General features: G+C 73.2%; 48 protein-coding genes. 41 read left to right on the plus strand and 7 right to left on the minus strand.

Features of this window, described 5'->3' with window-relative positions; all coding sequences use genetic code 11:
- The first annotated feature begins 99 nt into the window (after window positions 1–99).
- Both dinB and QOZ86_RS05690 read left to right on the plus strand, forming a co-directional pair.
- Window positions 100–1,335: a DNA polymerase IV gene (gene dinB / locus QOZ86_RS05685; protein ID WP_284490995.1), complete on the plus strand. Its 1,236-nt coding sequence runs from the start codon at window positions 100–102 to the stop codon at window positions 1,333–1,335.
- Between the two features lie 155 nt (window positions 1,336–1,490).
- Window positions 1,491–1,895, plus strand: a complete 405-nt coding sequence (locus QOZ86_RS05690; protein ID WP_284490996.1) for an SCO2097 family morphological protein — start codon at window positions 1,491–1,493, stop codon at window positions 1,893–1,895.
- 31 nt (window positions 1,896–1,926) lie between these two features.
- Here QOZ86_RS05690 and QOZ86_RS05695 read toward each other — a convergent pair whose 3' ends face one another.
- From QOZ86_RS05695 to QOZ86_RS05705, 3 genes are read right to left on the minus strand one after another with little or no spacing between them, the layout of a single operon-like run.
- Window positions 1,927–4,245, minus strand: a complete 2,319-nt coding sequence (locus QOZ86_RS05695) for a transglutaminase TgpA family protein (protein ID WP_284490997.1) — start codon at window positions 4,243–4,245, stop codon at window positions 1,927–1,929.
- Window positions 4,242–5,564 carry a DUF58 domain-containing protein gene (locus tag QOZ86_RS05700; RefSeq protein WP_284490998.1) on the minus strand — a complete coding sequence of 441 codons (1,323 nt, stop codon included), beginning with the start codon at window positions 5,562–5,564 and terminating at the stop codon, window positions 4,242–4,244. Before QOZ86_RS05700 ends, QOZ86_RS05695 begins: the two co-directional genes overlap by 4 nt.
- A 21-nt stretch (window positions 5,565–5,585) precedes the next feature.
- The gene (locus tag QOZ86_RS05705; protein ID WP_284490999.1) at window positions 5,586–6,569 is read right to left on the minus strand and encodes an AAA family ATPase; all 984 of its coding nucleotides are present in this window, start codon (window positions 6,567–6,569) and stop codon (window positions 5,586–5,588) included.
- Window positions 6,570–6,786: 217 nt separating this feature from the next.
- On the opposite strand from QOZ86_RS05705, the gene mraZ reads away from it, so the two are divergent.
- From mraZ to wag31, 18 genes are all read left to right on the plus strand, one after another.
- Complete coding sequence (mraZ, locus tag QOZ86_RS05710) at window positions 6,787–7,221, plus strand: division/cell wall cluster transcriptional repressor MraZ (RefSeq protein WP_284491000.1); 435 nt, start codon at window positions 6,787–6,789, stop codon at window positions 7,219–7,221.
- Window positions 7,222–7,652: 431 nt separating this feature from the next.
- Window positions 7,653–8,630, plus strand: coding sequence for a 16S rRNA (cytosine(1402)-N(4))-methyltransferase RsmH (rsmH, locus tag QOZ86_RS05715; protein WP_284491001.1), 978 nt, complete (start codon window positions 7,653–7,655; stop codon window positions 8,628–8,630).
- Window positions 8,627–9,220 (plus strand): cell division protein FtsL, encoded by a 594-nt coding sequence (gene ftsL, locus QOZ86_RS05720; protein WP_284491002.1) that lies wholly within the window; start codon window positions 8,627–8,629, stop codon window positions 9,218–9,220. Before rsmH ends, ftsL begins: the two co-directional genes overlap by 4 nt.
- A gap of 4 nt (window positions 9,221–9,224) precedes the next feature.
- Window positions 9,225–11,072, plus strand: coding sequence for a peptidoglycan D,D-transpeptidase FtsI family protein (locus tag QOZ86_RS05725; RefSeq protein ID WP_284491003.1), 1,848 nt, complete (start codon window positions 9,225–9,227; stop codon window positions 11,070–11,072).
- 119 nt (window positions 11,073–11,191) lie between these two features.
- Complete coding sequence (locus QOZ86_RS05730) at window positions 11,192–12,760, plus strand: UDP-N-acetylmuramoyl-L-alanyl-D-glutamate--2,6-diaminopimelate ligase (protein WP_284491004.1); 1,569 nt, start codon at window positions 11,192–11,194, stop codon at window positions 12,758–12,760.
- On the plus strand, window positions 12,757–14,148 hold the full coding sequence (locus tag QOZ86_RS05735) for a UDP-N-acetylmuramoyl-tripeptide--D-alanyl-D-alanine ligase (protein ID WP_284491005.1): 1,392 nt from the start codon (window positions 12,757–12,759) through the stop codon (window positions 14,146–14,148). Before QOZ86_RS05730 ends, QOZ86_RS05735 begins: the two co-directional genes overlap by 4 nt.
- Complete coding sequence (gene mraY, locus QOZ86_RS05740) at window positions 14,145–15,221, plus strand: phospho-N-acetylmuramoyl-pentapeptide-transferase (protein WP_284491006.1); 1,077 nt, start codon at window positions 14,145–14,147, stop codon at window positions 15,219–15,221. Before QOZ86_RS05735 ends, mraY begins: the two co-directional genes overlap by 4 nt.
- Window positions 15,218–16,657, plus strand: coding sequence for a UDP-N-acetylmuramoyl-L-alanine--D-glutamate ligase (gene murD, locus QOZ86_RS05745; protein ID WP_284491007.1), 1,440 nt, complete (start codon window positions 15,218–15,220; stop codon window positions 16,655–16,657). The genes mraY and murD overlap by 4 nt, the downstream gene beginning before the upstream one ends.
- 110 nt (window positions 16,658–16,767) lie before the next feature.
- Window positions 16,768–18,180 carry a putative lipid II flippase FtsW gene (ftsW, locus tag QOZ86_RS05750; RefSeq protein ID WP_284491008.1) on the plus strand — a complete coding sequence of 471 codons (1,413 nt, stop codon included), beginning with the start codon at window positions 16,768–16,770 and terminating at the stop codon, window positions 18,178–18,180.
- Window positions 18,177–19,319, plus strand: a complete 1,143-nt coding sequence (gene murG / locus QOZ86_RS05755; protein ID WP_284491009.1) for an undecaprenyldiphospho-muramoylpentapeptide beta-N-acetylglucosaminyltransferase — start codon at window positions 18,177–18,179, stop codon at window positions 19,317–19,319. Before ftsW ends, murG begins: the two co-directional genes overlap by 4 nt.
- The gene (murC, locus tag QOZ86_RS05760; RefSeq protein WP_284491010.1) at window positions 19,316–20,779 is read left to right on the plus strand and encodes a UDP-N-acetylmuramate--L-alanine ligase; all 1,464 of its coding nucleotides are present in this window, start codon (window positions 19,316–19,318) and stop codon (window positions 20,777–20,779) included. Before murG ends, murC begins: the two co-directional genes overlap by 4 nt.
- A gap of 152 nt (window positions 20,780–20,931) precedes the next feature.
- Window positions 20,932–21,576 carry a cell division protein FtsQ/DivIB gene (locus QOZ86_RS05765; protein ID WP_284491011.1) on the plus strand — a complete coding sequence of 215 codons (645 nt, stop codon included), beginning with the start codon at window positions 20,932–20,934 and terminating at the stop codon, window positions 21,574–21,576.
- Between the two features lie 405 nt (window positions 21,577–21,981).
- Window positions 21,982–23,289 (plus strand): cell division protein FtsZ, encoded by a 1,308-nt coding sequence (gene ftsZ / locus QOZ86_RS05770; RefSeq protein WP_284491012.1) that lies wholly within the window; start codon window positions 21,982–21,984, stop codon window positions 23,287–23,289.
- Window positions 23,290–23,381: 92 nt separating this feature from the next.
- Window positions 23,382–24,113 (plus strand): peptidoglycan editing factor PgeF, encoded by a 732-nt coding sequence (pgeF, locus tag QOZ86_RS05775; RefSeq protein WP_284491013.1) that lies wholly within the window; start codon window positions 23,382–23,384, stop codon window positions 24,111–24,113.
- Between the two features lie 94 nt (window positions 24,114–24,207).
- Window positions 24,208–24,981, plus strand: coding sequence for a YggS family pyridoxal phosphate-dependent enzyme (locus tag QOZ86_RS05780; RefSeq protein WP_284491014.1), 774 nt, complete (start codon window positions 24,208–24,210; stop codon window positions 24,979–24,981).
- A gap of 51 nt (window positions 24,982–25,032) precedes the next feature.
- Entirely contained in the window at window positions 25,033–25,764 is a 732-nt protein-coding gene (locus tag QOZ86_RS05785; RefSeq protein WP_284491015.1) for a cell division protein SepF, read from the plus strand.
- A gap of 49 nt (window positions 25,765–25,813) precedes the next feature.
- Window positions 25,814–26,101, plus strand: a complete 288-nt coding sequence (locus QOZ86_RS05790) for a YggT family protein (protein ID WP_284491016.1) — start codon at window positions 25,814–25,816, stop codon at window positions 26,099–26,101.
- Between the two features lie 97 nt (window positions 26,102–26,198).
- Window positions 26,199–26,927, plus strand: coding sequence for a DivIVA-like cell division protein Wag31 (gene wag31 / locus QOZ86_RS05795; RefSeq protein ID WP_284491017.1), 729 nt, complete (start codon window positions 26,199–26,201; stop codon window positions 26,925–26,927).
- A 68-nt stretch (window positions 26,928–26,995) separates the two neighbouring features.
- Here wag31 and QOZ86_RS05800 read toward each other — a convergent pair whose 3' ends face one another.
- Complete coding sequence (locus QOZ86_RS05800) at window positions 26,996–27,142, minus strand: hypothetical protein (protein ID WP_284491018.1); 147 nt, start codon at window positions 27,140–27,142, stop codon at window positions 26,996–26,998.
- Between the two features lie 360 nt (window positions 27,143–27,502).
- Here QOZ86_RS05800 and QOZ86_RS05805 point away from each other — a divergent pair, with 360 nt between their 5' ends.
- Entirely contained in the window at window positions 27,503–28,090 is a 588-nt protein-coding gene (locus tag QOZ86_RS05805; RefSeq protein ID WP_284491019.1) for a hypothetical protein, read from the plus strand.
- 33 nt (window positions 28,091–28,123) lie between these two features.
- Here the strand turns inward: QOZ86_RS05805 and ileS are convergent, their stop codons facing one another.
- Window positions 28,124–31,297 (minus strand): isoleucine--tRNA ligase, encoded by a 3,174-nt coding sequence (ileS, locus tag QOZ86_RS05810; RefSeq protein ID WP_284491020.1) that lies wholly within the window; start codon window positions 31,295–31,297, stop codon window positions 28,124–28,126.
- Window positions 31,298–31,482: 185 nt separating this feature from the next.
- On the opposite strand from ileS, the gene QOZ86_RS05815 reads away from it, so the two are divergent.
- The 11 genes from QOZ86_RS05815 (at window position 31,483) to QOZ86_RS05865 (ending at window position 44,270) form a co-directional block, all read left to right on the plus strand.
- A complete protein-coding gene (locus tag QOZ86_RS05815) occupies window positions 31,483–32,289 on the plus strand; it encodes a cysteine hydrolase family protein (protein ID WP_284491021.1) in 807 nt (268 codons plus the stop codon).
- Window positions 32,290–32,534: 245 nt separating this feature from the next.
- A complete protein-coding gene (locus QOZ86_RS05820) occupies window positions 32,535–34,046 on the plus strand; it encodes a potassium/proton antiporter (protein ID WP_284491022.1) in 1,512 nt (503 codons plus the stop codon).
- A gap of 65 nt (window positions 34,047–34,111) precedes the next feature.
- Window positions 34,112–35,341 carry a DUF4032 domain-containing protein gene (locus QOZ86_RS05825; protein WP_284491023.1) on the plus strand — a complete coding sequence of 410 codons (1,230 nt, stop codon included), beginning with the start codon at window positions 34,112–34,114 and terminating at the stop codon, window positions 35,339–35,341.
- Between the two features lie 253 nt (window positions 35,342–35,594).
- Window positions 35,595–36,845, plus strand: coding sequence for an extracellular solute-binding protein (locus tag QOZ86_RS05830; protein WP_284491024.1), 1,251 nt, complete (start codon window positions 35,595–35,597; stop codon window positions 36,843–36,845).
- Window positions 36,842–37,804, plus strand: coding sequence for a carbohydrate ABC transporter permease (locus tag QOZ86_RS05835; protein ID WP_284491025.1), 963 nt, complete (start codon window positions 36,842–36,844; stop codon window positions 37,802–37,804). Before QOZ86_RS05830 ends, QOZ86_RS05835 begins: the two co-directional genes overlap by 4 nt.
- Window positions 37,804–38,637, plus strand: a complete 834-nt coding sequence (locus QOZ86_RS05840) for a carbohydrate ABC transporter permease (RefSeq protein ID WP_014376032.1) — start codon at window positions 37,804–37,806, stop codon at window positions 38,635–38,637. The genes QOZ86_RS05835 and QOZ86_RS05840 overlap by 1 nt, the downstream gene beginning before the upstream one ends.
- 35 nt (window positions 38,638–38,672) lie before the next feature.
- Window positions 38,673–39,953 (plus strand): ABC transporter ATP-binding protein, encoded by a 1,281-nt coding sequence (locus QOZ86_RS05845; RefSeq protein WP_284491026.1) that lies wholly within the window; start codon window positions 38,673–38,675, stop codon window positions 39,951–39,953.
- 73 nt (window positions 39,954–40,026) lie between these two features.
- Entirely contained in the window at window positions 40,027–41,712 is a 1,686-nt protein-coding gene (locus QOZ86_RS05850; RefSeq protein ID WP_284491027.1) for a glycoside hydrolase family 13 protein, read from the plus strand.
- Window positions 41,663–42,388, plus strand: coding sequence for a signal peptidase II (gene lspA / locus QOZ86_RS05855; RefSeq protein ID WP_284491028.1), 726 nt, complete (start codon window positions 41,663–41,665; stop codon window positions 42,386–42,388). The genes QOZ86_RS05850 and lspA overlap by 50 nt, the downstream gene beginning before the upstream one ends.
- Before the next feature lie 95 nt (window positions 42,389–42,483).
- Window positions 42,484–43,443: an RluA family pseudouridine synthase gene (locus QOZ86_RS05860; RefSeq protein ID WP_284491029.1), complete on the plus strand. Its 960-nt coding sequence runs from the start codon at window positions 42,484–42,486 to the stop codon at window positions 43,441–43,443.
- 8 nt (window positions 43,444–43,451) lie between these two features.
- Entirely contained in the window at window positions 43,452–44,270 is an 819-nt protein-coding gene (locus QOZ86_RS05865) for a CPBP family intramembrane glutamic endopeptidase (protein ID WP_284491030.1), read from the plus strand.
- Between the two features lie 45 nt (window positions 44,271–44,315).
- Here QOZ86_RS05865 and QOZ86_RS05870 read toward each other — a convergent pair whose 3' ends face one another.
- Complete coding sequence (locus tag QOZ86_RS05870; protein ID WP_284491031.1) at window positions 44,316–44,891, minus strand: GrpB family protein; 576 nt, start codon at window positions 44,889–44,891, stop codon at window positions 44,316–44,318.
- Window positions 44,892–44,950: 59 nt separating this feature from the next.
- Here QOZ86_RS05870 and QOZ86_RS05875 point away from each other — a divergent pair, with 59 nt between their 5' ends.
- From QOZ86_RS05875 to QOZ86_RS05915, 9 genes are all read left to right on the plus strand, one after another.
- Window positions 44,951–45,184, plus strand: a complete 234-nt coding sequence (locus QOZ86_RS05875) for a hypothetical protein (protein ID WP_284491032.1) — start codon at window positions 44,951–44,953, stop codon at window positions 45,182–45,184.
- Window positions 45,174–45,485: a type II toxin-antitoxin system PemK/MazF family toxin gene (locus QOZ86_RS05880; protein WP_284491033.1), complete on the plus strand. Its 312-nt coding sequence runs from the start codon at window positions 45,174–45,176 to the stop codon at window positions 45,483–45,485. Before QOZ86_RS05875 ends, QOZ86_RS05880 begins: the two co-directional genes overlap by 11 nt.
- A 172-nt stretch (window positions 45,486–45,657) precedes the next feature.
- Complete coding sequence (locus QOZ86_RS05885; protein WP_284491034.1) at window positions 45,658–46,092, plus strand: GNAT family N-acetyltransferase; 435 nt, start codon at window positions 45,658–45,660, stop codon at window positions 46,090–46,092.
- A 210-nt stretch (window positions 46,093–46,302) separates the two neighbouring features.
- Window positions 46,303–49,863 carry a DNA polymerase III subunit alpha gene (dnaE, locus tag QOZ86_RS05890; RefSeq protein WP_284491035.1) on the plus strand — a complete coding sequence of 1,187 codons (3,561 nt, stop codon included), beginning with the start codon at window positions 46,303–46,305 and terminating at the stop codon, window positions 49,861–49,863.
- A 70-nt stretch (window positions 49,864–49,933) separates the two neighbouring features.
- The gene (locus tag QOZ86_RS05895) at window positions 49,934–50,527 is read left to right on the plus strand and encodes a hypothetical protein (RefSeq protein ID WP_284491036.1); all 594 of its coding nucleotides are present in this window, start codon (window positions 49,934–49,936) and stop codon (window positions 50,525–50,527) included.
- 178 nt (window positions 50,528–50,705) lie between these two features.
- On the plus strand, window positions 50,706–52,172 hold the full coding sequence (locus QOZ86_RS05900; RefSeq protein ID WP_284491037.1) for a class I adenylate-forming enzyme family protein: 1,467 nt from the start codon (window positions 50,706–50,708) through the stop codon (window positions 52,170–52,172).
- A gap of 87 nt (window positions 52,173–52,259) precedes the next feature.
- Window positions 52,260–54,068: a DUF3556 domain-containing protein gene (locus tag QOZ86_RS05905; protein ID WP_284491038.1), complete on the plus strand. Its 1,809-nt coding sequence runs from the start codon at window positions 52,260–52,262 to the stop codon at window positions 54,066–54,068.
- On the plus strand, window positions 54,065–55,480 hold the full coding sequence (locus tag QOZ86_RS05910) for a phytoene desaturase family protein (RefSeq protein ID WP_284491039.1): 1,416 nt from the start codon (window positions 54,065–54,067) through the stop codon (window positions 55,478–55,480). The genes QOZ86_RS05905 and QOZ86_RS05910 overlap by 4 nt, the downstream gene beginning before the upstream one ends.
- Window positions 55,481–55,492: 12 nt before the next feature.
- Window positions 55,493–56,815, plus strand: coding sequence for an RsbRD N-terminal domain-containing protein (locus tag QOZ86_RS05915; RefSeq protein WP_284491040.1), 1,323 nt, complete (start codon window positions 55,493–55,495; stop codon window positions 56,813–56,815).
- 3 nt (window positions 56,816–56,818) lie between these two features.
- On the opposite strand, the gene QOZ86_RS05920 is transcribed toward QOZ86_RS05915, so the two are convergent.
- Window positions 56,819–57,619 (minus strand): LON peptidase substrate-binding domain-containing protein, encoded by an 801-nt coding sequence (locus QOZ86_RS05920; RefSeq protein WP_284491041.1) that lies wholly within the window; start codon window positions 57,617–57,619, stop codon window positions 56,819–56,821.
- Window positions 57,620–57,671: the final 52 nt, after the last annotated feature.

Consider the following 57,671-nt stretch of genomic DNA (forward strand, 5'->3'; position numbering starts at 1 on the left):
AGGCGGCCGCGGGGGTCTCGGTTCACTGCCGGCGGCGCGCCGGGGGGCGCGGGTGCTCCGCCCGGCGCGCACCCGCTACCCTTCCTGTGAGTCGAACAGATGTTCGAGTTCGAGGAGGGTGCTGTGGGCCGGGCGGAGGGGTGCACCGTCCTGCACGTCGACATGGACGCGTTCTTCGCCAGTGTCGAGGTGCGCCGGCGCCCGGAGCTGGCCGGTACGCCGGTCATCGTGGGCGGCGCCGGCAACCGGGGCGTCGTCACCTCGGCGACGTACGAGGCCCGCCGCTACGGCGTGCACGCGGCGATGCCCACCGCACGGGCGCTGCGGCTGTGCCCGACGGCCACCGTCCTGCCGGGGGACATGGCGCTCTACGGCGAGGTGTCCCGGTCGGTCATGGCGCTGTTCCGGTCGATCACCCCGCTGGTCGAGCCGTTGAGCCTGGACGAGGCGTTCCTCGACGTCTCCGGCGCCGGCCGCCGGCTGGGGAACGCCGTGGAGATCGGCGAGTACCTGCGCGCCCGGGTCTTCGACGAGCAGGGCATCACCTGCTCGGTCGGTGTGGCCGGCACCAAGTTCGTGGCGAAGCTGGCCTCCACCCGGGCCAAGCCCGACGGGCTGCTCGTCGTGTGCCCCCCGGAGGTGATGGGGTTCCTGCACCCTCTCCCGGTGAGTGCCCTGTGGGGCGTGGGCCCGAAGACCGAGGAGACGCTCCTGCGGCTGGGGCTGCGCACCGTGGGCGACCTGGCGCACGTGCCGGCCAGGACGCTGCAGCGGGCGCTGGGCCCCGCCGCGGGCAGCCACCTGCACGAGCTCGCCTGGGGGCGCGACCCCCGGCGGGTCGTCCCCGACGAGCCGGAGCGCTCCACCGGGGCGGAGGAGACCTTCTCCACCGACGTCGACGACCCGGTCGTCATCCACCGGGAACTGCTGCGCCTCGCGGAGCGGACGGCCGGACGGCTGCGCTCGATCGGCTGCCTGGCCCGCACGGTGAGCATCAAGGTGCGCTTCGCCGACTTCGCGACGATCACCCGCAGCCGCACCCTGGGGGCGCCCACCGACGTGGGGCAGGAGCTCTACGACACGGCACGCTGCCTCTACGACGCCCTCGGGCTGCAGCGGGCCCGCATCCGGCTGGTCGGGGTGCGGGCCGAGCGGCTCGTGGAGGCCGACTCGGCGCCCCGGCAGCTGGAGCTGGGGGCCCGCGAGCACGGCCGCCGGGAGGCCGAGCTCGCCGCCGACCGGGCCGCCCGCCGGTTCGGGGCCGGCGCCGTCCGCCCGGCGACGTTGGTGCACCGGTCTGCCACCTCGCGGCGACGGCTCGCTGACCAGGCCTGATCCGCCGGCCCGCCCGTCCGGAGGAGTGATCGGCCACCCCGCCCGGCGGGTCGTGGCACCGTCGCCTTTCGCGGCTGGCAAACGGCTCGTATCCTCGGAGGCACCGTCGGTGGGAGCCCCCCGGCGGAACTGGCTCCGCCCACCTGGAGGTCGACGTGCCGCTCTCCGAGCACGAGCAGCGTCTGCTGGAGCAGATCGAGCGCGCCCTCGTCGATGACGATCCGAAGTTCGCTTCCTCGGTCCGCACCGGCGATCGCCGTCTGAAGGCCCGCCGCAAGCTGCAGCTCGGCGCCCTGCTGGTCGTGGTCGGCTTCGCCGTCCTCGTCGGCGGTGCGGTCGCCGAGTCCGTGCCGCTCGGCGTGCTCGGTTTCCTGATCGCCTTCGGCGGTGCCGCCCTCGGGGTGCTGCACTATCGCGGCGCCACCGGTGCGGTGGAGCCCACCACGGGTCCCGCCGGAGCCCCGGGCGGGGCGTCCGCCGCTCGCGGACGCTCCAGCCGTGGTCGCCAGCCCATGAAGAACCGCCTCGAAGAGCGGTTCCGCCGCCGCTACGACCAGTAGCGCCCCAGCGTCGCCCGCCGGCCGTCGTCCGCTACGGACGGCGGCCGGTGACGTTCCGAGGCCGCCGGGCCAGCTTCGCCCGGGCACCGTCGACCAGCGAGGCCGGCCACAGCAGCGCCCGCACCCGCACCGGCCACGGCCGGGCCCCCACCAGCCCGCGGCGGGCCGTCCGCAGCGCCCCCCGCAGCCCCGGATCGGCTGCGCCGCTCCCGGGGCGTCCGTAGGTGGCCGCCTCCTCTGCCCGGGCCAGGCCCCGCACCGCCTCCACCGACGCCGCCGCCGAGGCCCCGCCCCGGCCGCGGGTCACCGCGAGCGCCAGTGCATCGGCCACGCGTCGAGGGGTCCACGACGGGTGGACGTGCAGGCCCAGGTCCGCGGCGGTGGCGGTCAGCTCGTCCCACGGTCCGGTGGCGTCGGGTGCGGCCAGCCGTCGGCGGCGCTGCAGGGCGCGCAGCGCCGCGGGGGACGCGAGCACGCCCGCAGCGGCGGCCAGCAGACCCAGCGTGAGCAGCAGCGGCCGCCGCGACGTCGCGGACCCCACCTGCGCGCCCGCCTCCGGCGTCGCCTCGGCGAGCGGGTCCACACCCCGGAGCGGTGCCTGGGGGGCAGCCGACGGCACGGGCAGGGCCGGGGCGACCTCGTCGTCGGCCTCGGCCGAGGGCCGCGGTGACCACGGCAGGGGCACCTGCCGGTCCGCCGCGATCGGCGTCGGGTCGAAGGGCACCCATCCCAGGCCCCGGAAGAAGACCTCCACCCAGGCGTGCGCGTCGTCGCTGGTGATCAGCCTCGTGCCGTCGTCCTGCACCTCGCCGGGCGTGTAACCCAGCGCCACCCGGGCGGGCATCCCCGCCTGGCGCACCAGCACGGCCATCGCGCCGGCGTACTGCTCGCAGTAGCCGCGCTTGAGCCGGAGGAAGTCGACGAGGTCGTCGCCGCTGGTGCCGGGGGCGGTGGAGAGGCTGTAGACGAACCCGTTGGCCCGGTCGGACAGGTAGGCCTGGATGCGCCGAACCGCCTCGTAGGGCGTGGTCGCCCCGGCGGTCAGCCGGGCGGTCAACTCGGCGATGCTCGGGTGCAGCTCCGGCAGGGCCGTGAACCGGTCCTGGAGGCCGCTGCCCTGCGACAGGGGGACCGCCCGGGACAGCAGCTCCGGCGAGGGGCGCGGTTCGGTCGCGATCACCCGGTAGGCCAGGCCTGCGCTGGTCACGTCCCGGCCGAAGACCGTCCCGGTCGCGTCGTCGAAACGCCATCCGTCGACGTACTCACCGTCGACCCGTACCGACAGCGGTGAGGACGGCACGGGCAGGAACCGGTCGTCGTGCTCCAGCACCTGGACATCGGCGGTCACCGGACGGGTCGCCTGGCGGCCCGGCAGCGGCGCCAGCGCCGAGTCCTCGGCGATGGAGACCTCGCCGTCGAGGTTGCTCAACGACCAGCCCTCGGCCGCGTCGTACTCGTCGAGCGCGACGGCGCGCAGGTAGCCCGGATCGGCCACCGACGAGTCGAGGCGCAGCAGCTCGATCGGCTCGGGCAGGATCAGCTGGCCCCGCAGTTCCGCGGCCGGGTCCAGAGCGGTTCCCGTGGCATCGCCGCCCCCGCCGAGACCGGTGGCGAACGAGCCCTCCGGGAGGACCGGCACGAGCCCCCCGAGCAGGACGCCCGCGCTCAGCGCCACGATCCCGACGCGCACCGCGGGGCCGGAGCCGCCGCTGACCCGTTCCGCGGCCGACTCGCCCAGCGCCCGGCGTTGGTCGGCCCAGAGCAGCACGGCGAAGCCGGCAGCGGGTGCCGCGAGGGCCAGCAGCCCGATCCCTCCGATGACGGTGCCGACGGGGACGCAGAAGAGGACGAGCAGCCCGACGCCCGCTGCCGCGGCCTGCCGGCCGGCCACCGCGACCAGGTCGACGAGGACGGCGAGCAGCCCGACGAACAGGGTGGTGAGGGCGAGCAGGCCGGTGAGCGGCAGCGCCGGGGTGGCCTGCTCGCGGATCTCGGCGGTGCCGTCGGCGAAGACCCCGGCCAGCCGGGTGAGGCTCTCGGTGGTGGGGAGCAGCCCGGCGACGGCCCCGTCAGGAGCGAATGCGGCGGTCAGCACGCACGCCACCAGGAGGAGTTGCCCGACGGGGACCAGGAGGGTGCTCACGGCGCCGACAGCGCGCGGGGCGGTCGGGCTCCGGGTCAGGTGCGCCGCCGCCCGCCGCAGCACCAGGCCGCCGGCCAGCACGGCCGCGACGACGGCCAGCACCGGCGGGAACCAGGCGCCGCTGGTGAAGACGGGGGAGAGGGCGAGCGATCCCAGGAGCGTGGCGAGCGCGGCGAGCACGGACGTCCGGACGTCGGCGTTGATCACGACGGCGCCCCCAGCGGCACGCCCGCCAGGCCGGCCCACGCCTCGCTGACGTCCTGGCCGGCCGCCGCCGTGGTCACCCGCCAGCCGGCGCCGGCCAGCAGCGCCACGGCCTGCTCCCGCTGCGCGGTGAGCGCCTCACGGGCGGCGGGGCCGGTGCGCCGCCCGTGGCCCGGGCCGGCGTCCGCCCAGCCGGTGATGTCCAGCAGCACGGCGGTGTCGGTGCCCGCCCCAGGGCGCAGGTGCACCAGGTCGGCGACGTCGTCGGGGCCGACGGCACCGAGCAGGCAGACCAGCGGCCCGTTCCCGGCCGCCCGGCAGGCGGCCGTCACCGCGGCGGACAGATCGACCCGCCGTGAGGGGCCGACGGCGGCCAGCCGGTCGAGGAGTTCGTCGGCGCCGAGACCGGAGGCCGGCGACAGCTCGCCGGCGTCGGTGACCACGCGCACCGCCGCACCGCGCTCGGCGAGCGCCACGCCGATGCTCGCCGCCGCCTCGACCAGCCACTCCAGGCTGTCGCCGGGTGGGCAGTCGTCGCCGGGCGGTCCGGGGACCGACCAGGGGACCTCGCGCGCGGGCGCGACCAGGTGCGCGCGGGCCCGCGTGTCGAGCAGCAGCGTCGCCTGGGCGCGCCAGGGCCGCTCCTCCAGCCGCACCATGAGCTCCCCGGTGCGAGCGGTCGCGCGCCAGTGGACCTTCCGCAGGTCGTCTCCCCGCCGGTACTCCCGGACGCTGACGTCGTCGTCCCCGTGGACCGCGACGGCCCGGTGCGACCCCTCGCCGCCCCGCCCGTGCGCGCCCCCGGGACCGCCACCTCCCAGGCGACGCACCCGGGGGACCACGGCCAGCGGAGCGGCGTCCCTCCCGGACACGGTGCGCTCGACCAGCCCGAACGGGTCCACGACGCGCAGCCGCAGCGGCCCCAGCTGGTAGCGGCCCCGGCGCCGACCGGTCACCCGGTACCGCACCGCGGTGGTGGCGCCGGGGCCCAGCCCGGCCACCGCGAAGCGGTGCGGACGGCCGAGTGCGGCCGGTACCTGTTCGGTGAGCAGCCAGAGGCCACCCCGGCGGGTATCGGTGTTCTCCAGCTGGAGGACCACCTCCGCCGGCTCCCCACGCGGCACGCGCTGCGGGGCGACCGTGCGCCGGGTGCTCATCCGGAAGCGGTTGCGGGCCACGCCGACCGCGCCCAGCACGGGCAGGGCCAGGACGAAGAGGGCCAGCTGCACCAGCGATCGCTCGCCCAGCACCGCGCCGGTCAGCGCGAGCACCAGTCCACCGCCGACCAGGCAGCGACCGCGGAAGGTCAGGGCCGACAGCACGCGGCCAGGGGCTCCCACGCGTCAGCGCCCGCGGGGAACCGGCACCGACCCCAGCAGGGAGGTGACCACCTGCTCGGTGCTCCTCCGGCCGACCGTGGCCTCGCTGCTCAGGAGCAGGCGGTGGGCGAGCACCGGGACGGCGAGGGCCTGGACGTCGTCGGGCAGCACGTGGTCGCGGCCGTCCAGGGCGGCCGAGGCGCGGGCGGCCCGCAGGAGCTGCAGGCCCGCCCGCGGCGAGGCGCCCAACCGCAGCTCGGAGGAGTGGCGGGTGGCCTCCACCAGCGCCACGACGTACCGGCGCACCGCATCGGACACGTGCAGCCGGCCGACCGCGGCCACCAGCGATCGCACCATCGCGGCGTCGGCCACCGGGCGCAGGGCGGCCAGCGGGTCGGTGGTGGCGCGGTCGTCGAGCATCGCCAGTTCGGCGGCCGGGTGGGGGTAGCCCATCGACACCCGGGCGGTGAACCGGTCGCGCTGTGCCTCGGGGAGGGGATAGGTGCCCTCCATCTCCAGCGGGTTCTGCGTGGCCATGACGATGAAGGGGCGGGCCAGCTCGTAGCTGATCCCGTCCACCGTCACCTGCCGCTCCTCCATGCACTCCAGCAGGGCGGACTGCGTCTTGGGCGAGGCCCGGTTGATCTCGTCGGCGACGACCACGTTGGCGAAGACTGCCCCGGGCTTGAACTCGAACTCCCGCGTCTCCTGGTCGTACACCGCGACGCCGGTGACGTCGCTGGGCAGCAGGTCCGGGGTGAACTGGATGCGCCGCACGCTGGCGTCGACGGATCCGGCCAGCGCCTTGGCGAGGGTGGTCTTGCCGACCCCGGGCACGTCCTCGATGAGCAGGTGCCCCTCGGCGAGCAGTACGGCCAGCGCCAACCGGACGACGCCGTCCTTGCCCTGCACGACGCGGCTGACGCCCGCCGCGATCCGTGCGCCGACCGCGGCGACGTCGACCGACTCGTCGATCGTCCCGTCGGCGGACCGTGTCGCCTCCGTCACGTTCCCACCGTACGTGCCCGCGGCCCCGGAGGGAGTTCGTGATCTCCCGGTCCGGCGCCCCCGCCGTCGCGTCGGGGCGCGGGGGGAGCGGTGGGGTGCGACACGGGCGGAAGTGGTGTCCAGTGGGGGCTGGTGGGTTACTGTGTCGACCGGTGGGGAGGCAGGGCCGTCAGGGGGTCTGCAGAGCCATAGGAGGACCGATGCGGGAGGTGATCCGGTGTTCGTCGGCAGCTACCAGTTGCGGCTCGACGAGAAGGGCCGGCTCGCACTTCCGGTCCGGTTCCGCGACCAGGTGGCCGACGGCATGGTGATCAAGAAGGGCCAGGACCGCTGCATCTACGGGCTCACCATGGCCCGGGTTGCCGAGCAGAGCGCCTCCATGGCGGCCATGGCGCCCTCGGACACCGCTGCGGCGCGCATGCGCGCCCGCATGAGCTTCGGGTCGATGGTCGAGCTCGAGCCGGACAAGACCGGCCGCATCACCATCCCCGCACCTCTCCGCGAGTACGCCCACCTGGACCGCGACGTCGTCGTGGTGGGCGTGGACACGCGCTTCGAGATCTGGGGCTCCGCCACCTGGGACGCCTACGTGGCCGAGCAGGAGGCCGCCTTCGCCGACATGGAGAGCGAGGGGATGCCGACGCTGTCGTGATCCCGGGAACGCCCACCCGTCCCCACCGGACTCCGCGCCGCACCGAACGAGCCGCCTTCCCCGCGGCTCGACCGGACCGGGCCCCAGCCGCCTTCCCCGCGGCTCGGTCCCACAGCGGAGGACCGCGCGGATCGACGGTGGGGAACCTCCGTAGGCAGGGGGACCCTCCCGGCCCCGCGGGACGCCACCTGACGCTCTTCCCCGACGCCAGGCGGATCCCGCGGGGCCGGACGCACCCGGGGTCCCGCGTCCCGCCGCCCCACTCCGCTCCACCTGCCCCACCGCGCCCCACCCCGCCGCCTCCGTCCCACCACCCTCCTGCGCCCCACCCGCCCGATCCCGCATCCCGCCCGCCGCCGCGTCCCCCCGACGCCGACCGACGGGCGGCACCATCGCGGAACCACCCCTGACCGTCCGAGAGGCAGCAGACGATGAGCAGCACCGGCCCCGCCGCGGCCCCGGTGCACGTGTCCGTCCTCCTCGACCGCGTCATCGAGCTGCTGGGCCCCGCCTGCGCCGGCGAGGGTGCCGTCCTCGTCGACGCCACGCTGGGACTGGCCGGGCACACCCTGGCGATGCTGGAGGCGCACCCCGGTCTCCGGGTCGTCGGCCTCGACCGGGACCCCGACGCGCGCGCCGAGGCGACCCGCCGGATCGAGGCCGCCGGCCACGCCGACCGGGTCACCGTCGTCCCGGCCGTCTTCGACGAGCTCCCCGAGGTGCTCGACCGCCTCCGCGTCGACGAGGTGCAGGGCGTCCTGTTCGACCTCGGCGTCTCCTCGCTGCAGCTCGACCGCCCGGACCGGGGGTTCAGCTACTCCACCGACGCCCCCCTCGACATGCGGATGGACCCCGGTGCGCCGCGGACCGCCGCCGACGTCGTGAACACCTACGCCCCGGCCGACCTGGCCCGCGTGCTCCGCGTCTACGGCGAGGAGCGCTTCGCCTCCCGCATCGTCGCGGCGATCGACCGCGAGCGGGCGCGGGAGCCGTTCACCGGCACCGCCCGGCTCGCCGAGCTGGTCCGCGAGTCCATCCCGGCCGCCACCCGGCGGACCGGCGGGCACCCGGCGAAGCGGACCTTCCAGGCGCTGCGCATCGAGGTCAACGACGAGCTGGGCGCGCTCGAGCGGGCCCTCCCCGCAGCGATCGACGCCCTGGCGGTCGGCGGTCGCGTCGCCGCCCTCACCTTCCACTCGCTGGAGGACCGGATCGTGAAGCAGACGCTGGCCGCGGGCGCCGCCGACCGGACCCCGCAGGGGCTGCCCGTGCCGCTGCCCGAGTACGGGCCGGTGCTGCGCCTGCTCACCCGCGGTGGCGAGGCCCCGAGCGCCGAGGAGACGGCCGGCAACCCCCGCGCCGCCTCCGCCCGGGTGCGGGCCGCCGAGCGCATCCGGCGGGCGGCATGACCCGGGCCGCCGTGCGCGCCACCGCACCCCGCACGGGGTCCCCGCGCGCCACCGCCACCACGCCCCGCACCGCCACCACCGGAGCACGTGGCGCCGGACGTGCCGCGCCACGGCCCGACCTGCGGCTGGTACCGACCGGGAACGCGGTCCGTTCGCGCCGCCCGGCCCGCGATGCGCTCCGCCCGCGCCGGGCACCGTTCGTGCTCCTCGTCGTCGCACTCCTCGGCCTGACCACCCTCGGGCTGCTCGTCCTCAACACGGCGATCGCGGTGGACTCGCTGAAGGCCACCCAGTTGCGCGCCGACAACGCCGCCCGCGCCCAGGAGGTCCAGCGCCTCGAGCGGCTGGTCGTGTCCGGCAACACGCCGGCCGCCATCGCGGGCGCAGCCGTGGCCGCCGGACTGGTGCCCGCCGGGGTCGCCGGTTTCCTGGTCCTCGGCCCGGAGGGGACCACCACCTTGCGCGGCACGCCCGAGCCCGCGCCGGAGCCAGAGCCAGAGCCCGCGCCGGAGCCCGAGCCCGCACCGGCTCCCGCACCGGCTCCCGGCTCCGCGCCGCCCCCGGTGACGGTCGCCCCGGGTGGGGACTGACCCCGTGCCCAGCAGTGTCCGCGGACCCGGCGCCGCCGGTTCCCGTACCCCGCGCACCGTGTCGTCCGGCCGGGGCGAGACCGGCCCTTTCGTGTCCCGCCGGGCCCCCGGCACCCGGCGGAGCGGAGCCGGGCTGTCGGTCGACCAGCGCGGCCGCCGGAACAAGGTCGGCCTGGTCGTCCTGATCACCCTGCTCGTGGTCGTCGTCGGGCGGTTGGTCGTCCTGCAGGGCATCGACGGCGCCGCGTACGCCAGCGCCGCGGAGCAGGACCGGCTGCGCACCTACCCGATCGCGGCCATCCGCGGGCAGATCCTCGACCGGTCCGGGGAGCCACTGGCCTACACCGTGGACGCCTCCCGCGTGGTGGCCGACCCGACGGTGGTCCGCGACCCGGCCCGTACGGCGCTGGCGCTCACCACGCTGCTCGACGTCCCCGTTCCCGAGCTCACCGAGAAGCTCTCCGCCGAGGGCCGGTACGTCGTCCTGGCGACCCAGGTGACGCCGGAGACGACCGACGCCATCGCCGACCTCGGCCTGCCCGGCATCGTCTTCGAGGACGACCCGGTCCGGCTGTACCCCTCCGGCGCCGTCGGCGGCCAGGTGGTCGGCTTCGTGGGGAGCGACGGCACCGGGCTCGCCGGGATCGAGCAGACCTTCGAGGAACAGCTGTCGGGCACGCCCGGCCGGCGCACCGTGGAGGTCGGCAGCGGGGGCAACCCCATCCCGTCGGGCATCGACGAGTCCGTCCCGGCGACCGACGGCCACGACGTCACGCTGACCCTCGACCAGGACCTGCAGTTCGCCACCGACGAGCGGCTGGCCCAGGCGTGCGCCGACGGCGCGACCACGCGTGCCTCCGCGGTCGTCCTCGAGGTGGCCTCGGGGCGGGTCGCGGCCATGGGTTCCTGCCCCGGCTACGACCCGGGCGCGTACTCCCGGACCGACCCCGGCCTGCTGGGCAACTCCGTCGTCTCCGACGTGTTCGAGCCCGGGTCGATCATGAAGGCCGTGACGCTGGCTGCCGCCGTCGAGGAAGGGCTGGCCACGCCGGACCGGGTGCTCTCGGTCAACGGGCACATCGAGGCCGGCGACGTCGTCGTCACCGACGCCCACGACCACGCGCCGGTGGACTGGACGGTCACCGGCATCCTCGCCAAGTCCAGCAACGTCGGCACGATCATGCTGGCCCGCGAGGTCGGCGACGCCACGCTCGAGACGTACCTGCGGGCCTTCGGCGTCGGGGAGAAGACCGGCATCGAGCTCCCCGGTGAGAGCCGGGGCATCCTCGAGAGCTCGTCGGAGTGGACCGAGAGCCGCGCGGCCAACGTGCCCATCGGTCAGGGCGTCTCGGTCACCACGCTCCAGATGGCGTCGATCTACCAGGCGATCGCGAACGCGGGCGTGCGGGTCGAGCCGCGCATCGTGACGTCGGTGAGCAGCCCGGACGGCCGGTCCACGGCCACCCCCGAGCCCGCCCGCACCCGGGTGGTCAGCGAGTCCACTGCCGAGGCGCTGGCCTACATGCTCGAGGCCGTCGTCGGTCCCGGTGGCACCGCGCCGCTGGCCCAGATCGAGGGCTTCCGGGTCGCCGGGAAGACCGGTACCGCGCAGCGGGCCAACCCGGAGTGCAACTGCTACGCCGGCGGCGGTTACGTGACCACGTTCGTCGGGTTCGCCCCTGCGGACGACCCGCAGTACGTCGTCGCGGTCGACCTGGAGCGACCCACCAGCTCCGCCGAGGGCGGCCAGGTCGCAGCCCCGGTCTTCGCCGACATCATGCGGGCCGCCCTGACCGCCGACCGCGTGGTGCCCTCGGGCACCGCCCGCCCCGAGTTCGAGCTGACCGGTTAAGGACCCCGCTGCCCCCCACCACTCGCAAGCTCGCGGCGGGACCCTGCAGCGGGGCCACCACGCGCGGGCTCGTGCGCGTGCGCGGGCCCGTCTCGTCGCCGCCGGTAGATTGGAGCCCCGTGACCCCGACCGAGCCCGGGGCGGCCCCGCGGGCCGCCGGGAACTGCCCGTTGCCCCTCACCGGCCTCGCCGACCTCGTCGGCCGACCCGTGCAGGGAGATCCGGCCACCGCCGTCACCGGGGTCACCCTCGCCTCGACCGACGTCCGCGACGGCCATCTGTACGCCGCGCTCCCCGGGGCGCGTACCCACGGCGCGGCCTACCTGGGAGACGCCGTCGCGGCCGGCGCCGTCGCGGTGCTGACCGACCCCGTCGGGTACGCCGCCGTGACCGATCCCCACCTTCCGGTCCTCGTGGTCGACGACCCGCGCGCGGCGCTCGGCGACGTGGCCGACCGCGTCTACGGGGAACCCAGCCGCCGGCTCACCGTCCTGGGCATCACCGGCACCAACGGCAAGACGACCACCAGCTACCTGGTCGAGGCGGGGCTCGCGGCCGCCGGGCGGTCCACCGGGTTGATCGGGACGGTCCAGACCCGTACCCGCGGGCGCGCCTCCGACGGGACGCCGACGGTCACCGCGCTGCCCAGCGTGCGGACCACGCCGGAGGCCCCCGCCCTGCACGCGCTGCTGGCCGGCATGGCCGACGCCGGTGTCTCCACCGTGGTCATGGAGGTCTCCAGCCACGCCCTCGTGCAGGGCCGCGTCGGGGGCGTGCGCTTCGCCGCCGCCGGATTCACCAACCTCGGGCGCGACCACCTCGACTTCCACGCCGACATGGAGGACTACTTCCAGGCCAAGGCGCTGCTGTTCGACGGGCGCGCCGCGGTCGAGATCGTGGACGTCGACGACCCCTACGGACGCCGGCTGCTCGACCGGCCGGGCCGCCCGCGCCCGGTCACCGTCTCCAGCACCGAGGGGGCGGTGGCCGACTGGACGGTGTCGGACGTGGCGCCGGTCCCCGCCGGCGGCTCCACCTTCACGCTGCACGGTCCCGGTGGGGGATCCTGGCCGGCCCGCGTCCGGCTGCCCGGCCGGTTCAACGTGGCCAACGCGGTGCTCGCGGTCGCGCTCCTGGACGGCATCGGCGTGCCGGTCGCAGACGCGCTCGCCGGGCTCGCCGCGACCGTGGTGCCGGGGCGCATGGAGCCGGTCGACGTGGGGCAGCCCTTCGTCGCCGTCGTCGACTACGCCCACACCCCCGACGCGGTGCGGACGGCGCTGACCGCGTTGCGGGGCGCCACCGACGGCCGGCTCGTCACGGTGCTGGGCTGCGGCGGTGACCGCGACCCGGGGAAGCGCCCGGAGATGGGGCGGGCGGCGGCCGAGGGCAGCGACGTCCTCGTGGTCACCGACGACAACCCCCGCTCGGAGGAGCCCGCCGCCATCCGGGCGGCCATGCTGGCCGGGGTCGCCGAGGTGCCGGGCGACCGCCGCGCCGAGGTGCTCGAGGTCGGTGACCGGCGCGCCGCCCTGGCCGCGGCCGTGCGGCTGGCCGGACCCGGCGACGTCCTCCTGGTCGCGGGCAAGGGCCACGAGACCGGACAGCAGATCGGTGACACGGTGCACCCCTTCGACGACCGGACGGTGCTGCGCGAGGTCCTGGGCGGATCGGGGACGCTGGCATGATCCCGCTGACCCTCGCCGAGGTGGCCGAGCTGACCGGTGGCCGGGTCGAGGGCGCGCCGTCCGGCACCGTGACCGGCACGGTGACCCTGGACTCCCGCGCCGTCGCCCCCGGCGACCTGTTCGTCGCCGTGGCGGGGGAGCGGGCCGACGGTTCCGACTTCCTGGGCGCCGCCGCTGCCTCCGGCGCCGTGGCCGCGCTGGCCGCCCGGCCCCATCCGGCGCTCCCGTGCGTCGTGGTCGACGACCCGGTCGTGGCGCTGGGCCGGCTCGCGGCCGGCGTGCACGGGCGACTGGCCGGTGCCGGCCTGCGGACGCTGGCCATCACCGGCTCCTCGGGCAAGACCTCGACCAAGGACCTCCTGGGCCAGGTGCTGGCCACGGCCGGCCACACGGTGAGCCCGCCGGGGTCCTACAACAACGACATCGGACTGCCGTTGACGGTGCTCTCCGCCGACGAGCACACCAGGTTCCTGGTGCTGGAGATGGGCTCGCGCGGCCCCGGGCACATCGCCCGGCTGTGCGGGGTGGCCCGCCCGCAGGTCGGCGTCGTCCTCAACGTGGGCTCGGCCCACCTCGGGGAGTTCGGCAGCCCCGAGGGGATCGCGCAGGCCAAGGGGGAACTGGTCGAGGCGCTGCCCGCCGACGGCACCGCGGTGCTCAACTCCGACGACCCGAGGGTCCTGGGCATGGCGTCCCGCACCGGGGCCCGTGTGCTGCGCACCGGCCGGGGTGCCGAGGCCGACGTCCGCGCGGTCGACGTCTCGCTGGACGACGCGGCCCGCGCCCGGTTCACCCTGGTGGCCGCGGGGGAGCGCCACCCTGTGGCGCTGCGCGTGGTCGGCGAGCACCAGGTGGCCAACGCGCTGTCGGCGGCCGGCGCCGCCCTGGCCGCCGGGATGGCGGCCGCCGACGCGGCCGCGGCGCTCTCCACGGCGCAGTCACGCAGCCGCTGGCGCATGGAGGTGGACCGGCGGGCCGACGGGGTCACGGTCGTCAACGACGCCTACAACGCCAACCCCGAGTCGATGCGGGCCGCGCTGGCGGCGCTGGCGGGGCTGCCTGCGGAGCGCCGGATCGCCGTCCTGGGCGGCATGGCCGAGCTGGGCCCGGAGGCCGCAGCCGAGCACGAGCGGCTGGGCCGCGCCGCCGTGGCTGCGGGCGTCGACCTGGTCGTTGCCGTGGGCGCCGATGCGGTAGGCATAGCGGAGGGCGCCTCCGTCGCGGGGCGGCGCGCAGGAGAGGAGTCGGTGCACGTGCCGGACCGGAGCGCCGCCCTGGCGTGGCTGTCGGAGGCGCTTCGCCCGGGGGACGTCGTCCTGGTCAAGGCCAGCCGCTCCTACGGCCTGGAACTGCTCGCGGCCGACCTGCTGGGCGGTGCAGCCCAGTGAGGAGCGTCCTCATCGCGGCGGCCGTCGGCCTGGTCATCTCCATCCTGCTGACCCCGCTGGCCATCCGCGCTTTCCGCCGCCAGGGGCTGGGCCAGGAGATCCGCGACGACGGCCCCGAGAGCCACCTGTCCAAGAAGGGCACGCCCACCATGGGCGGCACCGTCATCGTGGGTGCCACGGTGGTCGGCTATCTCGCCGCGCACCTGGCGTTCGTCGGCCAGGACAACTGGGGTTTCAGCGCCACCGGCCTGCTGCTGCTGTTCCTGATGGTCGGCATGGGGACGGTCGGCTTCCTCGACGACTACCTCAAGATCCGGCACCGGCGCAGCCTCGGGCTCAACAAGACGGCCAAGCTGGTGGGGCAGCTGGTGATCGGCGTGACCTTCGCGGTGCTGGCGATCAACTTCCCCAGCAACGGGATCACCCCGGCGTCCACGGTGGTCTCCTACGTCCGCGACATCGCCCCGCTGGCCCTGGGGCCGATCGCGTTCGTGATCCTGGCGTACCTGTTCATCGCCGGGTTCAGCAACGCCGTGAACCTCACCGACGGCCTCGACGGGCTGGCTGCCGGGTCGTCGGCGATGGTGCTGGCCTCCTACATCGTCATCTCCTTCTGGCAGTTCACCCACGACTGCGCCAACGAGCTGATCGAGGGCTGCTACACCGTCCGCGACCCCTTGGACGTCACGCTGGTCGCGGCCGCCGGCATGGGCGCCTGCCTTGGCTTCCTGTGGTGGAACACCAGCCCGGCCCGCATCTTCATGGGCGACACCGGCTCGCTGGCCCTCGGTGGCCTGCTCTCGGGCCTGGCGATCGTCACCCGCACGGAGCTGCTGCTGGTCGTGCTGGGCGGGCTCTTCGTGGCGGTCACGCTGTCGGTCGTCATCCAGGTGGCGTTCTTCCGCGCCACCCGGCGGCGGGTGTTCCGCATGGCGCCGCTGCACCACCACTTCGAGCTGGCCGGCTGGACGGAGAACACCGTCATCGTGCGGTTCTGGCTGGTCACCGGCATGGCGGTCGGCTTCGGGCTCGGGCTGTTCTACGCCGACTGGCTCAGCTTCGTGGGCCTGTGAGTGACGTTGTGAGCGGGCACGACTCCCCGGTCGCCGGCCGCACGGTCCTGGTCGCCGGCCTCGGCGTCTCCGGGGTGGCGGCCGCACGGGTGCTGCTCGCCCAGGGCGCCGCCGTGCTGCTGACCGACGCCGCGGAGCCCGCGGCCGTCGCCGAGCTGAGCGGCCTGGGTGCCCGGTGGCTGGGCGCGGTGGAGACCCTGCCCGACGGGGTGGACCTGGTGGTCACCTCGCCGGGCTGGCGCCCCGACGCGCCGCTGCTCGTCGACGCCGCCGGCCGCGGCGTCGAGGTGATCGGCGAGCCGGAGCTGGCCTGGCGGCTGCGCCTCCCCGGCCCCGACGGGGTGCCGGCGCCCTGGCTGGCGGTCACCGGCACGAACGGCAAGACCACCACGGTCACGATGCTCGAGGCGATCCTGACCGCGGCCGGTCGCCGCGCGGTCGCCGCCGGCAACGTGGGCCGCCCGCTGGTCGAGGTGGTCACCGCCCGGGACGACGACGGCGCCCCCGCCTTCGACGTCGTCGCCGTCGAGCTCTCCAGCTTCCAGCTGCACTGGTCCTCCTCGCTGGCCCCGGCCGCCGCCGCGGTGCTCAACGTCGCCGACGACCACACCGACTGGCACGGGTCCTTCGCCGCCTACCGGGACGCGAAGGCCCGCATCCTCGAACGGTCGCCGGTGGCCGTGGCCGATGCCGGCGACCCGGTGGCCTCGGCGGTCGTCGCCACCCATCCGCGGCCGGTCACCGTCACCCTCGGCGAACCCGCCCCCGGTCAGCTCGGTGTGCGGGCCGGGGCGCTGGTCGACCGCGCTTTCGCCGACGACCCGGCGGGGGAACACCTACTGGCGCGCGAGGACCTGCCGGTGCCCGGGCCGCACAACACGGTCAACGCCCTGGTGGCCGCGGCGCTGGCCCGGGCGATCGGTGTCGACGCCGCCGCGGTCCGCCGGGGGCTTGCCCGCTTCCGCGGCGGCGCGCACCGCAACGTCCTCGTCGCCACGGTGGACGGGGTGGAGTACGTCGACGACAGCAAGGCGACCAACCCGCACGCCGCCGGCGCCTCCCTCGCCGCGTACCCGCGGGTGGTCTGGATCGCCGGGGGGCTGCTCAAGGGCGCCGACGTCGACCCGCTCGTGTCGGCCGTCGCTCCCCGGCTGGCCGGGGTGGTGCTGCTGGGCCGCGACCGCGCGGTGGTGGCCCGGTCCCTCGCGCGACACGCCTCGTCGGTCCCCGTGGTGGAGGTGGCCAGCGGGAACGATGAGGCGATGGACGCCGAGACGACGATGACCCGGGTCGTCGCCGCCGCGGCGGGGCTGGCCCGGCCGGGGGACACGGTGCTGCTGGCGCCGGCCGCGGCCTCCATGGACGTCTTCCGCGACTACGGTCACCGCGGGCGTGCCTTCGCCGACGCGGTGCAGGCGCTGGGGGGGCGGGTGTGACCACGACCGAACGGCCGGTGCGCGCGTCCCGGTCCTCGCGCGGACGGGCGCCGGCCGCCCGGAGACCCTCGCGGCGGCGCTGGTCGGGGCCCGTGTGGCTCGACGGGCCGATGACCAGCTGCCACCTGGTGCTGGGCGCCGCCGGGCTGCTGCTCCTCATCGGCCTGGTCATGGTCTTCTCCGCCTCCGCGATCGAGGCCGCTCTGGCCGACGAGCCGGCCTGGGCTCCGGGGGTGAAGCAGCTGGTGCTGGCCTGCATCGGGCTGGTCGCGATGGGCGTCGCCCTGCGGCTGCCCGTGGGCGTGGTGCGGCGCTGGGCGCCCATCGCGCTGGTGGTGGTCTTCGTCCTGCTGCTGCTCGTGCTCATCCCCGGCATCGGGATCGAGCGCAACGGCGCCCGGCAGTGGATCCCGCTGGGCGTGACGGACTTCCAGCCGTCGGAGCTGGGAAAGCTGGTCTTCGCGCTGTGGGGCGCGCACGTGCTGGCGCTGCGCGAGCGCTACCCGACGACGAGCTCGCTGCTGGTGCCGGTGCTGCCGGTCTTCGGTGCCCTGTCGCTGCTGCTGATCGCCGAACCGGACTTCGGTGGCGTGGTCAGTCTCGGCCTGGTCCTGGTCGGGCTGCTCTGGGCGGGGGGCATGCCGCTGCGCTGGTTCGGGGCGTTCGCCGGCGCGGCCGTTCTCGCCATGGTGATCATGGTGCAGGCCGCGCCGTACCGCATGGAGCGGATCACCGCGTTCCTCGACCCGTTCGCCGACCCCACCGACACGGGCTTCCAGGCGATCCGCGGCATGTACGCGCTGGCCACCGGCGGCCTGTGGGGCGTGGGCCTGGGCAACAGCGCGATGAAGTGGAACATCCTGCCCGAGGCGGAGTCCGACTACATCTTCGCGATCATCGGCGAGGAGCTCGGTTTCCTCGGCTGCCTGGTGGTCGTCACCCTCTACGGCGTCCTGGCCTACGCGGGCTTCCGCATCGCCCGCCGCTCGGCCGACCGGTTCGTGCAGCTGGCCTGTGTCGCCATCACCGTGTGGCTGATCGGCCAGGCGACCATGAACATGGGGTACGTGGTGGGCCTGCTGCCGGTGACCGGAGTGACCCTCCCGCTGATCTCGGCGGGCGGGACCTCGCTGGTCCTCACCCTCTTCATCGTCGGGCTGCTGGCCCGGTTCGCGCTGTCCGAGCCGGCCGCCGTCGAGGCGCTGCGCATCGCCGAGCGCGGCCGGCTCTCCCGGCTGCTGCTGCCGGCCCCCACCACGGCCGTCGACCAGGTGCGCCCCCGACGGTTCCCCGCGGAAGCGGCTACGGAGCGGCCGGTCGTCGGCAGCGTGCGCACCCTCCTGCACGCGCGCGGCACGACGCCTCGCCGGACGCCGGCGCGCACCGAGAACGCCGCGCGCGGCGCGGCCCCCGCGCGGCCACGGCCGGCCGCGCGCACCGCTCCGGCGCGAGGTACCGCCGGTACCCCGGCGCCGCGGCAGCGTCCCGTCGGCTCCCGGGTCCGTCCGGGGGGCGAGCGATGAACCGGCCGATGTCGGTGGTCCTCGCCGGGGGCGGCACCGGCGGGCACATCGAGCCGATGCTGGCGCTCGCCGATGCGCTCCGCCGGCGCGGCGGCGAGCTCCGCATCACGTGCCTGGGCACCGCCCGGGGGATGGAGACGCGCCTCGTGCCGGCCCGCGGGTACGACCTGCGTCTGATCCCACCGGTGCCGTTGCCCCGCAAGCCGACGCCGGACCTGCTGCGCGTACCGGGCCGGGTGCGTCGGTCGGTGGCCGAGACCCGTGCGCTGCTGCACGAGCTGACCGCCGACGTCGTCGTGGGCTTCGGCGGGTACGTGGCTCTGCCGGCCTACCTCGCCGCACGGCGGGCGGGGATCCCGATCGTGGTGCACGAGCAGAACGCGCTGCCGGGCCTGGCCAACCGGATCGGCGCGCGGATCGCCGCCCGCGTCGCGGTCACCGCCCCCGGGACGCCGCTGCACCGCGGCGAGCACGTCGGGATGCCGCTGCGCCGCGCGATCTCCTCCCTCGACCGCACCGCCCGCCGGGCCGAGGCCCGCGCCGAGTTCGGCCTGGACGCCGACCGGCCCACGCTGCTGGTCTTCGGCGGCTCGCAGGGCGCCGCCACGCTGAACCGGGCGGCGGTCGGTGCCGCCGACGCACTGACCGCCGCGGGGGTCCAGGTGCTGCACGCCCGGGGGCCGAAGAACACCGACGTGACGGTTCCGGCGCGGCCCCAGGGCAGCGCGCCGTACGTCGTCGTCGACTACCTGGAGCGCATGGACCTCGGCTACGCCGCCGCCGATCTGGCGCTCTGCCGGTCCGGGGCCGTCACCGTCGCCGAGCTCTCGGCGGTGGGTCTGCCGGCGGCCTTCGTCCCACTGCCGATCGGCAACGGGGAGCAGCGGCGCAATGCGCAGCCGGTTCTCGATGCCGGAGGCGGCCTGCTGGTCGAGGATGCGGAGCTGGACCCCGGGTGGATCACCGCGCAACTGCTGCCCCTGCTCACCGATCCCGCGGCGCTCGCGGGCCTGGCCCGGCACGCCGCGGCGGCCGGGATGGCCGACGCCGACGAGCGGTTGGCCGACATCGTGTGCGAGGTGGCGAGGCGGCCTGCGACGTCGAGCGAGGAGCGGAACGAGCCCGGAGTCGAGCAATGAGCGCCGAGGACGTCGCGGCCTGGACGGGGCCGGTGCCGTCGTTGCCCGAGCTGGGTGCGGTGCACTTCATCGGGATCGGTGGCGCCGGCATGAGCGGGATCGCCCGGATCCTGCTGGCCCGTGGCGTGCGGGTGTCCGGTAGCGACCGCCGGGAGAGTCCCACCCTGCTGGCGCTGCGCGCCCTGGGTGCGCGGGTGGAGCTCGGCCACGACGCGGCGCACGTGCGGGACTCCGACACCGTGGTCGTCTCCACCGCCATCCGGTCGGACAACCCCGAGCTGGTCGAGGCGCGGGAGCGTGGGCTCCGGGTGCTGCCCCGCGCGGTGGCGCTGGCCGCCGTCATGGCCGGACGGCGCAGCATCGCCGTCGCCGGCACCCACGGGAAGACCTCCACCACCTCGATGCTGACCGTCGCCGTGCAGGCCTGCGGCGTGGACGCCTCCTTCGCCATCGGCGGCAACCTCAACGAGTCGGGCAGCAACGCGCACGCCGGCGAGGGCGACGTCTTCGTGGCCGAGGCCGACGAGAGCGACCGGTCCTTCCTGCTGCTGTCGCCGTTCGCCGGCATCGTCACCAACGTCGAGGCCGACCACCTCGACAACTACGGCGATCTGGCGGCCGTGGAGGCGGCCTTCGACCGGTTCCTGCAGACGGTGCGGCCCGACGGTTTCGTGGTGCTGTGCGCCGATGATCCCGGCGCGGCCCGGCTGGCGACGGTCCCGGGGGCCGCCCGGGTGCGCACCTACGGCACCGCCGCCGATGCCGATCTGCGGCTGATCGACCTCGAGGTCGGCCGGGAGCAGACCAGCTACACCGCGGTCCTGGACGGGGTGGGCCTCGGCCGGGTGCGGATCCGGCTTCCCGGCGAGCACATGGCGCGCAACAGCGCGGCCGCGCTGCTGGCCGGGCTGGAACTCGGCCTGCCCGCGGCCGGGCTCGTCGACGGGCTCGGGCGGTTCGGTGGCGTGCACCGCCGCTTCGAGCTGAAGGGCGTGGCCGGCGGGGTGCGCGTGTACGACGACTACGCCCACCACCCCACCGAGGTGGAGGCGCAGCTGCGGGCGGCCCGCGCGGTGGCGGGGGAGGGGCGGCTCGTCATCGCCTTCCAGCCGCACCTGTACAGCCGGACCCGCGAGTTCGCCGAAGGCTTCGGCGCCGCCCTCGGCCTGGCCGACGAGGTCGTGGTCATGGACGTCTACGGTGCGCGGGAGGACCCCGTGCCGGGGGTCACCGGCGCGATGGTGGCCGACGCGGTGCCCCTGCCGCCCGACCGGGTGCTGTTCGAGCCGTCGTGGTCGGCGGCCGGTCCCGCGCTCGCCGCCCGGGCCCGCCCCGGGGACCTGGTCATGACCATGGGTGCCGGTGACGTGTCCATGGTGGGACCGGAGGTGCTGGACGCCCTGCGCAGTGCGGAGGGGCCGGCCGGGGGGAAGGACGACGCGCCGGACGCCGGCCGGTGAGCCGGACCGGGAGCACCACCCGCGACCGGACCGGGAGCAGGCGGCGGCCCACCGGCGGCCGCCGTGCCCGCGTCGCGCCGCTACCTGACCGGCGTCCGTCCCGGCGAACAGCCCGGCACCGGCGCTCCATCAGGATCGCCACGGCGCTGACCGTGGTGGCGGTGGTGGGCTGGCTGCTCTGGCTCGGCCCGGTGCTCGCGGTCCGTACGGTGCAGGTCGACGGTACGGCCACGCTGTCGGCCGGCCAGGTGCGGGAGGCCGCACAGGTGCCGCGCGGCGTCCCACTGCTGCGCGTCGACCTCGGTGCCGTCGAGGACAGGGTGTCCCGGCTCCCGCAGATCCGCGACGTCCAGGCCGCGCGCGGCTGGCCGGACCGGGTCGTGGTCACGGTGGCCGAGCGGATACCGGTGGCCGTCGTCGGTGAGCGCGGCCGCCGGTCGCTGGTCGACGCGGGAGGCGTGCTGTTCGACACCCTCACCGGGGACGCCCCCCGGGGCGTCGTGCCCCTCGACGTGGCGGACCCGGGACCGGACGACCCGGCCACGAGCGCTGGACTGGCGGCGATCCGCGCGTTGCCCGCCGCGCTGCGGGAGGAGGTCGTCGAGGTGGCCGCTCCCGACCCGGAGAACATCAGCCTGCGCCTGGCCGACGGGACGCTCGTGCGGTGGGGGAGCGAGGAGCGGTCGGAGACCAAGGGCACGGTGCTCGTGGCGCTGCTCGACCGGATCGACGACGGCGAGCTGGACCCGGCCTCGGTCATCGACGTCAGCGCCCCGGACGCGGTCGTCCTGCGCTGACCCCCGGCGCGGCCGGCAGGTGGCCTCCCGCGCACAGCCCCGCCGACGTCGGTCGCACACCGTCGTCACCCGCCTCCGCACCGCCTCCGGCGGTCAGGACCGCCGACACGCCGGTCGGCGCGACACGCCCGACACGGACAAGTCGCCGCGATGTTTCTGGTCTCGCCCGGCGACGAGCCCGGGGGTCACGGGACGAGACCTTTTCAGCGCGAGTCGTCACGCGCGGTGGTGCCCATGTGGCCAAAGCGTCGCGAGTGTTCGGTGCGAGTCGGCCTCGTCGACACGCCGACCAGGAGATGGTGCTTGTAGCGCCTCTCCGACCCCACCTAACTTCACCTCTGTCGACCGAGTTGACATAACTGTAAGGCTGAACTTGAGGATGAGGGTCCAGTTGGGGAGCGCCGCATGACACCTCCGCACAACTATCTAGCGGTCATCAAGGTCGTCGGCATCGGCGGCGGCGGGGTGAACGCGGTCAACCGCATGATCGAAGTCGGCCTCAAGGGGGTCGAGTTCATCGCGATCAACACCGATGCCCAGGCGCTGCTGATGAGCGACGCCGACGTCAAGCTCGACGTCGGTCGTGAGCTGACCCGCGGGCTGGGAGCCGGTGCGCAGCCCGACGTCGGCCGGCAGGCCGCCGAGGACCACCGCGAGGAGATCGAGGAGGTGCTCAAGGGCGCCGACATGGTCTTCGTCACCGCCGGCGAAGGCGGTGGCACCGGCACCGGGGGCGCCCCCGTCGTCGCCTCCATCGCCCGCAAGCTCGGCGCGCTGACCATCGGTGTGGTCACCCGCCCGTTCTCCTTCGAGGGGAAGCGGCGCGCGGTGCAGGCCGAGTCGGGCATCGAGGAGCTGCGCAACGAGTGCGACACGCTCATCGTCATCCCGAACGACCGGCTGCTGCAGCTGGGCGACCGGAACGTCAGCGTCATGGATGCCTTCCGCACCGCCGACCAGGTGCTGCTCTCCGGTGTTCAGGGCATCACCGACCTGATCACCACGCCCGGCCTGATCAACCTGGACTTCGCCGACGTCAAGTCGGTCATGTCCGGGGCGGGCTCGGCGCTGATGGGCATCGGCAGCGCGCGCGGGGACAACCGGGCGCTGCTGGCCGCCGAGCAGGCCATCGCCAGCCCGCTGCTCGAGGCGTCGATGGAGGGCGCCCACGGGGTGCTGCTGTCGATCTCGGGCGGGTCGGACCTCGGCCTGTTCGAGATCAACGAGGCGGCCTCGCTGGTGTCTGACGCCGCGCACGCCGACGCCAACATCATCTTCGGGGCGGTGATCGATGATGCGCTCGGCGACGAGGTGCGGGTGACGGTCATCGCCGCAGGCTTCGACGGCGGCCGGCCCAGCTCCCGCAAGGAGGCCGCCGGTGCGGGGATGGGCACCACCTCCGGTCAGCTGTCCACCGGCGGGGCCTCCCCGTTCGCGGCACACCGCCGGCCGGTGGCGCCTCCGCCGGTCGCCGCGCCGCCGGTCGCGGCGGCTCCTCCGGTCGCCGCCCAACCGCCTGCGGCGCAGCCGGCGAGCGGGGAGCGGCTGGCCCAGTCCGCGCCCGGCGCGGCGACCGGACGGCCGGCCGCGGGAGGTGGGCTGACCGTCCCGCCGCTGCCGCCGATCCCCGGCCCTGCCGCCAACGGCCGCCGGCCGCTGTCGAACGAGGACTTCGAGGAAGAGCTCGACATCCCGGAGTTCCTCAAGGGTTAAGGACCCCGCTGCCCCCCACCCTTCGCAGGCTCAGGGTGGGACCCTGCAGCGGGGCCGTTCCAGGCGCTCACCGGGCCGTAGGGTTGGTCCCGATGAGCACGCAACCGGCCGCCCCGTCGGCGGTGCGACCCCGAAAGGTCGTCACCGACCGGCGGGGCGGCCGTTCCCGTACGCCGTACGACTCCTTCAACCTCGGGACCCACGTCGGCGACGACCCGGCCGACGTCGCCGCCAACCGGGCCCGGGTGGCCCGGGAGCTCGGGGTCGGGGAGGACCGGCTGGTCTGGATGGACCAGGTGCACGGCACGGGCGTGGCCGTCGTCGAAGGGCCGCAGGTCGGACCGCTCCCGGCCACCGACGGCATAGTCACGGCGACGCCCGGGCTGGTGCTGGCGGTGCTCGCCGCCGACTGCGTACCGGTGCTCCTCGCCGACTCCGAGACCGGCGTCGTCGCGGCGGTGCACGCGGGCCGGGAGGGCCTGCGGCAGGGCGTCCTCCCGGTGGCCCTGTCGGCCATGGCCCGGCTGGGCGCGCGGGCACGCCACGTGACCGCACTGCTCGGACCGGCGGTCTGCGGGGCCTGCTACGAGGTGCCGGCGGCGATGCAGGCGGAGGTCGCGCGGATCGCTCCGGCAGCCGCCGTGCGCACCCGCGCCGGCACTGCCGGGCTGGACCTGCGGGCAGGCGTCGAGGAGATCCTCCGCCGGGCCGGCATCCCCGAGGTGGTGCAGGACCCGCGCTGCACGGTGGAGGACCCCACCCTCTTCTCCCATCGCCGGGACGGCGTCACGGGGCGGCAGGCCGGACTGGTCTGGCTCGCGTAAGGACCGCCCTTCCCCCCACGTCTCGCAGGCTCGGCGCGGGCCCCTGAAGGGTGGCCGGTCCAGGACGTCGCCAGGCGGGGGGAGGATCGCGGTCATGAGTGCGCTCGAGGAGAACCTGCGTGCGGTCCGTGCCCGGATCGACGCGGCCGCCAGGGTCGTGGGACGGGATCCGGCGGGGGTCGCCCTGCTCGCGGTGAGCAAGACCTGGCCGGCCGACGACGTCCGCGCGCTCGCCGCCCTGGGGCAGCGGGACTTCGGCGAGAACCGGGTGCAGGAGCTGCTGGGCAAGGCGGTCCACCTCGACGACGTGCAGCCGCGGTGGCACTTCGTGGGCCAGCTGCAGCGGAACAAGGCGGCGGCCGTCGCGCGGACCGGTGCGGTCGTCCACTCGGTCGACCGGGCGTCGCTCGCGACCGTGCTGGACCGGGCGGGCCAGGAGGCCCGGCGCCCGGTCGAGGTGTTCATCCAGGTCGACCTCGGGGGCCTGGCGGGTCAGGCGGCGGCGCGCGGCGGGGCCCGGCCGGACGAGGTGCCGGCCCTGGCCGACGTCGTCGCCGGCGCGCCTGGACTGCGGCTGCGCGGCCTCATGGCGGTCGCTCCGCGCGGTGAGCAGCCGGTCCCGGCCTTCGCGCGCCTGGCCGCCGCCGCCGAGCGGCTGCGTGCGGACCATCCGGGGGCGGTCGAGATCTCCGCGGGCATGAGCGGGGACCTGGAGGAAGCCGTGGCGGCCGGCGCCACGCTCGTGCGTGTCGGAACCGCGTTGTTCGGCCGGCGCGCCCTACCCTGCGGTGAGTTCGAGGAACACCAGCCACGTGAGTCACAGCAGTCACACGAGCCGCACGGTTCCCGGACACCCGGAACGACGTGATGACGATCGTGCAGACGCGATGCTGAGGACACCAGCAGAGGGGGAGGTCCGATGGCTGGAGCCATGCGGAGGATGGGGATCTACCTGGGGCTCGTCGAGGACGACGACCCCCGGGGCTACGGCCGGTACGACTCCCGGCAGTCCGACGACCTGGACCACGACCGTGGCTACGGGCGGTACGGCGAGGACCGCTACGCCGACGACTACGTCGGTCGGTCCTACGCTGACGACGACTACGCCGGCCCGTATGCCGACGATGTCCCGCAGGTCGCCGGGGTGCCTGCCACCCGCGACCCCGAACCCCTGTCGGTCCGCCGCGTCCAGGCCCGCCCGCTGGGCCTCGCCCCGGCCGGAGCGGGCTCCGGGCCGATCGGTGCCCGCGTGAACGGCAATCTGAACAGCGGTATGACCAGCGGTCCCGTCGCCGCCGCGAGCCTCGCGGTCCGCGAGCCGGTCCCATCCCCCGAACCGGAGCCGGAGCCCGTGTCCGCACCTGTGGCCAAGAACTACCGCATCACGACCCTCAACCCGCGTACCTACAACGAGGCGCGCACGATCGGCGAGCGGTTCCGCGACGGCATGCCGGTCATCATGAACCTGACCGAGATGGACGACGCCGACGCGAAGCGGCTCGTCGACTTCGCTGCCGGACTGAGCTTCGGCTTGCGCGGTAGTATCGAGCGCGTCACGGCGAAGGTGTTCCTGCTCAGCCCGCAGGACGTCGCCGTCACGGCTGAGGACAAGGCGAAGATCCGCGAGGGCGGGTTCTCCGACAAGTCCTGAGCGGCGGAGTGGAGTCGGCACCGGGGGGTGCCCTGAACGAGCGGGGCCCGTGTCTCTTTTCTGGCAGATTCTCTCCTCGGTGCTGCTCGTCTTCCTCATCCTGCTCTTCGCGCGGTTCGTGGTCGACTGGGTGATGGTCCTGGCCCGCAGCTGGCGGCCCTCGGGCGCGGTCGCGGCCGGGCTGGAGGTCGTCTACTCCGCCACTGATCCGCCGCTGAAGGCGGTCCGCAAGGTCATCCCGCCGCTCAACCTGGGGTCCATCCGACTGGACCTCGGGTTTATGGTGCTGCTGATCGCCGTGGTGGTCCTCCGGAACGTCACGCTCGCACTCGCATGACCGCTGCATCCTCCGGGATCGTGCTGCCGGACGAGTGCGTCGCGTCGCCCGTCCCAGACCGTCCCTGCTCCCGCCGTCCGACCCGAGGTGACCTGCGATGCCACTGACGCCTGCCGACGTGCACAACGTCGTCTTCAAGAAGCCACCCATCGGCAAGCGGGGCTACGACGAGGACGAGGTCGACGCCTTCCTCGATGTCGTCGAGGCCGAGCTGGCCCGCCTGATCGAGGAGAACAACGAGCTTCGTGCCGGCGCCGACCGCGCCGGCGCTCGGGTGGAGGAGCGGCCCGAGCCGCCCGCTCCTGCCGCGCAGCCGGTCGCTGCCGCACCGCCCCCGCCGGTCCAGCAGCCGCGGGAGGACGACAGCGCGCGCGCCTCGCGCATGCTCGCCCTGGCGACCGAGACGGCCGACCGGTACGTCAACGAGGCGAAGACGCAGTCCGAGCAGATGGTCAGCGGCGCCAAGACCAACAGCGAGCGCCTCATGACCGAGGCCCGCACCAAGAGCGAGCAGATGGTCGCCGAGGCCAAGCACCGGGCCGACTCGATGATCGGGGACGCCCGCACCCGCGCCGAGACCATGGAGCGCGAAGCGCGGGCCAAGGCCGCGGCCCTCGACCAGGACGCCGAGCGTCGGCATGGCGAGGTCATGGGCACGCTGGAGGAGAAGCGCAGCAGCCTCGAGCGTAAGATCGAGGAGCTGCGCACCTTCGAGCGCGAGTACCGCACCCGGCTGCGTTCCTACCTCGAGTCGCACCTGCGCGACCTCGACACCCGTGGATCGGCCGAGCCGGCCACGGCCGGGCGGCAGAACCAGCACGCGTAGCACGTACGTACGGGGAAGGGCCCCGGACCGCCTATGGCGATCCGGGGCCCTTCGCCGTTTCGGGCCCGTCAGCCCGTGACGCTGCCGGCCCGCAGGTCGCGCACGAAGCGGCGTCGCAGCGCCAGGAGCACGGCCACCGGCACCACCGTGGCGACGAAGGCGCCGGCAGCCAGACGGTCCAGGAGGGCCCGGCCAGGCCGCGTGGCGGAGCCCATGGAAGCGCTTCCACGGCGCGGCACTGGGGCAACGCTGGGCTTCCGGCCCGAGTCGGTCGAGTTCGCCGGCGCAGGGCGGGCATCCCGGTCGAGGTGCTGATCGTGGAGGAGCTCGGCTCCGACGCTCCGCCTACGGCGGCTGGCCACCGGGGCGGTGCCCGGCACGGAGCAGGATCAGCTGGTCCTGCGGGCCGATGCGCGCCGGCCCCCGTCGAAGGGCGAGGTCGTGCACGTGACGGTCCGGCCGGGCGAAGTGCACGTCTTCTCCCCGAGGACCGGCCTTCGCGTGTCGCCGATCGAGGGTTGAGGCGCGGGCCCGCCGCCGGGCGGCGGGCCCGTCCTGCGCCTACAGTCCTCCGGGTGATCATGGGTGCCGCCCTGCTGGTGCTCCTCGGCCTGGGGATGTTCGTCGCCGGCCTCCTGACCGGTGTCACCGCCTGGTACTGGGCCTGCGTGGGCGCCTGCGCCGCCGCGGCGGTGCTCATCCTCCTGGCCCGCCGATCGATGAGCCGTGCGCCGGCACGCGCGCCCGCCGGTGTCATGCCTGCGGACGCCGCCGGATCGGCCATCGCGCCCTCCGGGTCGGCCGCGGCGACCTCCGGGACGGCGCCGTCGGACGGTCGGGCCGGGACGACGGCGAACGGCGCGTCAGCTGCCTCGGCCGTCGGTGCACCCGATCCGGCGGCCCGGCCCGACGAGCCGGACGACCCGCCCGTGGAGGAGGTCGAGGTCACCGACCTGCTGCTGATCGTCGACCTCACCGATGAAGTGCTCGTCGTCGACGAGCAGCCGCGGTACCACGTCGCCGACTGCAGGTGGCTGCAGGGGCGCAGCACCATCCCGCTGCCGCTGGACGAGGCCCGGACCGACGGGTTCACCCCCTGCGGGGTGTGCCGGCCGGACCGCACCCTCGCCGCGCGTGCGCGAGCCCGGCGCCCGAGGAACTGACCGAGGCCCCCCTTCTCCAGCCGGCGCTGGGGCTCAGCGGGCGCGGGCGATCCAGAACCGGGAGCCTCCGGGGCCCTCGACGCCCTCGCCGGTGCCCGCGGTGCCGGCGTGCACCGTGCTGGCGAGGACCTCGCCGGCCCACTGCCCGGCGTGCTCGGTGAGCGCCTGCGCCATGGCGCCGTCGGCGGTCCACGACAACTCGATCCGGTCACTCACCTCCAGGCCGCTGTTCTTGCGGGCCTCCTGGACCAGGCGCACGGCCTCGCGCACCAGGCCGGCCCGCTCCAGCTCCGGCGTGAGCGTCAGGTCCAGCGCCACGGTGAGGCCGCCGGCGCTGGCCACGGTCCAGCCCTCCCGAGGCGTTTCCGTGACGATCAGGTCGCCGTCGGCCAGCGGCACCGGCGTGCCGTCGACCTCGACGGCGGCGGTGCCGGCCCGGTAGGCGGAGACCAGTGTGGGCGCGTCGGCGGCGGCGACGGCCTTCGCCACCGCCTGCACCTGCTTGCCCAGCCGTCGGCCGACCGCGCGGAAGTCGACCTTGAGGCTGACGTCGACCAGGTCGCCGCCCACGGCCGCGAGCTCCAGGACCTCGGCCACGTTGAGTTCGTCGGCCACCTCGGCGACGAGATCGCGGGGGAGCGTCGACCAGTTCGGCGCGGCGACCACGGACCGGGCCAGCGGCTGACGGGTCCGGACCTTGGCGGAGGTGCGGGCCGAGCGGCCCAGCTCCACCAGCCGGCGCACCAGCGCCATCTGCTCGACCAGCTGGTCGTCGAGTGCCGACTCGTCGACCCGCGGCCACGAGGCCAGGTGCACCGAGTCCACCGCCGGGTCGGCCAGGCCGGGGACGACCGCGCGTGCCCAGACCTCGTCGGTGACGAAAGGCGTGAAGGGCGCCATCAGCCGGGTCAGCCCGTCGAGCACCTCGTGCAGCGTGCCCAGCGCCGACGGGTCGCCGTCCCAGAACCGGCGGCGGGACCGCCGCACGTACCAGTTGGACAGGTCGTCGACGAACTGCGCGAGCAGCCGGCCGGCGCCCTGGGTGTCGAACCGCTCCAGCGCAGCGGTGACGTCGCGCGTGACCGCGGCGAGCCCGGCCAGGGCCCACCGGTCCAGCAGGGGCCGCTCGTCGTGCGCGGGCGCCGGTGCCGTGGCCGGGTCCCAGCCGTTGGTCTCGGCGTAGAGGGTGAAGAAGCTGGCGGTGTTCCAGTAGGTGAGGAGTACCTTCCGCACGACCTCGGACAGCGTCTCGTGACCCACCCGGCGGGCCGACCACGGCGACCCGCCGGCGAGCATGAACCAGCGGACGGCGTCCGCGCCGTGCCGGTCCATCAGCGGGATCGGCTCGAGGATGTTGCCCAGGTGCTTGCTCATCTTCCGGCCGTCCTCGGCCAGGATGTGCCCCAGGCACAGCACGTTCTCGTAGGAGCTCTTCTCGAACACCAGCGTGCCCACGGCCATCAGGGTGTAGAACCAGCCGCGGGTCTGGTCGATCGCCTCGGCGATGAACTGCGCCGGGTAGGCCGCCTCGAACTGCTCCTGGTTGCGGTGCGGCGCCCCCCACTGGGCGAAGGGCATCGAGCCGGAGTCGTACCAGGCGTCGATGACCTGCCGGACCCGCCGGTAGGTGCCGTCCTCACCGGGCACCGTGAAGGTGACGTCGTCGATGTAGGGCCGGTGCGGGTCGAGATCGGACAGATCGGTGCCTGCGAGCTCGGACAGCTCGGCCAGCGAGCCGACCGCGATGATCCGGCTCGGGTCGGCGCCGTTGCGCCAGATCGGCAGGGGAGTACCCCAGTACCGGTCCCGCGACAGCGCCCAGTCGACGTTGTTGTGCAGCCAGTCGCCGTAGCGGCCGGTCTTGATGCTCTCCGGGTGCCAGTTGGTCTTCTCGTTCTCGGCCAGCAGCTGGTCCTTGATGGCGCTGGTCCGGATGTACCAGGACGGCTGGGCGTAGTACATCAGCGGCGTGTGGCAGCGCCAGCAGTGCGGGTAGCTGTGCTCGTACCGGATCTCGCGGAAGAGCACCCCGCGGGCTTTCAGGTCCTCGACCAGCGCGGGGTCCGCCGCCTTGAAGAAGTGCCCTCCCACCAGCGGGATCTCGGCCAGGAAGTGGCCCGTGCCGTCGATCGGGTTCACCACGGGCAGGCCGTAGCCGCGGCAGACGGCGAGGTCGTCGGCGCCGAAGGCGGGGGACTGGTGCACCAGTCCGGTGCCGTCGTCGGTGGTGACGTAGTCGGCCAGTACGACGAAGTGGGCGTCGCCCTCCGGGAAGTCGACCAGCTCGAACGGCCGCCGGTAGTGGGTGCGCTCCCAGTCGCGCCCGGGCGCCCGGCCGAGCACGTCGGCGTCCTCACCCAGGACGGCGGCCAGCAGCGGCTCGGCCACGACCACCGGGACGTCGTCGGAGCCGGCGGCGCGGGCGACGACGTAGCTGACGTCGGGGTGCACGGCGACGGCGGTGTTGCTGGGCACGGTCCACGGGGTCGTCGTCCAGACCAGCAGGTCTGCCTTCCCGGCCCACTCGCCGTCGAGGATCGGCAGCCGCACGTACACCGAGGGGTCGGTGATCGTCTCGTAGCCCTGGGCGACCTCGTGGTCGGAGAGCCCCGTGCCGCAGCGCGGACAGTAGGGCGCGACCCGGTGGTCCTCGACCAGCAGCCCCTTCTCGAAGACCTGCTTGAGCGACCACCAGACGCTCTCGATGTAGGCGGGGTCCATCGTCCAGTAGGCGGTGGACATGTCGACCCAGTAGCCCATCCGGTGGGTGAGCTCGGTGAACGCGTCGACGTGCCGCTCCACCGACGCCCGGCACCGCGCGTTGAACTCGGCGATGCCGAACCGCTCGATGTCGGGCTTGCCGGCGAAGCCGAGTTCCTGCTCCACCGCGATCTCCACGGGCAGGCCGTGGCAGTCCCAGCCGGCCCGCCGCGGTACGGAGAACCCTTGCATGGTCTTGAACCGGGGGAAGACGTCCTTGAACGCCCGCGCCTCGATGTGGTGGGTGCCCGGCCGGCCGTTGGCGGTGGGCGGCCCCTCGTAGAAGGTCCACTGCGGGCGGCCGGCGGACTCCTGCAGCGACCGGTCGAAGACCTTGTCGGCCGCCCACCGTTCCAGGATGCGGTGCTCCAGGGCGGGCAGGTCGACCTGCGGGGGCAGCGCCCGGAAGGGGCTCTGGTGATCGGGCTGTGCGGCGGGGCTGCTCACGCCTTCCATCATCCCAGTCGTCGCGAACCAGGATTTCCCCCGGATCCCTGGCCCGGTCCCCAGCGAGTCGGGTGCCCAGCGCCACCACGACTGGCACGGCTGGGGGAGCGACGATCCTCCGCCCCCCGAGTGTTTCCGTTCGGACTCGGTCGCCGGGGTGGATTCGGCCGTGGAAAAGTCATGCCATGGGCACCCCGACACCGGACGACGTCTTCATCGCGCCGCACCTCGAGTCCTCCGCGCTCCTGGTGATCGACACCCAGGTCGACTTCCTGGACGGAGGTGCCAGCCCGATCGCGGGCACGACGGATCGGCTGCCCCAGATGACCCGCCTGGTTGCGGCGTACCGGTCGGCCCGTCGACCGATCGTGCACGTGATCCGGCTGTATGAAGGAGATGACGTCGACCTGGTCCGCCGCACCACCATCCAAGGTGGAGCGCCGATCGTGCGGCCCGGGTCGGCCGGTGCTCGGATCGCTCCCTCTCTGCTGCCCGACCCCGACGTCGAGCTCGACGCCGCCGTCCTTCTCGCGGGCGGGCTGCAGGAGGTCGGGTCGAACGAGGTCGTGATGTGGAAGCCGCGGTGGAGTGCCTTCTACCGCACCCCCCTCGATGACCACCTCGGGAACCTCGGGATCGATACCGTCGTCCTGGCCGGCTGCAACTTTCCGAACTGCCCGCGCGCCACGATCTTCGACGCCAGCGAGCGCGACTACCGAGTCGTCGTGGCTCAGGACGCAACGTCCCAGGTCACGCCCGATCGGCTCTCCGATGCCCTGCAGCTCGGCGTGTGTGCCATGTCCACCGAGGCTGTGGTCGGTGAACTGGCCGCAACCCGTGGAGCGCCGGTTGCCGAGCTCCGGCCCGCTGGTGCTGGCCGGCGCGTCATCACATCCCAGGAGGAGGTCGCCGAACTAGCGGCAGCCGGCGTGCGGATCGACAAGCGTCAATTTCGGGCCGACCTCGACCAGGTGATCGACCAAGGACTGTGACGTGAGATCCGGGCGGCTCGGCACCTCGGTCGCCGCCGCCGTCGGCGAAGGACGCGAGCCGCGAAGGCTCGGTCCGCGCAGCTGACCATCGTCCCTGCCGGTCGCCGCTTCCCGCGCAGCTGACCATCGTCCCTGCCGGTCGCCGCGTCCCGCGTCCCGCGTCCCGCGCTCCGACGTGCCGCACCGACGCTGGCTGACCATCGAGGATCTGCCCTGCGGGAGACTGCTCCCATGAGGGGGCTCCGGTGAACACGACCGTCATCGTCGCCCTCGCCGTCGGGGCCCTCGTCGTCCTGCTGGCGGCGGTCGCGCTGCGGGTGGCCGACCGACTGGGCCTGCCGAGCCTGCTGCTGTACCTGGCGATCGGGGTGGTGCTCGGCGAGAGCGGTGTGGGCGTCGAGTTCGAGGACTACTCGCTCGCCCAGACCCTGGGCGTGGCCGCCCTGCTGGTCATCCTCGCCGAGGGTGGCCTGACCACCCGGTGGGCCGACGTCCGCAGGGCGGTGGGCCCGGGCCTGACGCTGGCCACGGTCGGCGTCGTCGTCAGCATCGGTGTCACCGCGGCCGTGACCGTCTGGCTGCTCGGCTGGTCGTGGGGCTTCGCCCTGCTGGTGGCCGCTGTCATCAGCTCGACCGACGCCGCCGCGGTCTTCGCGACGCTGCGCCGGCTGCCCCTGCCGCGCCGGGTGGCCGCGTCGCTGGAGAGCGAGAGCGGGCTCAACGACGCGCCGGTGATCCTGCTGGTCGTCGTGCTCTCCGACGTCCTCACCGGCGGGGTGACCGGGCCCTGGTGGCTCGTGCCGGTCGAGGTGGTCACCCAGCTGGCCGGCGGGGCGGCGCTCGGGGTGGCCGTCGGGTTCGGCGGCGCGGAGCTGCTGCGGCGGGTCGCGCTCCCGCTGTCGGGCTTCTACCCGCTGGCCACCCTCGCGCTGTGCGTGCTGGCCTTCGCCGGGGCGTCCCTGGCGCACACCTCCGGCTTCGTCGCCGTGTACCTATGCGGTCTGGTGCTCGGCAACGCCACGCTCCCGCACCGCTCCGCCAGCATCGGCTTCGCCGAGGGCATGGCCTCGCTGGCCCAGATCGGGCTGTTCGTGATGCTGGGCCTGCTGGTCTCGCCCTCGCGGCTACCCGAGGCGGTCGGTCCGGCTTTGCTCGTGGGCGGCGCGCTGCTGCTGCTGGCGCGGCCGCTGGCGGTCGTGGCCAGCCTCGGCTGGTTCCGCTTCCCGCTGCGCCAGCAGGTGTTCATGTCCTGGGCCGGTCTGCGCGGCGCCGTCCCGATCGTCGTGGCCACGTTCCCGCTGACCGCCCAGGTGCCCGGCGCCACCGTCGTCTTCGACACCGTCTTCGTGCTGGTCGTGGTGTTCACCCTCGTGCAGGGCTGGTCGCTGCCCTGGGTCGCCCGCCGGCTGGGCATTGCCGCACCGGTGGCGCCCCGCGAGATCCAGGTGGAGGCGGCGCCGCTGGAGGAGCTGGATGCCGAGCTGATGCAGATGACCGTGCCGGCCGGCTCCCGGCTGCACGGCGTCTACCTGCCGGAGCTGCGGCTGCCCGAGGACGCCGCGGTGGTGCTCATCGTCCGGGACGGCCGGTCGTTCGTGCCCGACGAGACGACCCGGCTCATGCGCGGTGACCAGGCCCTGCTGGTGTCGGCGCGGGCCTCTCGCGAGGAGGCGGAGCGGCGGTTGCGGGCGGTGAGTCGCGCCGGTCGGCTGGCCAGCTGGCGGGGCGAGGCCGGTCGCCCGGACGACACCGACTGAAGTCAGCGGGCGCGGTGCCGCCATGGCATCGTGATCGCCGAGGAACCACCCCCGGAGCGCCCACCATGCGGTACCTCTTCCGACCCCCGGCCACCGACGCGACCGGTCTCCTCGCTCTGCCCTGGCACCAGCCGCTGGAGGAGTGGGACGACGAGCACCTGCTCGACGTCCCGCAGCGGGGCATCTCCCGGCACGTCGTCCGGTTCGTCGCCGTCGAGGGCCGGGTCTACGCGCTGAAGGAGATCGCCGAGCCCCTGGCCCGGCACGAGTACGCGCTGCTGGCTCAGTTCGAGGCGGAGGGCCTGCCGGCGGTCTCCGTGCTCGGCATCTGCGTCGACCGCCCGGGTGACCAGCAGGCCATCCTGGTGACCCGCTACCTCGAGTACTCGATGTCCTACCGCTGGCTGTTCTCGGGGCCGCAGGGTGAGCGCTCGGCCGAGCAGCTGCTCGACACGATGGTCGTCCTCCTGGTGCGGCTGCACCTGGCCGGCATCTTCTGGGGCGACTGCTCGCTGTCCAACACCCTGTTCCGGCTGGACGCGGGCACCTTCGCCGCCTACCTGGTCGACGCCGAGACCGTCGAGCGCTACCCGAGCCTGACCCGGGGCCAGCGGGCGTACGACGTCGACCTCGCCCGCGAACGGGTCGGCGCCGAGCTGCTGGACCTGCAGTACGGCGGTCTGCTCCCGCCCGGGATCGACCCCCTCGAGGTGGCGGAGGGCCTCCCGCGGCGCTATGAGTCGCTGTGGGAGGAGGTGATCCGTGAGGAGGTCTTCCGCACCGACGAGCAGCGCTACCGGGTCGCCGAGCGCCTGCAGCGGCTCAACGAGCTGGGCTTCGACGTCGGCGAGGTCGAGCTGATCACCGCCGAGGACGGCACCCGGCTGCGCGTCGACACCCGGGTCGCCGAGCCCGGGCACAACCGTCGGGAGCTGTTCCGCCTCACCGGTCTGGAGGTGCAGGAGCGCCAGGCGCAGCGGCTGCTCAACGACGTCCGCGCGTTCCGCGCCTATCTGGAGCAGAAGACCGGCCGGCCGGTGCCCGAGAGCACCGCCGGCCACCAGTGGCTGGCCGAGGTCTACCAGCCGGTCGTCGACGCGATACCGCCGGAGCTCGCCGGGCGCCTCGCGCCCGCGGAGGTCTTCCACGAGGTGCTCGAGCACCGCTGGTTCCTCTCCGAACGGGCCGGCCGGGACGTCGGGACGACGAAGGCGGCACGGTCCTACTTCGTCACGGAGCTCCCCAAGACACCGCAGGAGCTCACGACCCCGTCGGTCATCGCCGGGCGGAAGTAGCGGCCGACCGTGCGGGGCATCGGCGTGTCGGTCTCGGTGCGGTCGCGTTTCCGTACCGGGCACCGCTTTGAATTGACACCCTCTGTGTGCTGGATCACGCTCCTAGTACTGCGTTGATCACCAACGGGACGCGCCAACGGAGGCGATGACTGTGCCGAGCGAGGCCGACGGACGATCCCGAGCGACGACAAGAGCCGGCCGAACACCGGCACGGTCCTCGCGCCGCCACCTCGCCGGTGGCGCCGCCGCGCTGTTGCTGGCATCCGGCCTCGCGGCCTGCGGCGGCGGCGGGAGCGACGTCCCGGTGCTCAACTGGTACACCAACCCGGACTCCGGCGGGCAGGCGGAGATCGCTGCCCGGTGCACCGATGCGGCTGACGGCCAGTACCGGATCGCGACGTCGGTACTGCCGCGGGAATCCTCCGCGCAGCGCGAGCAGCTGATCCGCCGCCTGGCTGCGAACGACTCCTCGATCGACATCATGAGCCTGGATCCGCCGTACATCCCCGAGTTCGCCGAGGCCGGCTTCCTCGCCCCGGTGCCTGAGGACGTGGCCGAGCGGGTCACCGAGGACACCGTCGAGAGCGCGATCGAGGGTTCCACCTGGGACGGTGAGCTGGTCGCCGTCCCGTTCTGGGCCAACACCCAGCTGCTCTGGTACCGCGAATCCGTGGTCGAGGCCGCGGGACTGGACATGAGCGAGCCGGTGACCTGGGAACAGCTGGTCGAGGTCTCCCAGGAGCAGGACGTGCGGATGGGCGCTCAGGGCATCCGGGCCGAGGCGCTCACCGTGTGGCTGAACGCGCTCATCGAGTCGGCCGGCGGCTCGATCATCCAGGAGAACGCCGAGGACCCGGCCGACATCGAGCTCGGTCTGGCCACCGACGCGGCCGTGCGGGCTGCCGAGATCATGCACACCGTCGCCGAGAGCGGGCAGGTCTCGCCCGCCTTCTCGACCACCGGCGAGGGCGAGAACGCCGTCGCCTTCGAGAGCGAGGACGCCGGCTTCATGGTCAACTGGCCCTTCGTGTGGCCGCAGGCCCTGGCCGGGGTCGAGGCCGGCACGCTCGACCCATCGGTCCCCGAGGACTACGGGTGGACCATCTACCCGCGGGTGGACGAGAACGAGCCGGCGGCGCCCCCCTACGGCGGGATCAACCTCGGCATCGGGGCCTTCAGCGAGTACCCCGAGTTCGCCTACGAGGCGGCCGAGTGCATCGTCAGCGACGAGAACCAGGCCTACTACTTCATCACCAACGGCAACCCGGCGTCGTCGACCACGGTCTACGACGACCCCGAGGTGCTGGAGCTGTTCCCGATGGCCCCGGCAATCCGGGAGTCGTTGGAGATGGCCGCTCCGCGCCCGCAGACGCCGTACTACAACGAGGTGTCGGTGGGGATCCAGCGCACCTACCACCCGGTGACCTCGGTGGAGCCCGGAGCCACCGGTGAGGTGGCTGCGGCACTGATCAATGCCGTCCTGCGAGGGGAGCAACTGCTGTGAGCACCACGACGCTGCCCCCCGGGCAGAAACAGCGACCCGTCTCGGCCCCCCCGAGGCAGGTCAGCGACCGCTCCCGCAGTGAACGGCGGCTGGCCTGGATGCTCGCGGGACCCGCCTTCGTGGTGATGCTCGCCGTCACCGCCTACCCGATCCTGCAAGCCGTCTACGAGTCGCTGTTCTCCTACCGGCTCACCGATCCGACCAACCGGGAATTCATCGGGCTGGACAACTACTGGGTCGTCCTCACCGATCCGCTGTGGTGGCAGGCGATCGGCGTCACCGTCTTCATCACCGTCGTCACGGTCGCCGTCGAGCTGGTCCTCGGCTTCGCCCTGGCCCTGGTCATGGCCAAGGCCCTACGAGGGCTGCGCCCGATCCTCCGCGCGGCCATCCTCATCCCCTACGCGGTCATCACCGTCGTCTCGGCCTTCGCCTGGGCCTTCGCCTTCGACCTCACCACTGGGTTCGTCAACAACTGGTTCGCCTGGCTCCCCGGGATCTCGGCGGACACGGACTGGTTCGGCGGCACGTGGTCGTCGCTGCTGGTGATCTGCCTGGCAGAGATCTGGAAGACGACGCCCTTCATCTCGTTGCTCCTGCTCGCCGGGCTGGCGCAGGTGCCCGAGGTGCTGCAGGAGGCCGCCAAGGTCGACGGCGCGACGTGGTGGCAGCGGATGACACGGGTCACCATCCCCAACATGAAGGCGGCCATCATGGTCGCCCTGCTGTTCCGCACGCTCGACGCCTTCCGGGTCTTCGACAGCATCTTCGTCATGACGGGCGGGGCCAACGGCACCGAGTCGGTGTCGTTCCTGGCCTACCGGCAGACCATCGCCCGGCTCGAGATCGGACTCGGGTCTGCCGTGTCGGTGCTGCTGTTCCTCGCCGTGGTGCTCATCGCCTTCGGCTTCATCAAGGGGTTCAAAGTCGACCTGTCGCAGGCGAGAGGGGACAAGTGATGTCGCGCAGGGAGAAGACCTGGTGGATCGTCGGGGGCATCGCGATCATCATCTACGCGCTGTTCCCGATCGCGTGGATCGTCTCGCTGTCGTTCAAGGGCCCGTCGGACATCGCCAACGGTCAGTTCCTGCCCACCCAGTTGACCTGGGAGAACTACAGCCTGATCCTCACCGGTGCCGCCAGCGACCTGTTCCTGCCGGCGCTGCGCAACTCGTTCGGCATCGTCCTCATCGCCACGGCGATCGCGTCGGTGCTGTCGATGTTCGCGGCCTACGCGATCGCGCGGCTGGACTTCCGCGGCAAGAAGCTGATCCTCGGCACCGCGCTGGCCGTCGCGATCTTCCCGGTCATCTCCATCGTCACGCCGCTGTTCAACGTGTGGCGCAACATCGGCCTGTACGACACCTGGCCAGGCCTGATCATCCCGTACCTGTCGCTGACGCTGCCGATCTCGATCTGGACCATGTCGGCGTTCTTCCGCGAGATCCCCTGGGAGATGGAGCAGGCGGCCCAGGTCGACGGGGCGACCACCTGGCAGGCGTTCCGCCGGGTGATCGTGCCACTGGCCGCGCCGGGTGTGTTCACCACGGCGATCATCGCCTTCTTCATCGCGTGGAACGACTTCGTCTACGGGATCTCACTGACCTCGACGAGCGCGGCCCGGCCGGTACCTGCCGCGCTGGGGCTGTTCTCCGGAGCATCGCAGTTCGTGGACCCGACCGGCAGCATCGCTGCGGCTGCAGTGATCGTGACCATCCCCGTCATCGTGCTGGTACTGATCTTCCAACGCCGCATCGTCGCCGGTCTGACCAACGGCGCCGTCAAGGGCTGACCTCTGCTCCACCGACCCATCGAGGGGACGAACCAATGGCTTCCATCGAGATGCGCAACATCGTCAAGCAGTACGGCGACGGGTTCCCGGCGGTGAACGACGTCAGCCTCGACATCGCCGACGGGGAGTTCATGATCCTCGTCGGCCCGTCCGGGTGCGGGAAGTCGACGCTGCTGCGGATGGTCGTCGGGCTGGAGGACATCACCAGCGGAGACATGGTCATCGGTGACAAGAGGGTCAACGACCTCGCGCCACGCGACCGCAACCTGTCGATGGTCTTCCAGAACTACGCGCTCTATCCGCACATGACCGTCTTCGAGAACATCGCCTTCCCCCTGCGCCTGTCCAAGACGCCGGACGACCAGGTGCGCCGCCGGGTCACGGAGGCCGCCGACGTGCTGGAGCTCCAGGAGCACCTCGACCGCAAGCCGGCCAATCTCTCCGGAGGTCAGCGGCAACGGGTGGCGATGGGGCGGGCGATCGTCCGCCAGGCCGAGGCCTTCCTCTTCGACGAACCGCTGTCGAACCTCGACGCCAAGCTGCGCGGCCAGATGCGCACCGAGATCTCTCGCCTGCAGCGCCGGCTGGGCATCACCACCGTCTACGTCACCCACGACCAGACCGAAGCGATGACCCTCGGCGACCGGGTGTGCGTCCTGCGCAAGGGGAAGATCCAGCAGGTGGCCTCGCCCCGGGAGCTGTACGAGCAGCCGGTCAATCTCTTCGTCGCCGGCTTCATCGGCTCGCCACCGATGAACTTCCTGCCCGCCACGGTCGAGGGCCGACGGCTCGAGACGCCTTTCGGCGCCATGGAGCTGGACGACAGGCGGGCCGCCGCCGTATCCGGACGTGACCTTCTGCTGGTCGGCATCCGACCCGAGTACTTCGAGGACGCGTCCATCGTCGACGAAGCCAAGCGGCCGCACGGCACGACCTTCCGCGCCCGGGTCGACGTCACCGAGTGGCTCGGTGACCAGCAGTACGCCTACATCCCGTACGACGCGCCGGAGGAGGTGCAGAACCAGCTGCGCGAACTCTCCCGCGAGCTGGACTCCGAGGCGCTGCGCACCCAGGCGATCGTCTCCATCGACTCGACCAGCCGGATCCGTGAAGGCCGGGAGGCCGAGTTCTGGATGGACAGCCGGAAGGCGCACGTGTTCGACCCGAGCACCGGCGAGAACCTCACCCGGGACGCCGAGGCCGGCGCCGAGCTCACCCGGCTGGCCGAGGAGGACCGGCAGGAGCAGGTCGAAGAGGCGCGGTCCCGCGGCGAGAGCATCAGCGGCGGCGACCGGCGGGGCGCCGAAGTCGCGTAGCAGCCGACGTGCCGGCGCTGCCCGGACGGACTCCCCACCGCTTGCGGGGGACCGTCCGGGCACACTCGTGCCCGTGACTTCCAGCGAGCCGGCATCGACGGGCGCGGTCGACGGTGCGCGAGCCCCGTGGTGGCGCTCGGCCGTGATCTACGAGGTGTACCTGCGCAGCTTCGCCGACAAGGACGGCGACGGCACCGGTGACCTCCGCGGCCTGCGCTCCCGATTGCCCTACCTCGCCGAGCTCGGCGTCGACGCGGTCTGGATCACCCCTTGGTACCCCTCGCCGCTGGCCGACGGCGGCTACGACGTCAGCGACTACCGCGACATCGATCCCCGCTACGGCACCCTGGCCGACGCCGACGCACTCATCACCGACGCGCACGCGCTGGGCCTGCGCATCGTGATCGACCTGGTTGCCAACCACACCTCGGCGGAGCACCCGTGGTTCACGGCGGCGCTGGCCGCGCGCCCTGGTTCGCCCGAGCGGGAGCGGTACTTCTTCCGCGACGGCCGGGGCGGTGGCGAGTCGCCGCCCAACGACTGGATCAGCGCCTTCGGTGGACGGGCCTGGACCCGGGTGACCGAATCCGACGGCGGTCCCGGGCAGTGGTACCTGCACACGTTCGCGCCGGAGCAGCCCGACCTGGACTGGGAGAACCCGGAGGTCCAGGACGACTTCGACGAGGTCCTGCGGTTCTGGTTCGACCGCGGCGTGGACGGCGTCCGGATCGACGCGGCACCGGCGATGGCGAAGAAGGCCGGCCTGCCCGACGCCGGCCACGCACCGGACGCGCTCTTCGAGTCGGCCCGGTGGGTCGACAGCCCGCACTGGGACGTCGAGGGCGTGCACGAGATCCTCCGCCGCTGGCGTCGGCTCGCCGACGGCTACGACGGTCACCGGCTGATCGTCACCGAGTCGGTCGTCAACGGTCCCGAGCGGTTGGCCCGCTACGTGCGCCCGGACGAGGCGCACACCACGTTCAACTTCGACTACCTGCACGCCCCGTGGCACGGTCCGACCCTGCGGTCGGTGATCGACGCCACGCTGACCTCGCTGGCGCCGCACGGCGCGCCGGCGACCTGGGTGTTGTCCAGCCACGACGAGACCAGGCCGGTGACCCGCTTCGGTCGGGCCGAGACGGGGACCGCGTTGATGGGCACCGGCTCGACCGGCGAACGCTCCGACCTCGCGCTGGGGCTGCGTCGGGCGCGAGCCGCCCTGCTGCTCACCCTCGCACTACCTGGTGGCGCCTATCTCTACCAGGGGGAGGAGCTGGGACTGCCCGAGGTGGAGGACCTGCCCGAGGACGTCCTCCAGGACCCCAGCTGGGAGCGGTCCGGGCGCACGGTCCGGGGCCGGGACGGCTGCCGCGTACCCCTGCCGTGGTCCGGCGCCCACCCGCCGTTCGGGTTCACCGCCGACGGCGTTGCGCCGTGGCTGCCGCAACCAGCCGGATGGGCCGCGCTCACCGTCGAGACGCAGCGGGCGGACGAGGGTTCGATGCTGTCGCTGTGCCGCGCTGCGCTGCGCCTCCGGCGGCTTCGGTCTGATCTGCACGATGCACCGCTCACCTGGGTGGAGGATCTCCGCGGCCGGCCGGAGGTGCTGGCGTTCGACCGTGGCACGGCGTTCCGGTGCCTGGTCAACCTGTCGCCCGAGCCGGTCGCCCTCGAGGACCACGGCCGCGTCCTGCTGGCCAGCGGGCCGGATGACGGTTCGTTGGCAGCCGACAGCGCCGTCTGGTTCGACCGTACGTGACACGGGATCGGTCGACGACGCGGGCGCGGCGACTATCGTCATCGGCGCCGCCGGGTCGTCCGGCCGGTGCCGACCGACCCTGGAGCCCGACCTGACCGAGCACGTCGATCCGGCCGACGGCGCACCCGGCGGGTCCTCCGCCGTCGCGCCCCCAGGCCGCCCGCGCACCCGGCTGCTGCTGACGCTGGCCGCCGTCGTCCTGCTCGCCGATCTGGTGACCAAGCTCGTCGCCGTCGCGACGATCGAGCCCGGCGAGGACATCCGGGTGCTCGGCGGCGCGCTGTACCTGACCAACCTGCGCAACACCGGCGCGGCGTTCTCCTTCGCCGAGGGCTTCACCGTGGTCTTCACGCTGATCGCGGTGGCGGTCGCCGTCGTCATCCTGCGCACCGCCCGGCGGCTGCGGTCGACGGGCTGGGCGGTGGCCCTCGGGCTGGTGCTCGGGGGAGCACTGGGCAACCTGATCGACCGGATCTTCCGCGACCCGGGCTTCCTGCGCGGCGGCGTCGTCGACTTCCTGTCGGTCTTCGGCCCCGACGGGGAGGTGTGGCCGGTGTTCAACGTCGCCGACTCCGCGATCGTCTGCGGCGGCATCCTGGGCGCGGTGCTGGCCCTGCGGGGCATCGAGTTCGACGGCACCCGGGCCGACGCGGAGGGCCGGCCCGACACCGCCTGAGTAGAAGGACCCGCCTGCCCCCCCGCCGCTCGCAGGCTCGCGCCGGGACCCTGCAGGCGGGCCGTTCCATCACGTTGTCCCGGCCGACCCGCACAATGGACGCCGTGACCAGCGCTCCCGGCCTGCACCGGGCCCTTCCGGTGCCCGACGGCCTGGAGGGGCAGCGGGTGGACCAGGCCCTCTCCCGGCTGTTCGGACTGAGCCGCACCGCCGCGGCCGAGCTGGCCGACGCCGGCTCCGTCGTCGTCGACGGCCGGGTCCGCGGCAAGGGCGACCGGCTGACCGGTGGCAGCTGGCTGGAGGTCGAGCTGCCGCCGCTATCGCATGCCCACCCGAACCCGCCCGCGCCACCCAGGCCGGTGGAGGGCATGGCGATCCTCCACGACGACGACGACCTGGTCGTGGTCGACAAGCCGGTCGGCGTCGCTGCACATCCGAGCCCCGGCTGGGACGGGCCCACGGTCATCGGTGGCCTGGCCGCGGCGGGCTACCGGATCTCGACCTCGGGTGCGGCCGAGCGGCAGGGCGTCGTGCACCGGCTGGACGCCGCCACCACCGGCGTCATGGTGGTGGCCAAGAGCGAGCGCGCGTACACGGCGCTCAAGGCCGCGTTCAAGGAGCGCACCGTCGCGAAGGGGTACCACGCGCTGGTGCAGGGCCACCCCGACCCGTCACGCGGCACCATCGACGCGCCGATCGACCGGCACCCCCGGCACGACTGGAAGTTCGCCGTGGTCAGCGGCGGGCGCCCCTCGGTCACCCACTACGAGGTGACCGAGGCCTTCGCCGCCGCCAGTCTGGTCGACATCCGGCTGGAGACCGGCCGCACGCACCAGATCCGGGTGCACTTCTCGGCCCTGCGGCACCCGTGCGTGGGTGACCCCACCTACGGCGCCGATCCCACGCTCGCCGCCCGGCTGGGCGTGTCCCGCCAGTGGCTGCACGCGGTCCGGCTGGGCTTCCCGCACCCGGCCCACGGCAGCTGGGTCGAGTTCACCAGCGAGTACCCGCCCGACCTCGCCGGCGCGCTGGCCGTGCTGCGCGCCGAGGCCTGACCCCTCCGGTGTCGGATCTGCCGGCCTCCCTCGCCGACTTCGGGCCGGCGGCGCTGGCCGCGGTCGTGGTGGCCGGCTACCTCGTCGTCGGGGAGCCGGTGGTGGGGCACGTCCTCCACCGTCGGTTCGAGGGGCGACTGCGATCCGACCCGGGGGCGCGGCGGTCGTTCTACCGGCGGCTGCTGGTCCTCGAATGGGGGCTGGCGGTGCTCACGTTCGTCGTCTGGCTGTTCGCGCCCGGTGTCGACGGCGGCGCGGTGGGGCTGCGGTGGCCGCAGGAGTGGCCGGGGCCGGTCACGGCGTTCGTCGTCGTGGTCGTGCTGCTGTTCGTGGTCGCCTCGACCCGCCAGCTGCGTGCGGGTGCCCTGCTGGAGATGGCCCGCCCCGCGCGCCGCCCGGGTCATTCCCCGCCCGCCCATGGCCGGCACGCCGAGCCGCCCGGGCAGTCGACCCTCGCCCTGCTGCCCCGCACCGACGAGGAGCGGCGGCTGTTCACCGTGGTCGGCATCACCGCCGGGGTGTGCGAGGAGTGGCTGTACCGCGGCTTCTTCCTGGCCGTGGTGTTGGCCGTGGTGGGCGGTGCCCCGTCGTTCGTGCTGGTGACCGTCGCCGCCGTCGCGTTCGGGCTGGCGCACGCCTACCAGGGCCGCGCGGGAATCGTCCTCACCGGCGTGCTGGGCGGCGTGATGGCGCTGCTCTACGTGGACACCGGGTCGCTGTTGCTGCCGGTGCTGCTGCACGCGCTGATCGACCTGCGGTTCCTGCTGGTGCCCGCCAGCGCGCTGCCGGTGTCGGTGCACGAACGGGGCGAGGCCCCCGGCGGCTGAGCCACCACGGGAGGTGGCGAAGGGGGAGAGTAGGGGTGCTCGCCGTCAGTCGCTGCCCGGATGACGAGCGCCGGCTCGCCAGGCACGGGCTCGGGTCAGAACCTCCCCGATGGCGTCACTCTTGGCATCGGCGTAGGCGTTCATGTCGCGCCACTGCTGGCGGGCGAGTCGCCGCTTCTCCACGGCGTAGTACTCGCGGTCGGCGGCGTCGACGCGTAGCCAGTCCCGCAGGTCGAGGTAGTCGCGAATCGCAGGAGCCCCGGGTTCGTACACGTGCAGGTGCACGTCCCGGTCCGGCGTCCGGAGCATCCGGTGCTCCGGTTCACGGACCCGGAGCGCGAAGCCGACCGACTTCAGCGCGGGCACGTACGCCGCCTCGTCGTCGACCCGGGCCACCGTGAGCAGCACGTCGACGATCGGCTTGGCCGCCAGCCCCGGTACAGCGGTGGACCCGATGTGCTCCACGGCGATAGCGTGCTCTCCGAGGGCCTGACGGACACGCCCGGCGACGTGGTGCATGCGCGTCGGCCACCGCTCGTCGTAGTCCACCACCGTGATGGCGACCGGCTCACGCCCACCGATGAGGACGCGGTCCAGATGCGCGTCGCGGTCCTCGTCCACTTCCGCAGCCTCCCAGATCGTCTCTGGCGGTGTCTTACACCAGGTGAGACGATGTCGGAATGGCTGCAACGATCACCTTCCGCCCGGACGAGGACACCGCACGGGCGCTCGAGATCCTGACCGGGGACGGGACCTCGGTCTCCACGGCCGTCCGTTCTGCGCTGCTGGCAGCAGCCCGGCAGCGAGCCCGAGCCGACCTGCGGCAGGAGGCCGAGCAGTTGGCCGCTGATGAGCAGGACCTGGCCGAGGCGGCGCAGGTGCTCCGGGACATGGAGACCTTGCGTGCGTGGTGAGGTCTTCCGGCTACGCGCTCCACGCAAGGCCCGCGGCCACGAGCAGGCCGGCTCCCGATACGCGGTCGTGGTGCAGTCCGACCAGCTACCGCTGTCCACCTGGATGGTGGCGCCCACCTCGACCTCCGCTCGCCCAGCGACCTTCCGGCCCGAGGTCGAGATCGCCGGCCGGCCGACCCGTGTGCTCGCCGAACAGACCGCGGCCACCGATCCCACCCGGCTCGGCGACAGCGCCGGACACCTGACGTTCGACGAGCTCCGCCGCGTCGATGCAGCCCTGCGCCTCGTGCTCGACCTCTGAGTTCTCTCGGGCTCGACGCACCACCACCAGGCCCGACGGGCGATGATCTCCCCGGCCGAGGGGCGGCACGGTGCGCGGTCCCGACCGTGCGCGGAGAAACGCGCGCCTCCGCAGGAGCCGTGCCACACCTCCAGCAGCTGACCGGCTGTTCGGGTCGCGCAGAATGTGCGACGTGCCCAACCCTTCCGCGCAGGTCGCCACCGCCGACGACTGGCCGGAGGCCGCGGCCCTGCGCACCCGGGTGTTCGTCGAGGAGCAGGGCGTCCCGCCCGAGATCGAGCAGGACGACGCCGACGCGACCGCCGTCCACGTGCTCAGCCGGGACGACGCGGGCTGCGTGGTCGCGACCGGGCGGCTGCTGCTCGACGGGACCACGGCGCGAATCGGCCGGATGGCCGCCGACGCCGGCGTCCGCGGCCGAGGACACGGCGCCGCGGTGCTCGCGGAACTGCACCGGCAGGCCATCGCCCGGGGCGCCACCGAGGTGGAGCTGCACGCCCAGCTGCCGGCCCGCCGCTTCTACGAGCGGGAGGGCTACACGGCCGTCGGCGAGGTGTACGAGGAGGCCGGTATCGCCCACATCACGATGCGGCGCGCGCTGCCCTGAGGCGCTCCCGGGGCCGGTGTGACCGATCGGTCCGGATGTGAGCAGACACGTCGTGTCAGACCCTCGGCGTAGAACCGAACCAGTGCGAGGATCGTCCCACCGGCCCGCCGGTGCCTGCCGCCCCTCGCACGCACCGCCGGTCTTCCCCGCCGGTCGCCCGCCGCGTGACGCCGGCCGGGCACGCACGACCCGTGAGGAGCCAGACCCGCTGTGAGCAGCCCGTCCGATTCGTTCGTGCACCTGCACGTGCACACCGAGTACTCGATGCTCGACGGCGCGGCGAAGCTGCCGGAGGTCACCAAGGCCGCGGCCGAGCAGGGCATGCCGGCGCTGGCCATGACCGACCACGGCAACGTCTTCGGCGCCTACGACTTCTACAAGCAGGCGGGCGCCGCCGGTGTGAAGCCGATCATCGGCATGGAGGGCTACTACACCCCCGGATCGCGCTTCGACCGCGCGCCGTTCGATTTCGGCGACAACCTCATCGACGAGGAGGGTGACGGCGGCTCCAACCGGGGCAAGGCCGCCTACACCCACATGACCCTGCTGGCCCGCACCACCGAGGGGATGCACAACCTCTTCCGCATCTCCTCGCTCGCCAGCCTCGAGGGGCAGTACCGCAAGCCGCGGTTCGACCGCGACCTGCTGGAGCGCTACGGCAAGGGCCTGATCGCCACCACCGGCTGCCCGTCGGGCGAGGTGAACATGTGGCTGCGCGCCGGCAAGGAGGACAAGGCGCGCCAGGCGGCCGCCGACTTCCAGGACATCTTCGGGCGCGAGAATTTCTACGCCGAGCTGATGGACCACGGGCTGTCCATCGAGAAGAAGACCCGCCCGGCCCTGCTGGCGATCGCCAAGGACCTCGGCATCCCGCTGCTGGCCACCAACGACCTGCACTACACGCACAAGGAGGACGCCGAGGCCCACGACGCCCTGCTGTGCATCCAGACGGGGTCGCGGCTCAACGAGCCCAACCGCTTCAAGTTCAACGGTGACGGCTACTACCTGAAGTCCGCCGCGGAGATGCGCGCGTTGTTCACCGGCGACCTCCGCGAGGCCTGCGACAACACCCTGCTGGTCGCCGAGCAGTGCGAGGTGAGCTTCACCGAGGGCGCCGACCTGATGCCCCGCTTCCCCCTGCCGCCGGGGGAGGACGAGACCTCCTGGTTCGTCAAGGAGGTCGAGCGCGGCCTGCACAAGCGCTACCCGGGTGGCATCCCCGACCACGTGCGCAAGCAGGCCGACTACGAGGTCGGGATCATCACCCAGATGGGCTTCCCGGGGTACTTCCTCGTGGTCGCCGACTTCATCAACTGGGCCAAGGACAACGGCATCCGCGTCGGTCCCGGCCGTGGCTCGGCGGCTGGCTCGCTGGCCGCCTACGCCATGGGCATCACCGACCTCGACCCGCTGCAGCACGGGCTGATCTTCGAGCGGTTCCTCAACCCCGAGCGCGTCTCCATGCCCGACGTCGACATCGACTTCGACGACCGCCGGCGCGGGGAGGTCATCCAGTACGTCTCGAAGAAGTACGGCGAGGAGCGGGTCAGCCAGATCGTCACCTACGGGACGATCAAGGCCAAGGCCGCGATCAAGGACGCCGCTCGCGTGCTGGACCGGCCGTACTCGGTGGGCGACGAGCTGACCAAGCTCATGCCGCCGGACGTGATGGGCAAGGGCATCCCGCTCTCGGGTGTCTTCGACCCGGCCCACCCGCGCTACAAGGAGGCCACGGAGTTCCGCGCTCGCTACGAGTCCGACCCCGGCGCGGCCGAAGTCGTCGACCAGGCCCGCAAGCTCGAGGGGCTGAAGCGCCAGTGGGGCGTGCACGCCGCCGGCGTCATCATCGGCCGGTACCCGCTGATCGACTCGATCCCGATCATGCGGCGCGAGGCCGACGGGGCGGTCATCACGCAGTTCGACTACCCGACCTGCGAGACGCTCGGCCTGCTGAAGATGGACTTCCTGGGGCTGCGCAACCTCACGGTCATCGACGACGCGCTGCGCAACATCGTGATCAACGGCAAGGAGCCGGTCGACCTCGACGAGATCAGCAAGAACCTCACCGACCCGAACACCTACGCGCTGCTCTCCCGCGGCGACACCCTCGGGGTCTTCCAGTTCGACGGCGGGCCGATGCGGTCGCTGCTGCGGCTCATGCGGCCGGACAACTTCGAGGACATCTCGGCCGTCGGCGCGCTCTACCGCCCCGGCCCGATGGGCGCGAACTCGCACACCAACTACGCGCTGCGCAAGAACGGCCAGCAGGAGATCACGCCGATCCACCCGGAGCTGGCCGAGCCGCTGGAGGAGATCCTCGGCCAGACCTACGGCCTGATCGTCTACCAGGAGCAGGTCATGGCGATCGCGCAGAAGGTCGCCGGGTACTCGCTCGGCAAGGCCGACCTGCTGCGCCGCGCGATGGGCAAGAAGAAGAAGTCCGTCCTGGACGCCGAGTTCGTCGGCTTCGAGGCGGGGATGAAGGCCAACGGCTTCTCCGGCGCCGCGATCAAGACGCTGTGGGACATCCTCGTCCCGTTCGCCGACTACGCGTTCAACAAGGCCCACTCGGCCGCCTACGGCCTCGTGTCGTACTGGACGGCCTACCTCAAGGCGAACTACCCGGCCGAGTACATGGCCGGGCTGCTCACCAGCGTCCAGGACGACAAGGACCGCCGGCCGGTCTACCTGGCCGAGTGCCGCCGGATGGGCATCAAGGTCCTCCCGCCGGACGTCAACGAGTCCTCCTGGGACTTCACCGCCGTCGGCACCGACATCCGCTTCGGCCTGGCCTCGGTGCGCAACGTCGGCACCAACGTCGTCGAGTCGATCGTCCGGGCCCGCGAGGAGAAGGGCGCGTTCAAGGACTTCGCCGACTTCATGCGCAAGATCGACACGGTGGCCTGCAACAAGAAGGTCATCGAGTCCCTGGCCAAGGCCGGCGCCTTCGACTCGCTCGGCCACTCGCGCCAGGGCGTCGTCGCGATCCACGCGCAGGCCGTCGACTCCGCCATGGGCCTCAAGCGCAAGGAGGCCGAGGGTCAGTTCGACCTCTTCGGCAGCTTCGGCGAGGGCGACGCGGCCGACGACCCCTTCGGCAGCGCGCTGGACATCACGATCCCCACCGCCGACTGGTCCAAGAGCGAGCGGCTGATGTTCGAGCGCGACATGCTCGGCCTCTACGTCTCCGACCACCCGCTGCACGGGGTGGAGCACGTGCTCGCGGCCAACGCCGACACCCCGATCGCCGAGATCAACGCCGGCGGCGTCGAGGACGGCGCCAACGTCACCATCGCCGGCATCCTCACCGCCGTCTCACCGCGCACGAACAAGCAGGGCGCGCCGTGGGCGATCGCCACGCTGGAGGACCTCGAGTCCGGCATCGAGGTGCTGTTCTTCCCCAAGACCTGGGCCGAGGTCTCGGAGAAGGTCGTCCGTGACCAGATCATCGTGGTGAAGGGCCGGATCAGCCGGCGGGACGACCAGCCCTCGCTGTTCGGCTCCGAGGTCACCATCCCGGAGTTGACCGACGGGCCGCGCGGCCCGGTGCTCGTCTCCATGGCGGCGGCGCGCTGCACCCCGCCGGTGGTCGAGCGGCTCCGAGAGGTGCTGGGCAGTCATCCGGGCACCACTGAGGTCCAGCTGAAGCTGGTCAACGGCAGCCGGGAGACCGTGCTCCGCCTCGACCAGGGGCTGCGAGTGCGCCCCAGCACGGCCCTGATGGGGGACATCAAGGCACTGCTCGGCCCGACCAGCGTGGCCCTGCTCTGACCTCGCGTCCCCTGGCGGTCGACGGGGGGCGAGGACCGCGGTACCCGTGCGTGCGTTGTTCACTGGACGCGTGAGCACTCCACCGCTGCCCGCCCACCTGCTCTCCGGGGTGCCCGCGCACGCCTACTGGCGGGGGTGGCCGGAGGTGCAGCAGGACCTCCGCGCCGGGCGCGGAGTGCTCCTCGGCACGGTGCTCGCCGGTCTCGCCGCCGGCGTCCTGTGGTGGCTGCTCGCCCCGCGCGCGGACTACCGGGTGACCGAGGCCGGCCCGGTGCCCATCGGCACGCCGACGGGGGAGCTGCAGGTCGGCGACGACGCGGTACTGCTCTTCGTGCTCCTCGGGTTCGGCCTCCTGGCCGGGGCGGCGGCCTGGCGGGTCCGCCGCGGTCGTGGCGTCGGCATGCTGCTCGTGCTGGCGGTCGGCACCTCGCTGGGCGCCGTGGTGGCGTGGCAGACCGGGGAGCTGCTGGGCGCGGCGCCCACCGAAGCGCAGTTGACCGAACTCGGCGCGCGGGTGACCACGGGGCTGGGCCTGGGCTCGCTGCCCGTGCTGGCGGCCGCGCCCTTCGCTGCGCTGCTGGCCTACCTGGCCGGCGCGCTGGTGTCGGCCGACGACGCCCTGGGCCGGCACGGCCGCGACGACAGCCGGTCTCCGGCCGGCTGAGGCCCGCGCCTGTCCACCACCCGTTCTCGCCGGGCGACCGGTGTGCGTGGTGCACAAAGCGCTCGGCGAAGTTGGTCCACCACGGACGTGGGCACGCCGCCCCGCCTGTTCCTAGTGTCGTGCCTCACAGGATCTGCATGGTGTGGATCACAGGGGCACGTTCGAGGAGTCGGCAGCCATGGCCTTCGGTTACCTGCCCTGGGAGCATCTCGGGAGGTCCGGCGCGGCGTCGTGCGTCCGCGACGAGCAGGCTGAGCTGACCTACGCGGAGTTCGATGCCCGAATCGCCGCTCTCGCGGCGCTGCTCACCGAACGCGGGTTCGGCCGGGGTGACGTGCTGGCCATCATGCTGCCCAATCGCGTCGAGCTGCTCGTGGCGCTCTTCGCCGCCTGGCGGCTGGGGGGCGCGGCCACGCCGGTGAACCCGGTGTTCACCGCCAGTGAGGCCGATCACCAGATCACCGACTCCGGCGCGACCCTGGTCGTCAACCTCGGCCCGGACGCCCCCTCCGGCGGGCAGCCCGCCATCCACGTGGAGGACATGCCCGTCGGCGGCGTCGGGACGCCGGTTCCGCCGGTCCTCCTGCAGCCCGACGACCTGGCGCTGCTGATCTACACCAGCGGGTCCACGGGGCGGCCCAAGGGCGTCATGCTCGACCACGCCAACGTGGAGGCGATGTCGGGCACCATGGCGGCGCATTTCTCGCTGACCGAGCGCGACCACTGCCTGCTCGTCCTGCCTCTGTTCCACGCCAACGCGCTCATGGTGAGCGCGCTGGCCACCATCCGGGTGGGTGGGCAGCTCAGCATCGTCGGCAGCTTCTCCGCCAGCCGGTTCTTCGACCACGTCGAGAGACTCCGCCCCACCTACTTCTCGGCCGTGCCGACGATCTACGCGTTGCTGGCGTCCCTTCCCGAGGACGTCCGGCCGGACACGTCCTCCCTCCGGTTCGTCGTCTGCGGTGCCGCCCCGGTCTCCGCGGAGCTCCTGGCCCGCAGCGAGGAGCGGTTCGGCTTCACCATGGTGGAGGGCTACGGGTTGACCGAGGGCACGTGTGCCTCGGCGTGCAACCCGGTCGACGGCGTCCGCAAGCTCGGCACCGTCGGGCCCGCGCTGCCGGGGCAGCGGATCGCGATCGTGCGGGAGGACGGATCCCTCGCCGGCACGGGGGAGATCGGGGAGGTCGTCATCTCCGGTCCGACCGTCATGCGGGGGTACTTCGGCAAGCCCGAGGCCACCGCCGAGACGCTGGTGGACGGCTGGCTGCGGACCGGCGACGTCGGCCGGCTCGACGAGGACGGCTACCTCACGATCGTCGACCGCGTGAAGGACATGATCATCCGCGGCGGGGAGAACATCTATCCCAAGGAGATCGAGGCCGTGCTCACGGCGGTGCCCGGCGTCCTCGAGGCCGCCGTCGTCGGACGTCCGGACGACGTCCTGGGGGAGTCGCCCGTGGCGTACGTGAGCCTCTACCCGGACGCCCGGATCGGGGAGGACGAACTGCTCGAGCACTGCCGGCGCCATCTCACCCGGGTGAAGGTGCCGGAGCGCATCGAGATCCTCGACGGCCTCCCCAAGAACCCGGTCGGCAAGACCGACAAACCGAGCCTCCGGCGAGCGCTGCAACCGCAACCCGTCTAGCCGGCACCGCAGTCCCGACCGCACCAGCAGTTCCCGCTGCACGAGCGCCCTCGTGCTGATCATCCCTGCCCGAACGAAGGAGCACTCGTGGGATTCAAGACCGCAGACATGCCGCCGGTGGACCCGGCCCAGTTCGAGTCGATGCCCTTCATGGATCGCATGCGGATGCTCGCGACCCACTGGTGCGAGTACGGCTTCGGCGGCCCGAAGACCAACCACATGCTCTACGTCTACAAGCTGATCTTCTACGTGGTCGGCGGCGTCGCCGTCGTGGCCCTCACCACGCCCGGTCTCGGTGGCATCGGGAACTTCGCCTCCTGGTGGGGCGAGCTGATCGTCTACCAGAAGCTGATCGTCTGGACCGTGCTGTTCGAGATCACCGGCTGGGCGTCGTCTTCGGGGCCGCTGGCGTTCAAGTTCAAGCCGTTCATCGGCGGCTTCCTGTACTGGACGCGGCGCAACACCCTGCGCCTGCCCCCGTGGCCGGGCAAGGTGCCGTTCACCAAGGGCGACCACCGCACCACGTTCGACGTCGTCCTCTACTGCAGCATCCTGGCCACGCTGGCGTTCCTGCTGCTCACCCCGGGATTCGAGTCGTCCGCCGTGCCGGGCAGCGACGCCGGGCTGCTCCCGCAGTGGGGGCTGCTCGCCTACGTGGCGCTGATCATCGTCATGGGCCTGCGCGACCGGGTCGTCTTCCTGGCGGCGCGGTCGGAGCAGTACGTCGCCGTGCTGTTCTTCTTCGGCGTCCTGAGCACCCAGGTCGACATGGTCCTCGCCGCCAAGATCGCCGTGGTGACCATCTGGATGGGTGCCGGCATCTCGAAGTTCGGCCACCACTTCACCAACGTCGTCCCGCCGATGATGAGCAACACCCCGTGGCTGACGTCGCTGAAGTTCAAGCGGGCTCTCTACCGCGACTACCCGAACGACCTGCGGCCCTCGAAGATCGCCTGGGCCTTCGCCCACATCGGCGGCACCGTCGTCGAACTCGTGCTGCCGTTGGTGCTGCTGTTCTCGACCGACTCGACGATCACCTGGCTGGCGATCGTGGGCATGGTGGTGTTCCACATCTTCATCACCTCCACCTTCCCGCTCGCGGTGCCGCTGGAGTGGAACGTCTTCTTCATGTTCGCCCCCGTCTGGCTCTTCGCCGGCTTCCCCGCCTCCGAGGGCTACGGCGTCGGCGACATCAGCTCGCCGTGGCTGCTCGTCGCCATCCTCGCCGTCTTCGTCGCCTTCCCGATCCTGGGCAACCTGCGGCCCGACCTGGTCTCGTTCCTGCCGTCGATGCGGCAGTACGCCGGCAACTGGGCCTCGGCGACCTGGGCGTTCCGTGGTGACGAGGCCGAGGACAAGCTGAACAAGCACCTGGTCAAGTACAACCCCAACCAGGTCGACCAGCTCTCCGGTGCGTTCGGCAAGGAGATCGCCGAGATCTTCATGCAGAAGGCGATGGCCTGGCGGACCATGCACAGCCAGGGCCGCGGCCTGATGTCGCTGATGATGCGGCACCTCGACCGCCTGGAGAACTACCGCATCCGGGAGGGCGAGTTCGTCTGCACCACGCTGGTCGGCTGGCAGTTCGGTGACGCCCACCTGCACAACGAGCAGACGATCACCGCCGTGCAGAAGCGCTGCGCGTTCGAGCCGGGCGAGTGCATCGTCGTGTGGGTCGAATCCCAGCCGATCCACCGCTCGACCCAGGAGTACAAGGTCATCGACGCGGCGCTCGGCGTCGTGGAGCGGGGCTACTGGAACGTGGCGGAGGCCGTGGCCGAGCAGCCCTGGCTGCCCAACGGGCCCATCCCGCACACCGTCACGTGGCGCAGCCCCGGCTACACGCCAGCCGGGGAGCACCCGCACCCGGCGGTCCGTGCCAGTGTGAGTGCATGACCGACGCCGTCGTGGTCGGCAGCGGGCCCAACGGGCTCGCTGCCGCCCTCACGCTCGCCGCCGCCGGCGTCACCGTCACCGTGCTCGAGGCCTCGGACACGGTGGGCGGTGGTGCCCGCAGCGGCGCGTTCACCCTGCCCGGCCTCGTCCACGACGGGTGCTCCGGCTTCCACCCCCTGGCCGTGGACACGCCCTTCTCCCGGCGGTTCGACCTGGCCGCGCACGGCCTGACCTGGCGCTGGGCGGACATCGAGTACGCCCATCCGCTGGACGGGGGCCGCGGAGCGGCCGCCTGGCGATCGGTCGAGCGGACGGCCGAGGGCCTGGGCGCGGACGGACGGCGCTGGCAGCGTCTGTTCGGTCCGCTCACCCGCGGCTTCGGCGACATCGCCGAGGACTTCCTGCAGCCGATGCTGCACCTTCCGGAGCACCCGGTGAAGCTGGCCCGGTTCGGTGCCTACAGCATGCTGCCGGCCCAGGTGCTCGCGCGACGCTGGTCGACGCCGGAAGCCCGCGCCCTCTTCGCCGGGGTCGCGACGCACGCCTTCCGGCCGCTGACCTCGCCGGGCTCCTCGGCGATCGGGGTGGCGCTCGGCACCGCCGCGCACCGCTACGGCTGGCCTGTGGCCGAGGGCGGCTCGGGGTCGATCACCGACGCCGTCATGGGTCTGCTGGCGAAGCACGGCGTCACGGTGGAGACCGGGGTGACCGTCGGCTCGCTGGACGAGCTCGGCTCTCCCGACATCGTCATGCTCGACGTGGCTCCCGCCGCCGCGGTGCGCATCGCGGGGGACCGGATGCCGCGGCGCATCGCCCGCGCGCTGACGCGGTACCGCCACGGCCCCGGGTCGTTCAAGGTGGAGTTCGCGGTCCAGGGCGGCGTCCCCTGGACGCACGAGGAGTCCCGGCGAGCGGGCACCGTGCACGTCGGGGGCACCCTCGAGGAGATCGCCGCCGCGGAGAAGGACATCCAGCACGGCCGCATGCCCGAACGGCCGTTCGTCCTGGTCGGGCAGCAGTACGTCGCCGACCCGACGCGGTCGTCAGGAGACGTGCACCCCCTGTACACCTACGCCCACGTGCCGGCGGGCTGGACCGGTGATGCGACCACCGCCATCGAGCGCCAGATCGAGCGGTTCGCGCCCGGCTTCCGCGACCGCATCCTCGCCCGCGACGTGTGGTCGACCACCGCGATGGAGCAGCACAACGCCAACTACGTCGCCGGGGACATCGTCACCGGCGCCAACGACCCCCTGCAGCTGGTGTTCCGTCCGCGGGTCGCCCTCGACCCCTACACCGTCGGCGTCGACGGGGTGTACCTCTGCTCGGCCGCCACCCCGCCCGGTGCCGGAGCGCACGGCATGTGCGGCTACAACGCCGCCCGGTCCGCGCTCCAGCGGATCGCTTCCTGAGCCGCCGGCGTGATGAGCGCGGGAACGGAGCAGCGGAGCGGCGCCGGTGACACCGGGAGCGACCGCATCCTGGCGCTGGTGTCGGAGGCGGCCCAGCGGCTGGATCGGCGGCAGCCCCGGATCGCGCGGGACATGAGCGACCTGATCCTCCGGCACATCCGCTCCCTGGACGTCGACCCGCAGTTCCTCGAACTGCTCCGGGCCAGCGTGGACGCCAACACCAAGACGCTCACGCACATCCTGATCAACCACATCCCGATCGAGCACCTGCAGCCCACGACCGCGGCCGTGGAGTACGCGCTGCGCCTGGCTCAGCGCGAGGTTCCCGCGAACTCCCTGGTCCGCGCCTACAGCGTCGGGAAGGACGACTTCATCGAGCAGATGTTCCCCGACGTCGCGGCCCTGGACTGCTCTGCCGAGGAGAAGTTCGAGGTCCTGCACCACATGGCCACGGTGGTCGGCCGGTACATCGACTGGATCTCGCAGTACGTGTTCGAGGCGTACGAGAAGGAACGCGAGCGCTGGTTGAGCACGCAGGGGACCGTCCGCGCCGCGCTGATCCACGACGTGCTGGCCCAGCAGAAGGTGGCGCCCGCGCACTTCGAGCGGGAGACCGGCTACCGCCTGTCCGTCCACCACCTCGGCATGATCATCTGGTCGGTCGACGCCGCGCCCGCGCCCGACGAGCTCCGGTTGCTGACCTCGGTGGTGTCCAAGGTCGCCGCGGGGGCCGGCTGTTCCGGCGCGCCCCTAGTGACGGCGGTCGACCGCGTGACCGCCTGGGCGTGGCTGCCCTTCCGCGTCCGGCCGACCGAGGTGGACACGGCGCAGATCTGCCGACTGGTCGAGCAGACGCGGAACTGCCGGGCGACCCTGGGGCTGTCCGGTTCCGGGGTGGCCGGTTTCCGGCGTACCCACGCACAGGCCCAGGCCGCCCGCCGGCTCGCGGTGGCGTCGGGTGAGGCCACGCCGGTGATGGGCTTCGGGGACGAGGGCGTTGCCATCACCTCGATGCTGGCCGGCGATCTCGACTCCGGCCGCGCCTGGATCTCGGAGGTCCTCGGGGAGCTCGCGCGGGACAACGACGGTGCCAGGGTGCTCCGCGAGACGCTGCGCGTCTTCTACCTCACCGGGGAGAACTACACGGACACGGCGGAGATCATGCGGCTGCACCGCAACACCGTGAAGTACCGCGTGTCCCGGGCCCTCGAGCTGCGGGACGGCCCGACGCGCTCGCACCGGGTCGATCTGGCGGTGGCCCTCAACGCCTGTCACTTCCTGGGCTCCGCCGTCCTGGCAGGCCCCGATCCGCAGGCACCGGTGACCACCCGCTGAGGGTCAGTTCACCGTCATCGGGCTGGAGAACTGCTGCAACGGGGCGGGCACCGCGCCGAGGGTCTGCAGCAGGGTCAGCTCACGGCGCAGCAGCCGTGACTCCGCGGCCAGCCGCCGGCGGGTCGCGGACTCGGCGAGCAGGGCCTGCCGGTCCTCCGTGGTGAGCAGGGCGGAGGAGGCCACCAGCCACGACAGCGCGGTCGGGTCGTCGGCGGCCGCGGCCAGCCGGACCGCCGCTTCCGCACCGTCGCCGTGCGTGCCGGCGCCCAGGGCTGCCACCTCCGCGACGTACCGGGTGAACAGGTTGCCCACCCCGCGGGCCAGGACGCCGAGGGATCCACGGGCGACCGACGCGGCGACGTCGTCGGTCGGCGGTATGTCCGCGCCCGGCCCGTCGGTGACCGCCTCCGCGTCGCCGGCGGCCTCCTCGGCGGCCTCCTCGTCGGCCAGCCACTCCACCTCCGCCTGCAGGTAGGGCGGGTCCTCGCCCACGACCACGTCGAGCAGCCGGAAGCGCTCACCGCCCACGGTGACGATGCGGAAGCCCCCGTCGGGCTGGGGCTGGACCCGCCGCAGCCGGGCGGCGCACCCGATGTCGTACAGCGCCGCCGCGGGCGCCACCCGCTCCACCTCCCAGCCCTGCCGGATGGCCACCACACCGAAGAAGCGGCGGTCGTCCTGCTCGGGCAGGCTCATCAGGTCGCGCATCAGCCGGCGGTACCGCGGCTCGAAGATCTGCAGGGGGAGGACCACCCCGGGGAACAGCGGCCTGCCCAGCGGGAACAGCGGGATCAGCTCACCCATCCGGGCAAGCGTACGGCCCGCCTCTCGCCCGTCCTCCCGGGCGCTCCGGGGG

This window comes from Blastococcus capsensis (genome assembly GCF_030165005.1).
GTDB lineage: Bacteria > Actinomycetota > Actinomycetes > Mycobacteriales > Geodermatophilaceae > Blastococcus > Blastococcus capsensis.

What these genes read in the sequence shown, in the direction of transcription:
- QOZ86_RS05815 (WP_284491021.1), top strand. Translation starts at nt 31,483, where the DNA reads ATGGGCACCCCGACACCGGACGACGTCTTCATCGCGCCGCACCTCGAG.
- dinB (WP_284490995.1), top strand. Translation starts at nt 100, where the DNA reads ATGTTCGAGTTCGAGGAGGGTGCTGTGGGCCGGGCGGAGGGGTGCACC.
- rsmH (WP_284491001.1), top strand. Translation starts at nt 7,653, where the DNA reads ATGAGCAGCACCGGCCCCGCCGCGGCCCCGGTGCACGTGTCCGTCCTC.
- murG (WP_284491009.1), top strand. Translation starts at nt 18,177, where the DNA reads ATGAACCGGCCGATGTCGGTGGTCCTCGCCGGGGGCGGCACCGGCGGG.
- ftsL (WP_284491002.1), top strand. Translation starts at nt 8,627, where the DNA reads ATGACCCGGGCCGCCGTGCGCGCCACCGCACCCCGCACGGGGTCCCCG.
- QOZ86_RS05920 (WP_284491041.1), bottom strand. Translation starts at nt 57,619, where the DNA reads ATGGGTGAGCTGATCCCGCTGTTCCCGCTGGGCAGGCCGCTGTTCCCC.
- QOZ86_RS05845 (WP_284491026.1), top strand. Translation starts at nt 38,673, where the DNA reads ATGGCTTCCATCGAGATGCGCAACATCGTCAAGCAGTACGGCGACGGG.
- QOZ86_RS05900 (WP_284491037.1), top strand. Translation starts at nt 50,706, where the DNA reads ATGGCCTTCGGTTACCTGCCCTGGGAGCATCTCGGGAGGTCCGGCGCG.
- QOZ86_RS05910 (WP_284491039.1), top strand. Translation starts at nt 54,065, where the DNA reads ATGACCGACGCCGTCGTGGTCGGCAGCGGGCCCAACGGGCTCGCTGCC.
- QOZ86_RS05840 (WP_014376032.1), top strand. Translation starts at nt 37,804, where the DNA reads ATGTCGCGCAGGGAGAAGACCTGGTGGATCGTCGGGGGCATCGCGATC.
- QOZ86_RS05875 (WP_284491032.1), top strand. Translation starts at nt 44,951, where the DNA reads ATGGCTGCAACGATCACCTTCCGCCCGGACGAGGACACCGCACGGGCG.
- murC (WP_284491010.1), top strand. Translation starts at nt 19,316, where the DNA reads ATGAGCGCCGAGGACGTCGCGGCCTGGACGGGGCCGGTGCCGTCGTTG.
- QOZ86_RS05860 (WP_284491029.1), top strand. Translation starts at nt 42,484, where the DNA reads ATGGACGCCGTGACCAGCGCTCCCGGCCTGCACCGGGCCCTTCCGGTG.
- wag31 (WP_284491017.1), top strand. Translation starts at nt 26,199, where the DNA reads ATGCCACTGACGCCTGCCGACGTGCACAACGTCGTCTTCAAGAAGCCA.
- QOZ86_RS05780 (WP_284491014.1), top strand. Translation starts at nt 24,208, where the DNA reads ATGAGTGCGCTCGAGGAGAACCTGCGTGCGGTCCGTGCCCGGATCGAC.
- QOZ86_RS05825 (WP_284491023.1), top strand. Translation starts at nt 34,112, where the DNA reads ATGCGGTACCTCTTCCGACCCCCGGCCACCGACGCGACCGGTCTCCTC.
- pgeF (WP_284491013.1), top strand. Translation starts at nt 23,382, where the DNA reads ATGAGCACGCAACCGGCCGCCCCGTCGGCGGTGCGACCCCGAAAGGTC.
- QOZ86_RS05785 (WP_284491015.1), top strand. Translation starts at nt 25,033, where the DNA reads ATGGCTGGAGCCATGCGGAGGATGGGGATCTACCTGGGGCTCGTCGAG.
- QOZ86_RS05915 (WP_284491040.1), top strand. Translation starts at nt 55,493, where the DNA reads ATGAGCGCGGGAACGGAGCAGCGGAGCGGCGCCGGTGACACCGGGAGC.
- ftsZ (WP_284491012.1), top strand. Translation starts at nt 21,982, where the DNA reads ATGACACCTCCGCACAACTATCTAGCGGTCATCAAGGTCGTCGGCATC.
- QOZ86_RS05800 (WP_284491018.1), bottom strand. Translation starts at nt 27,142, where the DNA reads ATGGGCTCCGCCACGCGGCCTGGCCGGGCCCTCCTGGACCGTCTGGCT.
- QOZ86_RS05735 (WP_284491005.1), top strand. Translation starts at nt 12,757, where the DNA reads ATGATCCCGCTGACCCTCGCCGAGGTGGCCGAGCTGACCGGTGGCCGG.
- ftsW (WP_284491008.1), top strand. Translation starts at nt 16,768, where the DNA reads ATGACCAGCTGCCACCTGGTGCTGGGCGCCGCCGGGCTGCTGCTCCTC.
- lspA (WP_284491028.1), top strand. Translation starts at nt 41,663, where the DNA reads ATGACGGTTCGTTGGCAGCCGACAGCGCCGTCTGGTTCGACCGTACGT.